53 protein-coding genes (2 of these 53 running past the window's edge) are annotated in these 57671 nt (G+C 57.4%); 24 read left to right on the top strand and 29 right to left on the bottom strand.

The genetic code is table 11. The features are described from left to right. Together IEX44_RS10295 and IEX44_RS10290 are read right to left on the bottom strand one after the other, a co-directional pair. A protein-coding gene (locus IEX44_RS10295; RefSeq protein WP_188692851.1) for a Gfo/Idh/MocA family protein crosses the window boundary here: on the bottom strand, positions 1-112 show its start. It extends 944 nt beyond the left edge of the window; only the first 112 of its 1056 coding nucleotides appear in the window; it begins with the start codon at positions 110-112; its stop codon lies off the left edge, out of view. Continuing rightward, positions 112-918, bottom strand: coding sequence for a ThuA domain-containing protein (locus tag IEX44_RS10290; RefSeq protein WP_229678944.1), 807 nt, complete (start codon positions 916-918; stop codon positions 112-114). Before IEX44_RS10290 ends, IEX44_RS10295 begins: the two co-directional genes overlap by 1 nt. A 175-nt stretch (positions 919-1093) precedes the next feature. Here IEX44_RS10290 and IEX44_RS10285 point away from each other — a divergent pair, with 175 nt between their 5' ends. Continuing rightward, positions 1094-2053: a helix-turn-helix transcriptional regulator gene (locus IEX44_RS10285; protein WP_229678942.1), complete on the top strand. Its 960-nt coding sequence runs from the start codon at positions 1094-1096 to the stop codon at positions 2051-2053. A 4-nt stretch (positions 2054-2057) separates the two neighbouring features. Here IEX44_RS10285 and IEX44_RS10280 read toward each other — a convergent pair whose 3' ends face one another. Continuing rightward, a complete protein-coding gene (locus IEX44_RS10280; protein WP_188692848.1) occupies positions 2058-3404 on the bottom strand; it encodes an ATP-binding protein in 1347 nt (448 codons plus the stop codon). A 249-nt stretch (positions 3405-3653) separates the two neighbouring features. On the opposite strand from IEX44_RS10280, the gene IEX44_RS10275 reads away from it, so the two are divergent. The 3 genes from IEX44_RS10275 to IEX44_RS10265 all read left to right on the top strand — a co-directional run bounded on the left by IEX44_RS10275 (position 3654) and on the right by IEX44_RS10265 (position 8645). After that, complete coding sequence (locus tag IEX44_RS10275) at positions 3654-4406, top strand: glycosyltransferase family 2 protein (protein ID WP_188692845.1); 753 nt, start codon at positions 3654-3656, stop codon at positions 4404-4406. Beyond that, complete coding sequence (locus IEX44_RS10270) at positions 4403-5524, top strand: glycosyltransferase family 4 protein (protein WP_188692841.1); 1122 nt, start codon at positions 4403-4405, stop codon at positions 5522-5524. The genes IEX44_RS10275 and IEX44_RS10270 overlap by 4 nt, the downstream gene beginning before the upstream one ends. Before the next feature lie 580 nt (positions 5525-6104). Further along, a complete protein-coding gene (locus IEX44_RS10265; protein ID WP_188692840.1) occupies positions 6105-8645 on the top strand; it encodes a pectate lyase-like domain-containing protein in 2541 nt (846 codons plus the stop codon). 113 nt (positions 8646-8758) lie between these two features. On the opposite strand, the gene IEX44_RS10260 is transcribed toward IEX44_RS10265, so the two are convergent. Continuing rightward, positions 8759-10387 carry an EAL domain-containing protein gene (locus tag IEX44_RS10260; RefSeq protein WP_188692838.1) on the bottom strand — a complete coding sequence of 543 codons (1629 nt, stop codon included), beginning with the start codon at positions 10385-10387 and terminating at the stop codon, positions 8759-8761. Positions 10388-10920: 533 nt separating this feature from the next. Between IEX44_RS10260 and IEX44_RS10255 the strand changes: the two genes are divergently transcribed. From IEX44_RS10255 to IEX44_RS10245, 3 genes are all read left to right on the top strand, one after another. Next, entirely contained in the window at positions 10921-11625 is a 705-nt protein-coding gene (locus IEX44_RS10255) for a glutathione S-transferase N-terminal domain-containing protein (protein WP_188692836.1), read from the top strand. A gap of 195 nt (positions 11626-11820) precedes the next feature. After that, complete coding sequence (locus IEX44_RS10250) at positions 11821-13170, top strand: GGDEF domain-containing protein (RefSeq protein ID WP_188692834.1); 1350 nt, start codon at positions 11821-11823, stop codon at positions 13168-13170. Between the two features lie 29 nt (positions 13171-13199). Continuing rightward, on the top strand, positions 13200-13601 hold the full coding sequence (locus IEX44_RS10245; RefSeq protein WP_188692832.1) for a GFA family protein: 402 nt from the start codon (positions 13200-13202) through the stop codon (positions 13599-13601). A 6-nt stretch (positions 13602-13607) separates the two neighbouring features. Here the strand turns inward: IEX44_RS10245 and IEX44_RS10240 are convergent, their stop codons facing one another. Continuing rightward, on the bottom strand, positions 13608-14225 hold the full coding sequence (locus IEX44_RS10240) for a peptidylprolyl isomerase (protein WP_188692830.1): 618 nt from the start codon (positions 14223-14225) through the stop codon (positions 13608-13610). Between the two features lie 133 nt (positions 14226-14358). Continuing rightward, positions 14359-14730, bottom strand: coding sequence for a hypothetical protein (locus tag IEX44_RS10235; RefSeq protein ID WP_188692827.1), 372 nt, complete (start codon positions 14728-14730; stop codon positions 14359-14361). 435 nt (positions 14731-15165) lie between these two features. On the opposite strand from IEX44_RS10235, the gene IEX44_RS10230 reads away from it, so the two are divergent. From IEX44_RS10230 to IEX44_RS10220, 3 genes are all read left to right on the top strand, one after another. Next, on the top strand, positions 15166-16524 hold the full coding sequence (locus IEX44_RS10230; RefSeq protein ID WP_188692824.1) for a DUF2252 domain-containing protein: 1359 nt from the start codon (positions 15166-15168) through the stop codon (positions 16522-16524). A gap of 143 nt (positions 16525-16667) precedes the next feature. After that, entirely contained in the window at positions 16668-17273 is a 606-nt protein-coding gene (locus IEX44_RS10225; protein ID WP_188692821.1) for a TetR/AcrR family transcriptional regulator, read from the top strand. Between the two features lie 107 nt (positions 17274-17380). After that, positions 17381-18100, top strand: coding sequence for an SDR family oxidoreductase (locus tag IEX44_RS10220; protein WP_188692819.1), 720 nt, complete (start codon positions 17381-17383; stop codon positions 18098-18100). A 75-nt stretch (positions 18101-18175) separates the two neighbouring features. On the opposite strand, the gene IEX44_RS10215 is transcribed toward IEX44_RS10220, so the two are convergent. From IEX44_RS10215 to IEX44_RS10150, 14 genes are all read right to left on the bottom strand, one after another. Further along, complete coding sequence (locus IEX44_RS10215) at positions 18176-19795, bottom strand: methyl-accepting chemotaxis protein (RefSeq protein ID WP_188692815.1); 1620 nt, start codon at positions 19793-19795, stop codon at positions 18176-18178. 180 nt (positions 19796-19975) lie between these two features. Further along, positions 19976-21205, bottom strand: coding sequence for an HD-GYP domain-containing protein (locus tag IEX44_RS10210; RefSeq protein WP_188692813.1), 1230 nt, complete (start codon positions 21203-21205; stop codon positions 19976-19978). A 175-nt stretch (positions 21206-21380) separates the two neighbouring features. Next, on the bottom strand, positions 21381-21794 hold the full coding sequence (locus IEX44_RS10205; protein ID WP_188692810.1) for a nuclear transport factor 2 family protein: 414 nt from the start codon (positions 21792-21794) through the stop codon (positions 21381-21383). 34 nt (positions 21795-21828) lie between these two features. Beyond that, the gene (gene fliJ / locus IEX44_RS10200) at positions 21829-22269 is read right to left on the bottom strand and encodes a flagellar export protein FliJ (protein WP_188692807.1); all 441 of its coding nucleotides are present in this window, start codon (positions 22267-22269) and stop codon (positions 21829-21831) included. A gap of 57 nt (positions 22270-22326) precedes the next feature. After that, positions 22327-23742 carry a flagellar protein export ATPase FliI gene (gene fliI / locus IEX44_RS10195; RefSeq protein WP_188692804.1) on the bottom strand — a complete coding sequence of 472 codons (1416 nt, stop codon included), beginning with the start codon at positions 23740-23742 and terminating at the stop codon, positions 22327-22329. Further along, complete coding sequence (locus IEX44_RS10190; RefSeq protein WP_188692801.1) at positions 23723-24661, bottom strand: flagellar assembly protein FliH; 939 nt, start codon at positions 24659-24661, stop codon at positions 23723-23725. Before IEX44_RS10190 ends, fliI begins: the two co-directional genes overlap by 20 nt. Positions 24662-24678: 17 nt before the next feature. Then, the gene (gene fliG / locus IEX44_RS10185; protein ID WP_188693958.1) at positions 24679-25674 is read right to left on the bottom strand and encodes a flagellar motor switch protein FliG; all 996 of its coding nucleotides are present in this window, start codon (positions 25672-25674) and stop codon (positions 24679-24681) included. Between the two features lie 116 nt (positions 25675-25790). Then, the gene (gene fliF, locus IEX44_RS10180) at positions 25791-27512 is read right to left on the bottom strand and encodes a flagellar basal-body MS-ring/collar protein FliF (RefSeq protein WP_188692798.1); all 1722 of its coding nucleotides are present in this window, start codon (positions 27510-27512) and stop codon (positions 25791-25793) included. Between the two features lie 37 nt (positions 27513-27549). Next, entirely contained in the window at positions 27550-27873 is a 324-nt protein-coding gene (gene fliE / locus IEX44_RS10175; RefSeq protein WP_188692796.1) for a flagellar hook-basal body complex protein FliE, read from the bottom strand. A gap of 168 nt (positions 27874-28041) precedes the next feature. Continuing rightward, entirely contained in the window at positions 28042-29394 is a 1353-nt protein-coding gene (locus tag IEX44_RS10170) for a sigma-54-dependent transcriptional regulator (RefSeq protein WP_188692793.1), read from the bottom strand. 29 nt (positions 29395-29423) lie between these two features. Further along, the gene (locus IEX44_RS10165) at positions 29424-30104 is read right to left on the bottom strand and encodes a chemotaxis protein CheB (RefSeq protein WP_308423797.1); all 681 of its coding nucleotides are present in this window, start codon (positions 30102-30104) and stop codon (positions 29424-29426) included. 116 nt (positions 30105-30220) lie between these two features. After that, a complete protein-coding gene (locus IEX44_RS10160) occupies positions 30221-31936 on the bottom strand; it encodes an ATP-binding SpoIIE family protein phosphatase (protein WP_188692791.1) in 1716 nt (571 codons plus the stop codon). Positions 31937-31954: 18 nt separating this feature from the next. After that, complete coding sequence (locus tag IEX44_RS10155; protein ID WP_184102600.1) at positions 31955-32260, bottom strand: STAS domain-containing protein; 306 nt, start codon at positions 32258-32260, stop codon at positions 31955-31957. Between the two features lie 79 nt (positions 32261-32339). Then, positions 32340-33524 (bottom strand): sensor histidine kinase, encoded by a 1185-nt coding sequence (locus tag IEX44_RS10150; protein ID WP_188692789.1) that lies wholly within the window; start codon positions 33522-33524, stop codon positions 32340-32342. A 220-nt stretch (positions 33525-33744) separates the two neighbouring features. Here IEX44_RS10150 and IEX44_RS10145 point away from each other — a divergent pair, with 220 nt between their 5' ends. The 6 genes from IEX44_RS10145 (at position 33745) to IEX44_RS10120 (ending at position 40533) form a co-directional block, all read left to right on the top strand. Beyond that, complete coding sequence (locus tag IEX44_RS10145) at positions 33745-34704, top strand: chemotaxis protein (RefSeq protein ID WP_188692788.1); 960 nt, start codon at positions 33745-33747, stop codon at positions 34702-34704. A 29-nt stretch (positions 34705-34733) separates the two neighbouring features. After that, positions 34734-35678 (top strand): chemotaxis protein, encoded by a 945-nt coding sequence (locus IEX44_RS10140; RefSeq protein WP_373287783.1) that lies wholly within the window; start codon positions 34734-34736, stop codon positions 35676-35678. 194 nt (positions 35679-35872) lie between these two features. Then, positions 35873-36262: a chemotaxis response regulator CheY gene (gene cheY, locus IEX44_RS10135; protein ID WP_188692784.1), complete on the top strand. Its 390-nt coding sequence runs from the start codon at positions 35873-35875 to the stop codon at positions 36260-36262. Positions 36263-36315: 53 nt separating this feature from the next. Then, positions 36316-37101 (top strand): protein phosphatase CheZ, encoded by a 786-nt coding sequence (cheZ, locus tag IEX44_RS10130; RefSeq protein ID WP_188692782.1) that lies wholly within the window; start codon positions 36316-36318, stop codon positions 37099-37101. 177 nt (positions 37102-37278) lie between these two features. Further along, complete coding sequence (locus IEX44_RS10125) at positions 37279-39198, top strand: chemotaxis protein CheA (protein WP_188692780.1); 1920 nt, start codon at positions 37279-37281, stop codon at positions 39196-39198. 114 nt (positions 39199-39312) lie between these two features. Continuing rightward, a complete protein-coding gene (locus tag IEX44_RS10120; protein WP_188692777.1) occupies positions 39313-40533 on the top strand; it encodes an EAL and HDOD domain-containing protein in 1221 nt (406 codons plus the stop codon). A gap of 94 nt (positions 40534-40627) precedes the next feature. On the opposite strand, the gene IEX44_RS10115 is transcribed toward IEX44_RS10120, so the two are convergent. The 3 genes from IEX44_RS10115 to IEX44_RS10105 all read right to left on the bottom strand — a co-directional run bounded on the left by IEX44_RS10115 (position 40628) and on the right by IEX44_RS10105 (position 42825). Beyond that, a complete protein-coding gene (locus IEX44_RS10115) occupies positions 40628-41248 on the bottom strand; it encodes an SEN1982 family lipoprotein (RefSeq protein WP_188692774.1) in 621 nt (206 codons plus the stop codon). 277 nt (positions 41249-41525) lie between these two features. Continuing rightward, a complete protein-coding gene (gene msrB / locus IEX44_RS10110) occupies positions 41526-41924 on the bottom strand; it encodes a peptide-methionine (R)-S-oxide reductase MsrB (protein WP_188692771.1) in 399 nt (132 codons plus the stop codon). Positions 41925-42006: 82 nt separating this feature from the next. Next, positions 42007-42825 carry an alpha/beta hydrolase gene (locus tag IEX44_RS10105; RefSeq protein ID WP_188692768.1) on the bottom strand — a complete coding sequence of 273 codons (819 nt, stop codon included), beginning with the start codon at positions 42823-42825 and terminating at the stop codon, positions 42007-42009. A 101-nt stretch (positions 42826-42926) separates the two neighbouring features. Here IEX44_RS10105 and IEX44_RS10100 point away from each other — a divergent pair, with 101 nt between their 5' ends. Then, positions 42927-43439 carry a TIGR00645 family protein gene (locus tag IEX44_RS10100; RefSeq protein WP_188692765.1) on the top strand — a complete coding sequence of 171 codons (513 nt, stop codon included), beginning with the start codon at positions 42927-42929 and terminating at the stop codon, positions 43437-43439. Positions 43440-43617: 178 nt separating this feature from the next. Continuing rightward, entirely contained in the window at positions 43618-44553 is a 936-nt protein-coding gene (locus IEX44_RS10095; RefSeq protein ID WP_188692762.1) for a TraB/GumN family protein, read from the top strand. Positions 44554-44624: 71 nt separating this feature from the next. Here IEX44_RS10095 and IEX44_RS10090 read toward each other — a convergent pair whose 3' ends face one another. Both IEX44_RS10090 and IEX44_RS10085 read right to left on the bottom strand, forming a co-directional pair. After that, positions 44625-45377: a DsbC family protein gene (locus IEX44_RS10090; RefSeq protein ID WP_188692760.1), complete on the bottom strand. Its 753-nt coding sequence runs from the start codon at positions 45375-45377 to the stop codon at positions 44625-44627. A 9-nt stretch (positions 45378-45386) separates the two neighbouring features. Further along, a complete protein-coding gene (locus tag IEX44_RS10085) occupies positions 45387-46565 on the bottom strand; it encodes a UbiH/UbiF family hydroxylase (RefSeq protein WP_188692757.1) in 1179 nt (392 codons plus the stop codon). 128 nt (positions 46566-46693) lie between these two features. On the opposite strand from IEX44_RS10085, the gene IEX44_RS10080 reads away from it, so the two are divergent. Together IEX44_RS10080 and IEX44_RS10075 are read left to right on the top strand one after the other, a co-directional pair. Beyond that, positions 46694-48976 carry a DNA internalization-related competence protein ComEC/Rec2 gene (locus IEX44_RS10080; protein WP_188692754.1) on the top strand — a complete coding sequence of 761 codons (2283 nt, stop codon included), beginning with the start codon at positions 46694-46696 and terminating at the stop codon, positions 48974-48976. 46 nt (positions 48977-49022) lie between these two features. Further along, positions 49023-49808 carry an MOSC domain-containing protein gene (locus IEX44_RS10075; RefSeq protein ID WP_188692751.1) on the top strand — a complete coding sequence of 262 codons (786 nt, stop codon included), beginning with the start codon at positions 49023-49025 and terminating at the stop codon, positions 49806-49808. Positions 49809-49817: 9 nt separating this feature from the next. Here IEX44_RS10075 and IEX44_RS10070 read toward each other — a convergent pair whose 3' ends face one another. Both IEX44_RS10070 and IEX44_RS10065 read right to left on the bottom strand, forming a co-directional pair. Beyond that, positions 49818-50732, bottom strand: a complete 915-nt coding sequence (locus IEX44_RS10070; RefSeq protein ID WP_188692748.1) for a response regulator — start codon at positions 50730-50732, stop codon at positions 49818-49820. Positions 50733-50778: 46 nt separating this feature from the next. Further along, on the bottom strand, positions 50779-51549 hold the full coding sequence (locus IEX44_RS10065; RefSeq protein WP_188692745.1) for a ParA family protein: 771 nt from the start codon (positions 51547-51549) through the stop codon (positions 50779-50781). Between the two features lie 208 nt (positions 51550-51757). Between IEX44_RS10065 and IEX44_RS10060 the strand changes: the two genes are divergently transcribed. Next, positions 51758-52816: a porin gene (locus tag IEX44_RS10060; protein WP_188692743.1), complete on the top strand. Its 1059-nt coding sequence runs from the start codon at positions 51758-51760 to the stop codon at positions 52814-52816. An 85-nt stretch (positions 52817-52901) separates the two neighbouring features. Here the strand turns inward: IEX44_RS10060 and IEX44_RS10055 are convergent, their stop codons facing one another. After that, on the bottom strand, positions 52902-53759 hold the full coding sequence (locus IEX44_RS10055; RefSeq protein WP_188692741.1) for a helix-turn-helix domain-containing protein: 858 nt from the start codon (positions 53757-53759) through the stop codon (positions 52902-52904). A 114-nt stretch (positions 53760-53873) separates the two neighbouring features. Between IEX44_RS10055 and IEX44_RS10050 the strand changes: the two genes are divergently transcribed. Continuing rightward, complete coding sequence (locus tag IEX44_RS10050; RefSeq protein ID WP_188692739.1) at positions 53874-54872, top strand: phytanoyl-CoA dioxygenase family protein; 999 nt, start codon at positions 53874-53876, stop codon at positions 54870-54872. Positions 54873-55006: 134 nt separating this feature from the next. Here IEX44_RS10050 and IEX44_RS10045 read toward each other — a convergent pair whose 3' ends face one another. Beyond that, positions 55007-56041 (bottom strand): CDP-6-deoxy-delta-3,4-glucoseen reductase, encoded by a 1035-nt coding sequence (locus tag IEX44_RS10045; RefSeq protein ID WP_188692737.1) that lies wholly within the window; start codon positions 56039-56041, stop codon positions 55007-55009. Between IEX44_RS10045 and IEX44_RS10040 the strand changes: the two genes are divergently transcribed. Continuing rightward, a complete protein-coding gene (locus IEX44_RS10040; protein ID WP_229678938.1) occupies positions 56034-57002 on the top strand; it encodes an NAD-dependent epimerase/dehydratase family protein in 969 nt (322 codons plus the stop codon). The two genes, IEX44_RS10045 and IEX44_RS10040, sit on opposite strands and share 8 nt — an antisense overlap. Before the next feature lie 148 nt (positions 57003-57150). Then, on the top strand, positions 57151-57671 hold the 5' portion of the coding sequence (gene adhP, locus IEX44_RS10035) for an alcohol dehydrogenase AdhP (RefSeq protein WP_188692735.1). It continues 502 nt past the right edge of the window; only the first 521 of its 1023 coding nucleotides appear in the window; its start codon is at positions 57151-57153; its stop codon lies beyond the right edge, outside the window.

Below are 57671 nucleotides of genomic sequence, written 5' to 3'. Positions count from 1 at the left end.
CAATGGCGACCACCTCCACCTGCGGATGCATCTGCCAGCCCTGAATATGTTTGCGGCCAATGCCCAGCCCGACCACACCAATCCGCAACCGTGTTGCTTGTGTTGTGCTCATCAGATGTCCCCCTTTCCCTGTACGAAGCCCACTTTTGAAAACGTCACATCCTTTTTGGCAATGGGTTCCAGCGCAGGTGCGTTCGGACAAATGTCTACGATATTCACGCGCGGCGCAGCCCACTGCACGGCATTGGCCAATACCTGCTGTACGTTGCGGTCGTAATAGGTCGGGTAAGCCTCATGCCCCGGACGAAAGTAAAACACGCGCCCGTGGCCGCGCTGCCAGCAACAGCCAGACCGGAACACTTCACCGCCTTCAAACCAGGACAGGAACACCAGTTCATCTGGCTGCGGAATATCAAAGCGCTCGCCATACATTTCTTCATAGGGCAGTTCGAAATACTCCCCCAGGCCTGCAGCGATGGGGTGAGAAGGCTCGACGACCCAAAGGCGCTCTTTCTCATCAGCCTCACGCCATTTCAATGAGCAATTGGTCCCCATCAGGCGGCGGAAAATTTTGGAGAAATGCCCTGAGTGCAACACGATCAATCCCATGCCTTCCAGCACCCGCTTTTGCACGCGCTCCACAATTTCATCGCTGACTTGCGCATGGGCTTTGTGGCCCCACCAGATCAGCACGTCACAATCTGCGAGGCGTGCCTCTGACAAACCATGTTCTGGCTGGTCCAGCGTGGCGGTGCTGACCTCAAGCGGTAATGCCCCCTGACTCAGGGCCGGCACTTCCTTGAGGGCGCCGGCAATCGCCATGTGCAGACCATCCGGATAGATCGCCGCTACGGCCGGGTTCTGCCGTTCATGCTGAAATTCATTCCACACAATGACAGAAATACGGGATTTAGACACAATGAGACTCCGCGATAAGAACCAGCGTGGCTGGTCGACATGTTGGGCAAGAGTGGATGCTGCAAGTGCACATGAATCGGCGCTCTCTGGTGCATCCACCGTCATCAGGTGTTGCAAGATTAGTCCTGCCCCGCAGGATGTCTCAATCTGAATCAATGCGATAAAACTGCAAAGAATGTTAAAAAACCCGGATAGCTGGCTCAAGCTGGCCAAAGCGGCCAGCCCGCTGAAAAGCGTGCGTACCAGTTCGCCCGGTCAGGGGCAGATCATGCGCGAGCATTTATTGGCGTTTGGGCAACGCCTGGCCAGCGCCGGCCAGGCTGTGCTGCTACCACCGGAAAACGCGGATTTACTGGCGCGGGGCGACGGCCATTTTCATCTGGCGCCAGAGTTGTTCCTGCAAGTCAGCGGTACGACCACGTTCCGGTTTGTGGATTGCGAATTGACGGTGCGGGCTGGCGATTTACTGCTGATGCCGCCACGCCAGTTGCACGCCGAGCATGTCGCCCCGGCCGATGGCACACCATTCTGCAATATCGTGATCTACGCCGAAGGGCCGGCGCTGACTTGCCATCTTGCCCGGGAAGTCAGCCCCGGCAAGCCGGGGATTGAACATCTGGAAGCACGCAATCATGCCCAGGCGCCGCGCATACATGGCTGGCTTGCCGATGCAGCCAGGCTGGGCCGTGGCAACGTGTCGCACAGGCTAGAACTGGCTCAAACACAGGCAAGATCGTTACTGGCTGCCGCGACGCTGGGGGTGTTGCAGGCGCTGGACGATGCAGAAGAAACCACCACGCACGCCGAACCGGCACTCATCGCCCATGCGCGGGTGCTGATCCAGAACCAGTTGGGCGATCAGGCATTGAGTGTGCAGGCACTGGCAGCAGAGGTTGGCTGCACGGCGGATTATCTCTCTCACCTGTTCCGGCAAAGCACCGGGGAGCACCTTGCGGGGTTTATCAATCGCTTGCGAATGGAACGTGCAGCGCATTTGCTGCAAGACCCGGCGCTGGCCGGCAAAGAAATTGCCTGGGCATGCGGATTTGCTACGGCCAGCTATTTTACCCGCACCTTCCGGCAGCACTTCGGTATGACACCCCAAGCCTGGCGCCATGCCAGAGTACCGGGCTAACGGCTTAGACTGCCACGGCCAAGGGCCCATGTGGCAAGCTCACGCGCACCTGCAAACCTTGTTGCGGAGCGTCCTCGAGGATGAGCGTACCGCCGTGCAGGGTCACCGCCTGCGCCACCAGCGACAGACCCAATCCGCAACCATCCTCCGCCGCACCAGGCGGGCGGTAAAAACGATCCAGCACCCGTTCACGCAAAGCAGGCTCAATACCTGGGCCGTTGTCTTGTACCAGTAACTCCACACCACCCGGGTTGGTTTGCAGTGTCACGCTGATCTGCGCTGTGCGCGGCGTATAGCGGATGGCGTTTTCCACCAGATTGCGCAGCGCGGTTGAAACGGCGACCGCATGACCAATGAACAACAAACGCTCCGGCGCAGTGAAGCTCAACTGTTGATCCTTGTCTGCGGCCCGGCCCGCCAGCTCTGCAATGGTATTGCGGCTCAGGCTGGCCAGATCAAAGATTTCCCGCGGCAGACGCTCTGCCCGATCCAGCCGAGCCAACGCCAACAGTTGTTCCACCAGATGCCCACCACGCCGTGCGGCCTCTTCCACCGCCCGCAATGCATGCTCGCGACGGTCTTCGCCAAGCGTGGTTCGCGCGACTTCCGCTTGTACCAACAGCGCGGCAAACGGCGTGCGTAATTCGTGTGCGGCATCAGAAGTAAAACGCCGCTCACGCTCCAGCATGGCGTCCACCCGGTCAAGCAAGGCATTGAGCGCAATGGCCGGTTTTTGAAGTTCTTCGACCAGGGTTTCTGTCTCGAAGTGTTGTGGATGATTGGGGTCGAACTCATCGAGCTGCTGCGAGAGATCACGTAGCGGCTGCAAACCACGTCGCACGCTGTAAAACAGTGCGGCGGCCACCACCGGCAACACCAGTAACAGAGTCACTATCTGGCGCCGGGCCAACAAATGCAGAAACTGGTCGTGGTCGGCATAGTCTTCCATCACCCGAACCTGGAAGTCGCCATCCGTATCCCACTCGGTATAAGCCCGCCAGGTAGTGTCCCCGATATCACGATTGGAGTAACCCGGCTGGCGCACAAATGGCCACTTCGGCGCATTCAGCGAGGCAAACAGCAACTTGCCATCCGGTCCGAAAATCTGCACTGCGAAGGGCCCGATCGGCAAGCTGGCTGCATGTGGACCGACATGGTTAGGGCTGGCTTTATCCAGTTCAAACGCCAGCAGCAACTCTGTGCTTTCTTTGAGCCGATGATCAAACCAGCGCTCACTGCGTTGACGTGCCATGGCATAGCCACCGCCCAGCACGATGGTCGTAATCAGCACAAGACTGATCAGGCAGTAAGTCATCAGACGGCCGCCCAAAGAGCGGGGAAGACGAGGCATGGCAGATCCAGCAAACAGGTGAGCGCGAACTATAACGCGCACACCTTTTACCTGGCTGACCGAATGTAAGAAATATCGGGTATCCCGGTATTTTTTGACAAAAACTTGCCTAAATCAAACACCCGGCATTTTCTTCAGCATTCCTTAAGAAACAAAGTCTATCTTCCCGGCACGTCACACATGCGCTGTTTTCATTGCTTGCATTTGTAACTGGTTTTCTACTCCCTGCTTACGGTTTCAGTTTGTTTTATGCGCCTTTCCGTCATCCTGATTGCCCACAACGAAATCGCCAATCTGCGCGATTGCCTGGCCTCTGTCGCCTTTGCTGATGAAGTCATCGTGGTGGACTCCGGCAGCACAGATGGCTCCGTGGCACTGGCCCGGGAAATGGGCGCAAAGGTACTTGAGACGGACTGGCCGGGTTTTGGCCCGCAGAAGAATCGGGCACTGGATCTGGCGCAGGGCGACTGGGTGTTCTCGATCGATGCCGATGAGCGCGTACCCGAGGGATTGCGCGACGAAATCCTGATGACGATCAGCCAGCCACAGTTCGATGCCTATGAAATGCCGCGGCTATCCAGCTTTTGCGGGCGGTTCATCCGTCATAGCGGCTGGTGGCCAGACCCGGTGTTGCGCTTGTTCCGTCGCGGTAGCGCGCGCTTTACCGATGTCGCCGTGCATGAACGGTTGATTGCTCAGGGAAAAACCGGCCGATTGCGGCATCACCTCTTGCATTACAGCTATCCGGACCTGGAAAGCGTACTGGCCAAGATCAATCGCTATTCCAGTGACGCAGCCCGGGCCAAGTTCGCGGCTGGCAAACGCAGCACGCTGCTGGGCGCCTGTTTTCGAGGCTTCTGGACTTTTTTCCGGCATTACACCTTCCAGCGCGGCTTCCTGGATGGACGAGAAGGATTTTTGCTGGCCGTTACCGCCGGCATCGGTAATTTCTGCCGCTACGCCAAGTTGGCGCAGCTAGGACGAAACGAGGCGAAATCGTGAATATTCTGCAACTGAATTTCGAGAATGGCTGGCGCGGCGGAGAACGGCAAACGTTTCTGACCATGCTGCAATTTAGAGAAGAAGGCCATACGGTGCATTTGTTGTCCCGCGCGGGCAGTGATATGGGGCGCCGGGCGCGTGAAGCCGGTTTTGTGGTGCATGAGTGCAATGGTGCTGGCGGCGTTCTGGGCTTTCTGATCCGCCATGGCCGGCTCTACGACGTACTACATGTGCAGACCGGCCATATGCTGACCTGGGCCGTGTTGACCCGCTGGTTGCACGGTGCTCCGGTCATCTATTCCCGTCGGGTCGCGTTCCGCCTCAAAGGTGCACTAACGCGATTCAAGTACCGACATACCGATCTGGTTGTCGCCATCAGTGACGCTTGCGCCAATAGCGTCAAGGCCGTCGGCGTCGAGCAGGTACCCGTCATCCCCGATGCCACCCTGCCCGTGATAGCAGACGCGGCCCGGATAGCGGCCATGGCAACCAGTCTGGGCATTGCCGGGCGCAAGGTCGTCGCAACGACGTCCGCGCTGGCAGCAGACAAAGATCCGCTGATGCTGGTCGATGCCATTGCAGCACTCAAAAAACAGCGCGATGACTTCGTGTTCGTGCACTTTGGTACCGGCAAACTGGACGCTGAAGTACGCGCTCGTGTTGCTGCATTGCAGTTGCAGGATCACTTTGTCTTTGCCGGCTATCAACAACAAGTCGAAGCCCTGTTTGGCCTGTTTGACGTCTTTGTCATGAGTTCCCGCGAAGAGGGGTTGGGCAGCAGCGTGCTGGATGCCTTCAGCGCCCGCATCCCCGTGGCCTCAACCCATGCTGGCGGCCTCAAGGAATTGCTCGCCGAAGAACGGGGCCTGACCAGTCCACCCGGCGATGCCGCCGCATTGGCGCACAATATCAGCGTGTTGCTGGATAAACCGGACTGGGTAGCAAGCATGGTGGCACGTGCTGCCGACTACTACGAACAACACCATCGCCTCGACACCATGGGCCGCGCGTATCTGGTGCTCTTCGAAAAGCTGCTCAATGGCCGCCGTCGCTGTCATCTTAATCCGGCCAGCCCCCTCGCTACCCCCGCTGTGCCAGAAATGGCCAACCAGATCTGAATCTGACGGGATGTGTTGCCCGCGCCGCGCGGGCAACACAGCTTCTCCCCCGCTTTACCCAGCGCCCCACACTGAAAGCCCCAAGAAAGCACTTTTCTAGAGCGTGCGCCGTTTATCCGTGCATAAAACTGGCGCAATGCCGTCCAAAAATCTGAAAACGTTTTCAGATTTCCAGCATCAAGCCTCTCTTCTTCCGTACATGAGCCCGACTCGCCAGCAGCCAGCTATCTGCAGCAATGGCTTGCCTGGCAAGGCTTTCCCATTCAAACACTTACAAAGTGTCGTGTGCTTTGGCATGTCCGCGTGTGGCCCGGATCATGTTGCAGAACAGCATTGGCCACGCTGAAATCAATGCCCCACATGCGTGCATCTGGCTGCCGGTTATGCACTAACTTGCTACGTTCATCGGCTGTACACGTGTCATAAAATAACGACCAAACCCGGTTTGGATGGCGCACTTGCTAGTCAGAACCTAGTAACAAACAAGACATGTAGGGTAAAGCATTTACTTGTCTCCGCCCAAGGCTGCAATGAGTATGAAATGGATTTCAAGCCGTCGTTTCGATGGAGGAGACAACAGATGCAAAATAACCGGGAACAAAGCGCCAGCAAAAAACGCATTATCGCGCTCGCGCTGGCGACACTCACCATGGCACCTGGACCGCTGCTGGTCAGCAGCGCAATGGCCATTGCCCCCGTGGTGCAAGCGGCAGCGATCAGCACCGGCTACACGCAACAAAGTGGCGGCTCGGTGCAGTTCTATGCCAATGGCGGCACGTGGGCGGACATCCACTACACCGTCGCAGGCGGCGGTCAGCTCAACGTGCGTATGGCCAACAGCGGCACCAGCAACACCTATACGGTGACTGGTATTCCGGCTGGCGCAGTCGTGACTTACTCATTCACCGTAGGCCAGGCCGATGGCTCGGCACAGGACACGGCATGGGCCAGGCTCACCTATACCGGCGCGGTAACACCTACGCCGACACCAGCGCCTACTCCTGCACCAACACCCGCCCCAACGCCAGCGCCCACGCCAGCCCCAACCCCAGCGGCCAGTTACGGTGCGACGCAATTGACGGGTGGCGTGGTGGCCTTTTACGCCAATGGGGGCACTTGGGCTGACATTCACTACACCGTCAACGGCGGTGGTCAACTCAATGTGCGCATGACCAACAACGGCACCAATAACTCGTATCAGGTGACTGGACTGGCCAATGGTGCGGTCATCAAGTATTCGTTCACGATTGGCCAGGCCAACGGTTCAGCGGCCGACACGCCACAGCAAACGCTGACCTATGCCGGTGCTTCACCGACACCGACGCCTGCCCCGACACCTGCCCCGACACCTGCCCCGACACCTGCCCCAACGCCTGCACCGACACCCGCCCCAACCCCGGCCCCTACTCCCGCGCCGACACCTGCGCCTACTCCGGCACCGACCCCGGTACCCACGCCAGCGCCAACGCCCAGCGGCCCGGTTGATTTCGGCCCGAATGTGCTGATCTTTGATCCGGGCATGTCGGCATCCAGCATCCAGAGCCAGGTAGATACCGTCTTCAACAACCAGGTGACCAACCAGTTCGGCACGCAGCGTTATGCCTTCCTGTTCAAACCAGGCAATTACGCGGTCAGCGTGAACGTTGGCTTCTACACAGAAGTACTGGGTCTGGGCGCTTCGCCGGATAACACCAACCTGCAGGATGTCCATGTCGAAGCCGACTGGCTGGCCGATGGCAATGCCACGCAGAACTTCTGGCGAGCAGCGGCCAACCTGGCGGTGACACCGGTCAGCGGGACTGATCGCTGGGCGGTATCGCAAGCGGCACCATGGCGCCGCATGCATATCAAGGGTGGCGTCACGCTGTGCTCGCCATACTGCGGCTGGAGCAGCGGCGGGTTCATCTCTGATACCGTGATTGACGGCCAGATCAGCTCCGGCTCGCAACAGCAGTGGATCAGCCGTAACACCCAATGGGGTAGCTGGGTGGGTGGTGTATGGAACATGGTGTTTGTGGGCGACGTGAATGCGCCTGCTGCATCGTGGCCTAACCCGCCGTACACGGTTGTGCCGCAGACACCGGTTGTGCGTGAAAAACCGTTCCTGCAAATTGATAACAACGGCAATTACAGTGTGTTTGTACCGGCACTGACGACCAACACTCAGGGCACCACCTGGTACAACAAAACACCGGCCGGCAAGTCGATCTCGCTCAGCCAGTTCTACGTGGCCAAGGAAAACATCGACACTGCACAGACCATCAATGCTGCGCTGGCAGCAGGCAAGCACATTCTGTTCACGCCGGGTGTTTATCACCTGAATGACACCCTGCGCGTCAATAACCCGAACACCATCATTCTGGGTCTGGGTATTGCCACGCTGGAGGCCGATTCCGGTCAGGACATCATGGATGTGGCAGATGTCGATGGCGTCGAAGTAGCCGGCTTGCTGTTTGATGCCGGTGCGCGGACCTCGCCTGCCCTGCTGAAAATTGGATCCAGCGTCAGCGGTGTCAGCCACGCCGCCAACCCGGTTTCGCTGCACGATCTGTACTTCCGGATTGGTGGCGTGCAGGCGGCCTCTGCGACGCAGACCCTGGTCATCAACAGCAACGATGTGATCGGTGACAACTTCTGGCTCTGGCGTGCCGACCATGGCAACGGTGTGGGCTGGACAGTGAACCCGGCCACGAACGGGCTGGTGGTCAACGGTGCCAATGCAACCTTGTATGGCCTGGCTGTCGAGCACTACGAGCAGTTCCAGACATTGTGGAACGGCAACGGTGGCCGCGTGTACTTCTATCAGAGCGAAGCACCGTACGACGTCGCGCAGCAATCTGACTGGATGTACAACGGCGAGAACGGCTATGCCTCGTACAAGGTATCCAGCAATGTGACCACGCATGAGGCGTGGGGCGTCGGGGTGTACTGCTTCTTCAACACCAACAACGCGATCGTGCTGAACAACGGCTTTGAAGCACCACAAACAGCCGGTGTGAAGTTCCATGACCTGACTACGGTGTCACTGGGAGGCGTAGGTACCATCACTCACGTCATCAATAACACCGGGGCGACGGCCAATACAGCGTCGCAGATCTCCACCCTGCCTTCTTACCCCTGATGCGTTGATGTCAACGCGGGCCGGTGCAAAGCCGGCCCTTGATGTTCGTCGATACCGGCATGGCAGTGCCGGTCGCTCCTTCCAGCCCGCCTCGTGCGGGCTTTTTTTTGGCCTCAGGCCGGGCTGACTTTGCCGTTGCGGATCAGGCCAAATGGCGCTAGCCCAAGGCTCTGCCGATGCCACGCAATGATCTCGGACGCAGGGAGTGCCGCCGCAAAAAGATACCCCTGAAAGCTGCGGATACCCGCATCGGCCACAGCCGTCAGCTCCTCACGGCTTTCTACACCTTCTGCGGTCACCGACAAACCCAGTTCGCGCGAGAGCGCCACAATATGACGCAACATGGCCTGGCGGCGCGGGTCATGCTGCAAGTCGCGCACAAACAAACGATCACACTTGATGCCTTCAATCGGCAGTGCTGCCAGCACGCCGAGGGAAGAATACCCGGCGCCAAAATCATCCATAATCACACCCAGCCCGCGACTGCGCAGGGCGGTCATCGCCTCAACCATGGTCTCGCCAGACGCAATGATGGCGTGTTCAGTCATCTCCAGCTTCAGATACTGCGGTGACAGCGCATGGCGCCGCAGGGTGTCATCCAGCCAATCCGCAAAGCCTTCAGCGACCAGCGTCACGGGGGCGACATTCACCGCAACTGTCATGGAGCAACCCTGCAACTGCCATTTCTGCATATGTCCAATGACAATCTGCAAGATCATGCGATCCAGTTCTACTGTCTTGCCCTGCAACTCAGCGGCCAGAAAAAAGGGTTCCGGGCTAATCGACCCCATGACCGGATCGGCAATGCGCAACAGCGCTTCCTGGTGGCACACATGACCGTCGGCCGCAACAATCGGCTGGAAATACATCTGTAAATGATCAGGAGAAATCAACTCTGGCAGGCGGTCTGCAATCAGCGATAACTGAATATCCTGCGCCGTCCCCACGCGGCGTGGCGATGAGCGCACCAGCGCCAGCGCCCGGTTCAGCAAAAACTGCCGCGACTGTTCGTGTCGCAAGTTCTGCAATTGATCGATACCCACGGCAAGCCCGAACACCAGCAAGGTGATCAGCAGCGTGACACTTTCCCCGTTCCGGATGCCCTGATTCGCCTGGATGGGAAAGATATTGATCAGGCACCAGTGCAACGGCACGATGGCAGCACCGGCCAGTGTGGCCTCTTGCCAGGTAAGCGAACGAAATTCTGCCCGTACAGCGCGCAAGCGGGCCAACCGGTGTCTCAGGGCGATCGCGACCGCAAGGGTGACCGCAAGACCAATCGATGTCGCCAGGGCAAGTGGGTTAACGCGGACCTGGCCGTGGACATAGTCCGCCACCAGTGTGATATGGGCGCAAACCATGCCGGTCGCCAGAGCCAGGCCGGCGGCCGTGACTTTGCGCGCATCACTGGCACGACTCAGGTGCGGCACACTCAGGCGCGCACTGGCCGTCATGATCAACAGCGCGCCCAGCGCCGGGGTGAGTTGCAATCCTTCATGCGCCAGGCCCGGATACATAAAGAACCCCACCACATCCAGCGCCCACACCAGACAACCGATGCACATGGCCGATTGTGAGACGCTCAACCGCCGGCTCGGCAAATCAACGACCGTGCCGGCTTGTTCCACCAAACGCTGACAGATATGGACCACGAAACTGGCAAAGATCCAGAACAGGACACTTTGCTGACTCAGTGGAAAGCTCACTGTAAATCGGGTGGCGTCTTCAACCAGGAAGTTCATCCAGCATGCCTTTTCCATGGCACATCACGCGCCTATTGGGGCACGCCTGCGCCTGGACTGCTTTTATTACTTTGATTAATCAGGGAAAACCAGAAGTCAAACCGCTAACGGGACAACGACCAGTAAACGTCACACCAAACCGGGTACTGGATAGATTTACTGCTGATAACGTAATCAAAACGTGAGAAATGCTGATTTCGGCAAAATATTAGCATTTAATAATCATGCAAGTACTGACAGTTTGATGACGATTAGGGAAAAAATGTAGAGAAATCATTGAGATTCCTGACAAACAGCAGGCTTCTCCAGCCTCCTTTTTGTGCGAAGCAACAATGCTGGCGTCATTCAAACCGGATTGGGCAAAATCCATCACATTTGATCAGGCAACAATCTGGAATACGGCCTTGGGTGGTTGTAATGCGACAAGCTGCGCCCATCTAGCCAGGATGTGACATTTGCTCGCCGACACGGATACCCGGGCGGCATACCGAAAACCGCCGCATCAACCACAGATACCCTGCCAGGAAATCATCATGACCGATCTGTCTGCATTCCCGATTAACCAGAAATGGCCTGCCCAAAATCCGGATGTCCTGCAGTTGTACTCACTGCCCACGCCCAATGGCGTGAAGGTGTCGATCATGCTCGAAGAAACCGGACTGGCCTACGAGCCCCATCTGGTGCGCTTTGATACCAATGACCAGATGTCGCCCGAGTTTCTTTCGCTGAACCCCAACAACAAAATCCCGGCAATTCTTGACCCACACGGCCCGGGCGACAAACCACTGCCTTTGTTTGAATCTGGCGCCATCCTGATTTACCTGGCAGAGAAAACCGGTAAGTTGCTGCCTGCAGACCCGGCCGCTCGTTATCAGACCATCCAGTGGGTCATGTTCCAGATGGGTGGGATCGGCCCGATGTTTGGCCAGGTGGGGTTTTTCCACAAATTTGCTGGCAAGGAATTTGAGGACAAGCGCCCGCGTGATCGCTACATCAGTGAGTCCCGCCGCTTGCTGAGCGTGCTGGATCAACACCTTGCCGGCCGTGACTGGATCATGGGCGACGAATACACCATCGCCGACATCGCCACATGGCCTTGGGTGAACAACTTGATCAACTTCTATGAAGCAGGTGATCTGGTGGGCATTCAAGACTTCGCCAACGTCAAACGCGTTCTCAAGGCCTTTGTCGAACGCCCGGCCGTTGTGCGCGGGCTGTCCATTCCCAAGCGCGGTTGAAGCCGCGCGTCCCCAGGAATCAAAAGCGTGCCACCAGGGCACGCTTTTTTTATGCCGGTGAGGTGCTTCAGATGCCTTCCCTCCTTCAGAACTTGCCAGGTGGTGCGCAAATGATCGAGAGTTAACTTACAAGCACAAGCGATCAGGTTGGCGGAATACGACACAACCGATCACAAAGGGGGAGGAAGGGTAACCATGTCTTTTACAGGGTTTCATCGCCTTGCCATGCTGTTGATGTTGCTACTGTCTGTGCTGCTAATGGCCTGGCAGCATTGGGGCATGGATCGCGTGCTCTATATTGATGCGCGCAGTGGGTATCCCATCAGCGTAGTGAGCGACGGGGACAACCAGAAAGACCCGGCTGGTTACTCTCAGGCCAGTTATCAGCCCGAAGACCACCGCATGCGCATGGATTGCACGCTGACCACGCGGTATGAATGGCCCTATTGCGAGCTGGACGTCCAGTTGGCGAAGGCGCCCGAGGGGATCGATCTGGCAGATTATGATCGGGTCGACATCAAGCTGGATTATCAGGGCCCGGGCCGTCGTCAGGTGCGTTTCCTGGCACGCAATTTTGATCCGCTCTACAGCAAGCTCGACACGCCGGAAACCTGGAAAAACAACCTTGTCAGTTTTACGCCGAAAACGGGCGGCGAGATCATCTCTATCCCGTTTGAACTCTTCAGCGTGGCCGAATGGTGGTTGGACGAACACCATATTCCGCTGCAACAAAGTGCGGTGGATTTGCACAATGTGCCGATGATCAGCGTGACCACCGCAGGGTTCAAGGAACCCGGCCTGCACCGGGTGAGCATTGATTACATTGCGTTTCATGGCAAATGGATCAGCCGTGAAAAACTCGCCACATTACTGGTGCTGTGCTGGATCATCCTGAGCGCCAGCGCCTTGATCCAGGATCAGACCCGCCTCAACCGCAGCCTTGCCGAAAGCCGCGAACGCGAACGGTCTTTGCGTGATCTGGCAGACACCCTGCATCTGGAAAAAATCCAGATCTCTGAACAGGCCCAGCGTGACCCGCTCACCGGCATCCGCAACCGCGCCGGCGTGCTGGAAGAACTACTGCGCGCCTCTGAACAAGCCCGCCACACGGGTAAACCGCTGGCCATGGTGTTTGTGGACATTGACCACTTCAAAGCGGTGAACGACACGCACGGCCATGAAGTCGGTGACATGGTGCTCAAACAGTTTGCCCAACTGCTGGGAACCCAGATCCGCGCAGGCGATTATCTGGTGCGCTGGGGCGGCGAAGAACTGGTGTTGTTCTTCCCCAACGCCACGCTGGAGACTGCAACCAGCCGCGCGGAGCGTATGCGCCAATCGCTCACGGAGGTTATCTGGCCGGCTGGCATGCGTATTACTGCCAGCTTTGGCGTCACCGTCATGGGCATGGATGAACAGATCGCCCAGTTCATCCGTCGTGCCGACGACGCCCTGTATGAAGCCAAACGCAATGGCCGCAACAGGGTGGTAAACAAAGCGCCTGGCGAAGCCTCTGGCCCTGACAAACACACCGACCAGCACTAGACTGCGAGTCTTGCCCCTGGAGCGATCTCATGCGCGGTTCTTGTTTGTGCCAGACCATCGAATACGAAATCAGCCAGCTCGATTCACCCATCGAACACTGTGCCTGCCACACCTGCCGCAAAGCCCACGCGGCCGCGTTCAATACGGCAGCCCTGGTCAAGCATGCACATTTCCGCTGGATAAAGGGCGCAGACGCCCTGACCGCGTATGAGTCGTCGCCGGGCAAGAAGCGCTATTTCTGCTCGCGTTGCGGTACGCACTTGATTGCCCAGCGCAACGGGCGCGATGCGGTGATCCTGCGCGTCGCTACGCTGGATGACGACCCGGGCCAGATGCCAGAACTGGTTATCTGGGCCAGTCACACCGTGCCATGGCTGTCGCATGGGCCGCAGATTCCGGCACATGAGGCCTGGCAGCCGGGGCATGACTAACGCCCTTTAGCGCCGCTTGCAGCTTTTGATGTAATCCAGCTGCGGGAAATTCTGTTTGAGGTACGCCGTGCCATCCGCGGCTGCAATCTTCTGCGGATCAGGGCCTTTGCCCCAAGGCGGCATATCGCCATAGCCCGTGTTCAAATGCGCCATCGTATTCTGGATGCTGGCGGGTGTGAGCTGGGCGAATGGGGTTTCCCAAGGTTGCTCACCCAGACCGCCGATATTGTCGCCCAGTGTGATGAACATCTGTGTCGAACGTGTATTGGCGCCCGCCCCGGCAAAGCTCAGATACCCGCGCTTGAACGGGCGCAATGCAGGTTGTTTGGGGTCGTCCGCAATCGTGCCATATGTTTTGGCATGCGCTTGCGGTGGCATCGCGCCAAACTGGCAGATAAAGTTGTTCACACACCGGAACAGCGGCACATCAGCAAAAAATCCGTCGTCCACCATCTGCAAAAACCGCGCCGCACCCAGCGGCGACCAGGCCGGTTGCACGGTAATGTCGAGGTCGCCTTTGGTGGTAGCACAGGTCACGGTGACGGGTTTAGGGTCGGCGTGGGCCTGGGCGAGGGTCAGGCAGGCTACGATACTGAGCAGCAAGCTACGACGAATGCGCTTCATGTCATCCTCCAGATTGGCTTTTTGTTTTTGCACTGCGTTGCGCGGAGCATGCCATATGAGGCAGGCAAGCCAAACTGCGCCCAACAAAAAACCCGCCAGCGGCGGGTTTTTTGTCTGAATAGCGGTCACTTGATCACGCGGTGGTGTTCACCGTGCCGCCTACGCGCTGACCCAGCGTGTTGTAGGTCGGGTTGTTGTTCTGTGCAGTATTGGCTGCAGCTTGCTGTGCCTGAGCAGCCTGATGCGCGGCGTTATTGGCGGCGATCTGGTTGGTCTGGTTGACCGAATGCGTCGTGTTGACCGTAGTGCTGCCATTGACGGAGCTTACGCCGTTGTTGACCGGCGTGGCGGGTGCGGGGCCAGGCGCAGATGCCGCGCGCACTTCGTCGTGCGTGTTGTTGTCTTGCGTACGTCCCAGCGTCTGGTTGTCATTGGCCTGCGGTGCGCGTTGTAGCGACGAGGAAGCCAACGGCGAAGCAACAGGACTATTCAAACCAACGTTCATGATCACTCCCGATACACGTGCGCCAGCCGTTATGCGACTGACATGGGCTCATTATCTGCCGTTTTGATCAAGATGCCAGTCACCGATCGTCAGATTGCCTTCCAGTATCGTCAGTGTTTAACCGATATCCAGTTCCGGCTTACGTAGTTGATGGCTACATGCCAAAGCCCAGGCCCTGTATTTGTTTGCATGGCCGCCAAAGCTCGGCGTGTTTTGGTCTACTTGCATACAAAATTCTGACACCCGACCTCAGCAAGAAAGAGACGAATGGTTGCCTGTCAGGAAGAACGACACTCTGCAAGCCCATTATTTGCCCAGGCAATATTTGTATGCAAAACGATACAGCCCCGGTGCATGTCTTCGGCGCGTCACAGTGGCCAGGCGTAATACGCCGCCATTCGCACCCGCCAGAGGTGCATTACCTGGAGCACTCCGATGTCAAAACGCTTGTCTTGCCTTGCGCTGTTGCTGTCCCTCGCCTCCGCCACGACGTTCGCCGCCACATCCCGCGCCAGCTGGGTGGTCGACGACATCTACAACTACAACCACCCCTATGCAGCGACAGACAGCGCTGATCTGGCGACCAAGATGTCGACCATGAACAGCAGCGCGTTCTATTTCTACCGTGGTACCGCAGACATTTTCTATCACGACATGACCACCCTGCCCGCCTCGGCCTATACCAGCGCGTCGACGGCTTTTACCTGGCTGGGCGGTGATGCCCATCTGGCCAATTTCGGCGCCTGGCAGGACAGCAGCGGCAAGGCTGTTTTCGGTGTGAATGATTATGACCAGGGCTATCTCGGCCAATATGTGTGGGATGTACGCCGCGCCGCCGTCAGCATGGTGCTGGCCGGCCGGGAAAATGGCCTGGCCGACAAGGACATCACCACAGCCATCAATACGTTTGTGAGCGCTTACCTGGCACAACTGGGCAAGTTCAACGGCACGACCGCCGAGAAGACATTTCAGCTGACCACCAGCAATACCAGCAGCGTGATCAAAGATGTGATCTCTGACTCGGCGGGCGACAAGCGCTCTGACTTGCTGTCCAAGTACACGACCACCAGCAACAGCAAGCGCGTGTTCCAGACGACCTCTCAACTCGTAACCGTGAACAGCAGCACGTACTCCGCTATCACGGCCGCTGTGGCCAGTTACGTGCAGACCATTTCGTCATCCAAGCAATACGCCGCCAGCTTTTACAGCGTGAAGGACATCCGGCAGAAGCTGGGCTCGGGGACTGGCAGTCTGGGCCGCTATCGTTATTACGTGCTGATCGAGGGTGCGTCTACTTCGACATCCGATGACGTCATCCTGGAACTGAAGCAATCCGCTCTGAGCGATGTGGCCATTGCCGCCCCGGCACAGTTGAGCACGGGCGACTACGCCAATAATGAAGGCGATCGCGTAGCACGCACCGCCAAGGCACTGGTGTTGAATGCCGATGTGCTGGTGGGCTACACCACGATCAATGGCATTCCCTTCTATGTGCATGAAAAGTCTCCGTTTGCAGAAGACTTTGATTACACGGATCTCTCGAGCAGCAGCAAATTCAACACCGCCATGACGTATGTGGGTCAGGCACTGGCCTCGGCGCACGCGCTGGCCGATCAGGACTACGACAGCACGGTAGTGCCGTATCAGATCGAGACCGAAATCCTGAACGCTGTCACCAGCCAGAGCGGCCTGCAAAGCGAAATATCAGCCTTTGCATTTAGCTACGCCGATCAAGTCAATCTGGACTGGCAAGCCTTCAAGGCGGCCTACAAGGCTGGCACGCCGTTGTATTAAGCGGATACCACTCCGATTGGAACGGCCACGCGGCATGCGTGGCCGTTTTGTTTTCTGGCCACCGTTCATCACTTGCCAGATTGACACGAACAAGGTGTTTGCATAAATATGACGATCATCATATTAAGAATCAGGCGACCGCCATGGAACCCAAACCCAATCGCAAGGAACAGAGCCATCAGCGCATTGTGGATGTCGCTGCGCGAGCAATCCGACGCGCCGGGTATAACGGCGTGGGCGTGGCTGACATCATGAAAGAAGCGGGCCTGACTCACGGCGGTTTCTATGCGCACTTTGCCTCGCGCGATGCCCTGCTGGTCGAAGCCATGCAAGAAGCCTCCCGTCAGAGCATCGCCAATATCAGCGAGGGACTGGCGCAAGGCCGTCAGCAAGGTCTGAGCCCGCTGGCCGCGCTGATTGAGTCCTATTTGTCCGATAGCCATCTGGCAGATGCCGAATGCGGTTGCCCGGTGGCGGCGCTGGGGTCGGAAATGCCACGTCAGTCTGATGTGGTGCGTGACGTGGCCCGTGAGCGTGTCAGCGCCTTGATTTCCGGCGTAGGTAAAGTCATGCCGGAGGAGCTTGCTGCTCAGGCGTCACTGCTGACGGGAGCGCTGGTCGGCACCCTGCAACTGGCCCGTACACTGGGCGACAACGATGGCGGTAAAGCCATCCTGGCCAGTGCCCGTGCGGCATTGCGGGCGCAATATGATCGACCTGCAACGCAAGCGTCAGACCCGACTCACTGACCTCGATCTTCTCTTTTTGCATGACCCGGCATTGCCGGATTTTCTTCATCTCGAAATATTATGATCATCATATTTTTTGCATCATCACAACCTGCAGGAGAAACATCATGAAACTCGAAAACGCAGTCGTACTCGTCACTGGCGCCAACCGTGGTCTGGGTCTGGCCTTTGCCAAAGAAGCCCTGGCCCGTGGTGCCCGCAAGGTCTACGCCGGTGCCCGCAATCCAGCCAGCATCACTTTACCGGGCGTGATTCCAGTCAAGCTCGACGTGACCAGCGATGCCGACGTCGCGGCGCTGGCGGCTGAACTGAAAGACGTGACGGTCCTGATCAACAACGCCGGGATCGCGCAGATGAATGGTTTTCTGGATGAACACGCGATCGAATCTGCACGCGCGCAAATGGAAACCAATTACTTTGGCCCATTGCGTCTGGCACGCGCATTTGCAGGCACGCTGGCTCAAAACGGCGGCGGCGCGATCCTCAATGTGTTGTCGGTCGTCTCATGGATCAGCTCACCGATGATGGGTGGCTATAGCGCCAGTAAATCCGCCGCATGGAGCCTCACCAATGGCTTGCGTCATGCGCTGCGGGAGCAAGGCACACAAGTGCTTGGCTTGCATATGGGTTTTGTGGATACCGATCTGACCCAAGGTATTGATGCGCCCAAAACCTCGCCAGAAGTCATCGTGACCCGCGCACTGAATGCGCTGGAAGCAGATGAAGATGAAGTACTGGGCGATGAGATCACAGAAAGCGTCAAAGCGGGTTTGTCCGCCACGCCAGGTGTTTACACCACCGACGTGCGCGCCCGCGCGGATCATTGATCAGGGGATTTGGCTGCCAGCAAAAAGCCCGGTTGATCTGACCGGGCTTTTTTGACGTGCGTACGATCTGCACCTTCAGATACGGAACTCAGCCACGATTTCGCGCAATCGCCCTGCCAGACCATTCACCGTGGTTGCCTGATCTGCTGCGGTACGGGTGGCTGCGCCGTTATGTTCGCTGCTTTGCGCCAGGTGTTCGACATTCTGTGAAATCGACTCATTGGCCATACTCTGCTCACGAACTGCCAATGCAACTTCGCCCATCGCGGATTCGATACGACTGCTGGCCTCACTCAGTTGTCTTACCACGCTGGCAGCACTGGCCGCCTGACTGCGGCATTCATCTACACGCCCCACTACCACTTCCATTTGCGTGACCACACGACCTACGCTGTGCTGAATGTCCTGGATCGTGGTCTGGATCTGGTTGGTGGAATTGGATGTATGCTCAGCCAGTTTGCGAACTTCATCGGCCACCACGGCAAAACCGCGGCCTTGCTCACCGGCCCGCGCCGCCTCAATGGCAGCATTGAGCGCCAGCAGGTTGGTTTGCGATGCCAGCCCCTTGATCACGTCCAGCACGCCAGAAATCTCACTGGATGCCCGCCCCAGTTCATCCACATCGCGCGCGGCTTCTTCGATCAGCGAGGCAATCGAGGTAATGCTGGTTTCAGTACGCTGGAATTCCTCCGCGCTCTGACCACTTTTGTCGCCTGCCTCTTTGGATAATCCATGTGCTTCTTGCGCTTCGGTCGAGGTATGCGCCAGGCTCACTGCAATCTGTTCTACCGCTGCCGCGATGCTACCGGTGTTCTGGTTTTGCAGTTCGGTGCTGTTGGCCAACTGCCGCGAAGCCCCATCCAGCGCGGTCGCACTGGCGGAGAGTTCGTTGGAAACCGTATTCATGCGCTGCAAGGCTTTTTGCACATGGCTCAAGCAAGAGTTCAGCGCGGTGCCGAGTGCCCCGATTTCATCTTCAGATTTAACAGTCACACGTGAGGTGAAGTCGTTTTCGCGCGTGATGATCTGCACCTTGCTGGCCACCTCGCCCAGCGGCCCCGTCACGGTCCGGGTTGCCAGCCAGTAAAAACCCGACAAACCCGCCACAATGGCGACCACCATGCCAATCATGCTCACCATGAACTGGCGTTCGGCCATGTTGTGGGCCTGCGCTTCGATCTGGGTAGAGTCATCGCTGATTCGGGCCACGGCCTCGGTCAGCATTCTCGTCGGTTCACGGTCAATGCCAGCGACTGCAGCATCACCAGCGGCAGATTGAAAACCGGCGGCTTTGAAAGCCTCTAGCCCCTTGCGATAGCCCTCACCCAGCTTTTGGTGCGCATCGCGAAACTGCCGGACCAGATCAGCACTGGGTCCGGGCGGCAGCACTTGCTGCAAGTGATCGGCCGTTTGCTGCACGGAGGCTTCATCTTTCTGGAACGCAGCCCAATATTGGTCGAGCTTTTCAGGTTTGGCGCCACGCAAGAGCGTGTCTTTCCATTCCTGCACTTGAATCTTGAAGGTGACTTGCATGGACAACACTTGCACCTGCGCGTCCTGCAACTGTTTTACGTCGTTTTCGTAGCGGCGCACGCTCGATTGCATACCCGCAATACCGATAAACGCCGCTGCGGCAACCAGGCTGGCGGCCACCAGATAACACACCAGGATCTTGCCTCGAACACTTCGCAACATGCTGGCTCCCCCCATTACCGATCATTTATGTCTTGATCATAAGCCAGGCTTACATTTTTTGCTTACACGTCTTGGCCAGTGTCGGTTTTCTTTCGCAGTGGTTGCTGCAAGTGCCTGAAAATTCAACACGCTACTGAAGATGCCATCCGAGTTAGCTGGCAATCGGCGCAAAGATCAGTATTAGCGGGCCAGCAGAAAACGTGAGATATCAATTCCGTAGCGATCGGGCGACTCCACCCCGACAATCCGGTCGCCTCCGCGCTGGGCTTCCCAGGACATATCAATATCAACGGGGTGGATATAGCTGTTGGTGCGTAAAGAGAACATCGCTTTCAAACGCGGCAGCAACGGCGTATCCATGCTCGCTTCCATCACCACGGCCAACCGGCCGGAATGAAGCCGCACCAGGGAACCCACGGGATAAATCCCGACCGTCCGGATGAAATGCTGTACCAACTGTGGATCAAAGTGATTGGGGCTCCACTCCCACAGTTTGCGTAGTACCTGTGCTGCAGGCTGGCCCTTGTGATAGACCCGGTCTGACGTGATGGCGTCATAAACATCCACGATAGAAGCCATACGCGTGATCTGGCTAATCTGATCACCCTTGAGTTTGTGCGGATACCCCGTGCCGTCCAGTCGCTCGTGGTGGTGCAACGTTACTTCCAGCGCAATGGGATCAACGTCATCCAGTTGCCGGAGCACTTCCCACCCTTCCAGAGGATGGCTTTTCATCACATTGAATTCGTCTTCGGTCAGTCGCCCGGGTTTATTGAGTATCTCGTCGGGCACGCACATTTTGCCCGTGTCATGCAGCAACCCCGCGACGCCGGCGCTGCGCACGGTCTCGGCATCCAGCCCCATGCTTTTGGCAAAGGCGATCATCAACGTACCGACCGCGACGGAGTGCAAGAAGGTGTATTCGTTCTTGTTCTTGATGCACAGAATACCCAGCATGGCGCTGGCGTTCCGCTCGATGGTGCCCGCAATGGCATCGACGACGTCTTCGACCTCGGCGATTTCGACCATGCGCCCAAGACGCACATCCTGCATGACTTTGCGTACAGCCTTGTCGGCCTGCTTGTGAATGCTGGCAGCACGTAGTGCTTCGTCCCGCAGCGTAGCGACACGTGGCTCCGGCTCCGGCTCTGCGGGTTTTGACAATGCTTCCAGCAAAGTCGCTTCGGTGCTGGCTTGCACTTCTTCCAGCGTGGGCGCTTCGGCAACATCGCGCCCGCGTGAGGCATCGATATATAACTCTTTGAGGCCAGTGGCGCGAATCTGCGCGAGGTCTTCCAGCGTTTCCAGCATGAACTGGTTGCGTACGAACGGGTGATCAAACCACGCCAGATTCAAGTCGTGGATGTACATCCCGGTAGTGAGTTGATCGATGCTAATTTTACGGATCATGCGCGCGCCCTGCTGCCAATAAATTTATCGCGCTGCGGATCTGCAGCCCATCTCACGCGACTATTTTCGTCTTCACTGTAGCAGCGCTGGCGCCACGCAAGCCAGCCAGGATGATCAGGTGTGGTCCCGAAATCACAATGGAACCCATGCCTTGTTATGCGTGGAAAGTACACCGTCAGCCAGCCGGAAGATCAGCCTGAAAAGGCGCAGCAGGCGTCCCCTGATGAAACACGATTTGCCAGCCGGCATCGGTTTGACGCCACACTGAACTACGCAGGGCATGACGGATCAAGGTCGCGTCACTTTCGAGTGTGGCAGAGCGGTAGGTAAGCAATACAAGGCCCGGGGCGAGCAGCGTGAGTACAAACTGGTCGGCATACACACTCACCGCCGGTGCGTCTTTTTCTGCGACGAGCGCCGCAACGGTGGTTGCTTTGTCATACATCCGGCCCGAATAACCAATTTCGGCAAACCCGTCGGCCAACAAGGCAGCCACACGCGCATGGTCTTGCCGTACGCCTGGCTGATGCAAAGCGGTTTCAAGTTCGATCAGATGGGCTGCAAGGACAGCATCAGGTGTATCGGACATAGCGCAACAGCCGGGGCAATGAGCAAATTACAGATTACATCGGACGATCACTGCGTGGCCGCATATTGAATTCGTCGACGAGCTTTTGTTCCTGTCGAGCTTCGCGCTTGATCTCACTCTGGTTATGGCGGGTTTCCAGCGTCTCAAAGGCTTTGACCTTTTTCTCACACTCTTGCCAGGCACTTTTGAGTTTGTCGTACTCACGCTGCAGACGCTCGACTTCCGTCTTTTGCTGCGCAGCCGCTTCATCCAGCCGGCTTAGAAAGAGCTGGAAATCTCGCCATTGGGTCACGGTCATGCCACCTTGCCCGGACTGAGTCAGCCGTGCCCGGTATTCAGAGCGGTAGTCTTCAACCTGAATCAGTTTTTGCCGCGCCGTTTCTGTCCTGGCAGCGGCGTTCTGCATGAGCCTGGCGGCTTCCTCGCGTTGTTCACGGCTAAGCGTCAACAAAAGGGCAAAACGAAACTGTGCCACGTGTAAATCCTGTGATCTGTAAAGGCGTCACCCTGCAAAAACAGCAAAGCACAACGCTTATTGTGGCGGCGCCACTCCGAAGAGTTCCGCCAGCCTGGTGCGCGCGCCCGCGTAGCTTTCCCGCTCTTCAATCGCCTGCTGCAAGAACCGCTCAAAGGACGGAAAGCGGCGAATGGCGTCATCCAGCGTTGGATCACTGCCAGCCACATAGGCACCCACACTGAGCAAGTCGCGGCTGCGCTGGTAGCGCGACCACAAATGCTTGAAGCGGCGCACCAGATCAAATTCCTGCGGCGAGATGATGTCGTGCATCACCCGGCTGATCGACGCTTCGATGTCGATGGCCGGGTAGTGGCCGGATTCGGCCAGATTGCGTGACAGGACAAAGTGACCATCGAGAATGGCCCGTGCGTTATCTGCAATCGGGTCTTGCTGGTCATCACCTTCCGACAACACGGTGTAGAACGCCGTGATGGAGCCCCCGCCCTCTTTGCCGTTCCCGGCGCGTTCTACCAGTTGTGGTAAACGCGCAAAGACCGACGCCGGATACCCCTTGGTAGCAGGTGGTTCGCCCACTGCCAAGGCAATCTCGCGCTGTGCCATGGCGTAACGGGTGAGCGAGTCCATGATCAGCAAAACATTCTTGCCCTCGTTACGGAAATACTCGGCAATGCTGGTGGCGTAGGCCGCACCATACAAACGCAGCAATGGTGAGGTATCTGCTGGCGCAGCAACAACAATCGAACGCTTCAGGCCCGACTCACCCAGAATGTTCTCGATAAAATCTTTGACCTCACGGCCCCGTTCACCAATCAGCCCCACGACCACGACATCTGCCGTGGTGTAACGCGCCATCATGCCCAGCAACACCGATTTGCCCACGCCAGAACCCGCAAACAAACCCAGCCGCTGGCCGCGCCCCACAGTGAGCAGCGCATTGATGGCGCGCACACCGACGTCCATTACATCGCGCACTGGCTGCCGGTACATGGGGTTGAAGGGGCGCGAGAAGAGCGGCATCCAGTCATCGCTATCCAGCCGTCCCTTACCATCCAGCGGTCGTCCGAGCGCATCGACCACACGGCCAAGCATGCCCCAGCCCACGGGCACCTGACGGCCATGATCTTCCACACGCCGCTGCGGCGGCCGCGGCCTGCCGTATTCGGGCACCCATGCTGCCACATCTTCGTGCGGGACGACTTCGGCACCTGGCTCAACCCCGTAGATTTCCGAGATCGGCATCAAAAAGAGTTTTTCATCCTGAAAGCCGACCACAACGGCTTCGACAGCCATATTGCCCGGTGTCATCACCTCACAAGAGGCACCAATAGGCAATCGCAGGCCAGTGGCTTCCAGCACAAGGCCAGACACGCGCACCAGCTTGCCACGGGGCAGCCAGGGGCGAATACGCTTGCTGGCGTGCGCGCACTCTTCCAGATACAAGCGGGTGGCATCAAACAGATTCGTCGTCATCGGCCGGCTCGTCGAGGTCCAGCGAGACCTTTTCTATTTCGGGTGGCACGATGGGACGCGGCGCAGCTTCGGCCACCGTCGCTGCCTGTGCAGGCGCATGTGCTGTTGTCGAGGCCTGATCAGGCACGGGCGAGGCAGGTTCTGGAGTCAACGGTACTTCCGCATTCCAGACCAGATCACTCCGGTTGGCGCGCTGCAACACCTTCAATTGCGTCGCCCAGCGCGAGGTCAGCGACAAATCGGCCCGCAACGTCGGCGTTTCAACGCGGGCACCACCGGGCTCCTGATTGGGATCCACCACAATGCGCCACACATCACGTGGCAACTCCACGCCCAATAGTGATTCCAGCGCATCCACGTCATCCGGATGCGCAATAATACGAGCCGGTGCGCGCACCACTGGCATGGAGTCAATCAACTCACGGATCACCGGCAATACGCGATTTCGATCAGAGGCAATTTCCACCCGAGCCAGCTCTCTGCCTACGATCAATGCCAGATCCAGCACAGATTCAGCCAGTTCCGCCTGGGCACGCTCAGAGTAATTGGCCAGTTGGTCGAGCAAGACCTTGAGCCGGTTGATTTCGTCCTCAGCCTGGGCGCGACCCGCTGCCAGACCCTCTGCCTGCCCTGCATCAAAACCTTCTTGATGCGCCTGCTGGTGAATGGCTTCGAGTTCCTCTGCGGTGGGCAGTGGTACACGGGGTAACACCGGTTGATCAGCGACAGCCGGCGCGGTCTCCGCGGCCGGTGCAGCCTGTGGCCCAGGCGCAGCATCAGCTGCAGGTGTGGGGACTGGTGCCGGCTGCGGCACCGGCCGGATGCGCGGCGGGGTCGGGTCGTCGATAGTGCCGAGTTCCCAACGCTCCCATGCGGTGAGTTCTTCGCGAGGAATGACGCGGCGCGGTGGATTAGCCATGGCTCAGCACCGCTCCATTATTCGACCAGGCCTTCTTCGCCCTTGCCGGAGAGCACAATCTGGCCTTCGTCGGCAAGGCGGCGAACAATCTTGAGAATTTCTTTTTGTTCGGATTCCACTTCCGAAAGCTTGACCGGGCCTTTGGCCTCCAGATCATCACGCAGCATTTCAGCAGCCCGTTGCGACATGTTCTTGAAAATCTTGTCACGCAATTGCGGCGTAGTGCCCTTGAGCGCAATCACTAGTGAATCGGACTGGATTTCACGCAACAACAACTGGATACCGCGATCGTCGATATCCAGCACGTTGTCGAAGGTGAACATTTTGTCCTGGATGCGCTGAGCCAGTTCCGGATCGTATTCGCGTACGCTGGCAATGGCCGAGGCTTCGACCACGCCGCCCATGAAGTTGAGGATGTCGGCGGCCATCTGCACGCCACCCATCGCGCTCTTTTTGAGCTTGTCAGAGCCAGACAACAATTGCGTGAGCACATCATTGAGTTCTTTCAATGCTGCCGGCTGCACGCCTTCGAGCGTCGCAATCCGCAACAGGACGTCATTGCGGTTACGTTCAACAAAATTGGCCAGCACTTCGGAGGCCTGATCTGGCTCCAGATGAACAAGAATGGTCGCGATGATCTGCGGGTGTTCGTTCTTGATCAGTTCGGCGACGGCGGCAGAGTCCATCCACTTGAGCGACTCGATCCCGTTGTTGTCGTTGCCCTGCAAGATGCGGTCCAGCAGGTTTGCTGCCTTGTCCGAACCCAGCGCTTTGGTCAACACCGAGCGGATGTACTCATCTGCCGCACCGAGGTTGGCGCGGTTTTGTGTGGAATTCATGAAGTCGCCCAGCACGCCGTCGACTTCTTCACGCTTGACGTTGTCCATGGCAGCCATGGTGAAGCCCAGTTTTTGCACTTCCTTGGGGCCAAGGTAGCGAAACACTTCCACTGCGGCCTCTTCGCCCAGTGTCATCAACAAGATGGCGGCTTTGCGTACGCCTTCTTCGTTCATCGTGGCGGCCATGACCGTGCTCCAGGAAAAAAGATTGCCGGGCCGCAATGCGGCGGCAAGCGGTAAAACGGATCAGGCCCGGATTACACCCGGGCCTTGATTAACTGACTCACCGATCAACCCACCTTGTTGGGGTTGCCTACGGGCTCGTCCTCGTTCGACATCCATTCGCGCAAGATGGTTGCCACCATCCGCGGATCGTTCTTGGCCAGTTCGCGTGCCTGACCAAGCAAATCGGCCTGGGCGGCAATTTTGGCTGCAGCTTCTTGTTCTTCGTCTTCGCGGGCGGCAGCTTCTTCGTCGGTCATGGCCACGCCATCGCCAAAATCGATTTCCACCGTTTTGGGCTCTTCGCGCGATTTCGACAGATCACGCATAAGCGGACGCACCACGAACAGCAAGAGATAAATCACGACCAGTGCAATCAACGCCAGCTTGATCAGGTTGGCAAGGTTAGCCTTGATAAAGGACATTGCCTGATCCTGGAAGTTTTGCTCGGCTTCCGGCACTGGCGCACCCGCAAACGTGGCATTCACCACATTGATCGAATCTCCGCGGTCTTTGCTGTAGCCAATGGACTCTTGCACCAGATTGTTGATCTGGGTCATTTCCTGCGGCGAATACGGCGTCCAGGTCAGCTTGCCATCTTTATCCCGCGAGGGTTTGTAGTTGATGACCACGGCGGCCGATACACGTTTGACGATACCTACCGGCTGTTTGACATGCTGGACAGTTTTATCGACTTCGTAATTGGTGGTGGACTCACGGCGCGAGTTGGTCGTCCCCGCCGGTGCGGCCGCTGCCGGACCCGACGCGCTGGTCACCGTGATCGGCGCAGCCGCAGCACCCGGCGGCTGATTGGACAACGCCCCCGGCACACCAGCCGCGCCAGCCCCGCCATCCTTGCCATCCTGACTCATCGTTTGCTGGCTGCGGATAGAGGCGGTATCAGAGGCCGTATTGGGTTTGTAGACTTCTGAGGTTTGTTCGGTCTCGGCAAAATCGACCGCCGCCGCCACTTCGGCATGGACATTCTCTTTGCCAACAAGCGGTTCCAGAATGGCCTGGATGCGATCGACATAACTCTTTTCAATCTGCTGCACGTAAACCAGTTGACGCGCATCCAGGTTGGCATGGTTGGCCGAGTTGTTGTTGGACAGCAGATTGCCGTCCTGATCGACCACGCTCACATTGTTGACAGTCAGCTCCGGCACGCTGGAAGACACCAGATGCACAATGCCCGCCACCTGACCTGGGTCCAGCGCACGGCCCGGGTGCATGGTCAGGATGACCGAAGCAGTCGGCTTTTGCTGATCACGCAGGAACACCGTCTGCCGTGGCATCGCCAGATGCACACGTGCCTTGTCCACGGTCTGGATGGTTTCGATAGAGCGCGCCAGTTCGCCCTCTACCGCACGCTGGTAGTTCACCTGCTCGGTAAATTGCGAGACGCCGAACTTCTGGTTGTCCATCAACTCGAATCCGACGTCACCCGATTTGGGCAGACCGCGTGCGGCCAGTTGCAGGCGCACGTCGTAGACGCGGTTGGATGGCACCGAGATTGTGCCGCCCTGGTCAAGCTTGTAGGGGACGTTCAATTGCTGCAAAGACTGGAGGATTTCGCCGCCATCTTTGTCGGGGATATTGGTATAGAGAATGCGGTAGTCGGGTTCGCGGCTCCACAACGCCACGCCGATCAAGACGGCAATAAGTGCCGCCAGACCCACCATGAACAGGGCTTTACGGGAACTGGGAAGATCCAGAAAGCGCTGACGGGCAGACTCCAGGGCATTACCCTGTGCACGCCCGCCCTCAACTGCTACGTCCGCTTCCGCCATAACAAACTTGTAAGTACCTGTTTACGCAGCCAGATCGTTAGACCTGGAGGTTCATGATTTCCTGGTACGCGCTAACCAGTTTGTTGCGCACCTGCACCATGGTCTGGAAAGAGAGGCTCGCCTTTTGCAGCGAAACCATCACATCTTGCAGGTCAGTGTTCGGGTCTCCGGACTGAAAAGCCGTTTGCTGGGCGTCAGCGCTGTTTTGCACCTGCGCAACCTGGTCGATCGACGACTTGAGCATGTCCGCAAAATTTGCGGCGCCCGTATCGCTGGCAGCGGGCGCAGCTGTCTGGCCCGCTGCTTGCGCAGACATGGCTTTCAGTTCGCCCAGAAGTTGATCGATGCCTTGAACGCTCATGGCTTGGTTGGTCCGTTTTCCGCCGTTGAAAATGGATGAGACATAAATAGACGCAGTACCACCGAATTGTAGGGGTCCGACCGCCTTGCGAGCAAGCAATTCCTGCATTTGCGCTCGCGAAAACATATCCGCAACAGCCGGGCAAGGCCGGCTGTCCGGTCAGCAGACCTATGCATCCAGTCCGCCATCCTCTTCGCGATACTGCTGCAGCTTGTAACGCAAGGTGCGCTCGCTCATACCCAGCCGTTCCGCAGCCAGTTTCCGGACACCACCGCTGGCGCGCAAAGCATCCAGGATGTGTTGTTTTTCCAGCGCTTTGAGGTCTGTCGGCGCCGGGGCCACGGGTGCCATTGCAATGGGTTGCGCCATGGCCGGGACAGGCGCACTGACCGGTGCCCCTGGGCGCTGAGGCAAATACAGATGCGCGGCCTCAACGACATCTCCAGGCGCCAGGATCAGCGCGCGTTGCACCACGTTATCCAGTTCCCGGATATTGCCTTCCCAGCTGTGCGCGGCCAGTTGGCGGATTGCGTCCGGGGTCAGCGTGGGTGCACGGCGGCTCATTCGGGAAGCATGCCGGGCAAGCATGGCCCGGGCCAGCGGTACCACGTCATCCGGCCGTTCACGCAGCGCTGGCAACGCCAGCGGGAACACATTGAGCCGGTAATACAGATCTTCCCGAAACTGGCCGTTGCCCACTGCAGTGGGCAAATCACGGTTAGAGGTGGCCAGAACGCGTAAATCCACCTTGAGCGGTTTGGTGCCCCCTACCCGCTCGACCTCGCGCTCTTGCAAGACCCGCAGCAGCTTGGCCTGCAGCGAGAGGGGCATTTCAGTAATTTCGTCGAGCAACAAAGTGCCGCCATCGGCTTGTTCAAACTTGCCAATATGCTGTACTGCAGCGCCTGTGAACGCTCCGCGCTCATGACCAAACAGTGTGGACTCCAGGAGCTGTTCCGGGATGGCGGCACAGTTGATCGCCACAAAAGGTTTATCGGCGCGCGGGCTGTTGCGATGTATGAATCGGGCCAGAACTTCTTTACCGGTGCCTGATTCACCCGTAATCAGTACCGACGCATCTGACTGTGCCACGCGGCGGGCCACATCCAGCAAGGCGCGCATGGCCGGGTCTTCGGCGATGACATGCTCCTCGCTGCCATCAGGCAGGAGATAGCGGGCGACTTCCTGCAACAGCGCATCTGGCTCAAACGGTTTGGGCAGGTAGTGGGCCGCACCGGCATGCAAGGCCGCCACGGCTTTTTCGACAACGCCGTACGCGGTCATCAGTACCACCGGCACCCACGGATACCGCCGCTTCACTTCGACCAGTAACGTTTCGCCATCCATGGGGCGCATCTGCACATCAGACAACACGAGCCCCACGCGCTGATGCTCCAGCACTTTGAGCGCAGCCTGACCATCTGACGCCTCGACCACATCGTGGCCACCAAGAGTCAGCGTATCGACCAGTGCTTCTCGCAAGGCGTCATCGTCTTCGACGATCAAAACTGGTAATGCCATTGTTCTTCCGTTGTTGTACTGCCAGCCAACTAACTACGCACGGGTATACGCGCCAGCTGGAGCATCCGCGCCGCCATCTCTTTCAGCGGCAACACTTCCTGGACTCCGCCTGCGGCAATGGCCTCTTTGGGCATGCCAAATACAACACAACTGGCTTCATCCTGAGCCAGCGTCAGCGCGCCGGCTTCCCGCATTTCCAGCATGCCCGCCGCGCCATCGCGCCCCATACCGGTCAGGATGACACCAACCACGTTGGCGCCACCCAGATTGGCTGCCGAACGGAACAAAACATCAACCGAAGGGCGATGGCGATTGACTGGTTGGGCCTGCGATAAAGCACAAGCCCAGGCCGGGCCGTTGCTGGCCAGCAATAAATGCGAATGCCCCGGCGCAATATAAGCGCAGCCCGTTTGCAAACGCTCCCCATCTTCTGCCTGTTTGACACGAATGCGACAGATGGAATCCAGCCGCTGGGCAAATGACTGGGTAAAACTCTCAGGCATGTGCTGGGTAATCAGGATGGGCGGCGTATCAGGCGGCAGCGGCTCCAGCAAGACCTTGAGCGCTTCTGTGCCGCCCGTGGATGCGCCAACCACAATGACGCGGGCGGACGTGACCGGCGGGCGCACCTTGCGGGGCAGCACCACATCGGCGCTGTAACTGGGAACATTCAGCATGGCCGGTTTTTCGCCGTGTTCTGGCCGCGGCATGGTCATACTCCTGCGGAGTGGCGGGACAAGGTCATCCGGACCGAGGGTCGCTTTATATCATTTCCATTATGGTGCAGCCAGAGCTGGCCGCACTGTCAGCCCTGACGATCCTGCTTTCAGATTCGGGCCGGGCCGGGCAAGTAGTGCACGACGACCTCGTTGCCACTACCTGGAAACTGGATCGAGGCACACATGGAACGGACCAGCATCAGTCCACGCCCATGCAAACGCTCCGGATCGTCTTCAGGAAGATTAAAGCGCGGCCAATCAAAGCCAGGGCCAGTGTCTTTGATCCGGATGCGCAGTACGTCACGCCCGTTAATACGCAAACCATTCAGGTCGATTTCGATCTGCCCCTGGGTCAGCGCAGCCAGGCGCTGTCCACGTACCAGCAGATAACGATCCATGCCCTGCTCACCCTGCTTGAGGCCGGAATCCATGTTCAAGAGGCCATGATCCAGCGCGTTCACAAAGAGCTCGCTCAAGATCAGGAACACCTCAGACTGGTAAGGTTTGAGCACTTTGATTTCGTTCACGAACGACATCATGAACGGCACAGTATTGATGTATTGCAGTTCTTCCGAGCCCAGCGTCAGGCTGTAATGCCACATGCTTTGCCCGGTGCCGACCAGCGCCATGGTCGCCATGGCTTCCGCACTTTGCTGTGCCGCCAGCGGCCGTTCGCCGTGCATATACTGGCCAAAGCGCATCATCACCAACGAGATATCGTCATGGTGTGGGTGGCCAGAAAGATGATCTGCCAACGCCCCCTGCAGCGCGGACAAACGCACTTCTTCGGGTTGCTGGCGCACCAGTTGCAACAAGCGCGCTTCGCTGAACGCCTCGCCATCAGGTGCGCGCGCTTCGGTCAGGCCATCGGAACAGGCCAGCACCGTACCGGGCTCGCTATAGAAATAACGGGCACTGGTGGTTTCCATGTCCTGCGTGGGGACGATCCCAAGCGGCAAATTGGATGATTTGAACTGATGCACCACCGCACCCCTGCTATCGAGCATGTGCACGGTTGGCATGCCGCCGTTCCAGACCTCAATGCAACGCGTGGTTTCATCGATGGCAATCAGCACCGTCGCCACAAACCGCCCCACCGGTAGCACCTGACGAACCTTGTTGTTCATTTCAACGAGGATGTCGGAGAGCGAATAGCCTTTTTCGGCCATGCTGTAGAAGGGCTGGGTCAGAGGCAACACATTCAGCGCCGCCGTCAGACCATGACCAATGCCATCCGCCAACAATACGTACAGCACCTGACCAGGCGTACGTGCAGCGGCAATCAAATCGCCAGAGAGTGATTCAGCAGGCGACAGCCAGTAGTCCAGCAGGGGGTCATTCAGACGTTCGGCATTGACCATCTGATCCATCAAATGCCGTACGACGCGTTTTTCTTCTTCGGCCGCATCGTAATAACTGGCAAGGCGGGTAGATTGCTCTCGCACCTTGCGATTGAGTTCCAGCGTGCGGTTAAACGCCTTGAGTTTGGCTTCCAGCACCCGGAAATTGACAGGCTTGCTGATGTAGTCATCGGCACCACGCTCAATGGCATCAGCCAGCCGGTTTTCCTCGCCCACACCGGTCACAAATACGATGGGGACCCAGGATTGCCCGGCCTCTTCCTTGATCGCAACAGCGGCCTCGGGGCCAGACATGACCGGCATCATCATGTCCATCAGCACCAGATCAGGCTGATGCTGGCGCCATTTTTCGACAGCCTCACTCCCGTCGCGTGCCTGGATCACGCTGTGACCCAATGCCTCGATAAAGCGGGAAATCAGTAGGAGGACTGCCTCGGTGTCATCGACAACGAGGATTTTCATGCCGCATGGACCACCGGGTTACCGGATCGTGAAGATTTTGCCGAAACACGCAATCTCAAGCACTTGCTTGACCGTGTCGCGACAGTTAACGAGCGCCATGCTTTTGCTGGCGGCACCAATTTTTTCTTTCAGCAACAACAGCATGCCCAGCGCAGAGCTATCCAGATAATTGACATTCTGGAAATCAACCAGCACTTCTTTGATTTCCGGATTGGCAATCAATGATTCGCAAACCTGGCGGAATTCGCGATGGGCACTGAAATCAAACTGTCCCGAGAGAATGACACGACCTGCATCCCCTTCGATCTGAACAGTGGGCGTCATGGGATATTCAACCTTTTGCAAGTAACTTAACAGCCAACACGTACAACAATTGTCAGCAACAATGAAGTGCTCATGTCAATTATCGTACCTGAACATTAGTTGCGTCGCGACAAGCTGGCAACCGTATCGTAAACACACTGCCCTGACCTGTCGCGGATTGCACTTCGATTTCACCATGCCAGTAATTGATGAGATTACGGACAATAGCGAGGCCTAGCCCCGTTCCCTCTTTGCGGGTAGTGAAAAACGGTTCGAACAAGCGAGCCTGAACCTGAGGTGCCATACCGCACCCTTGATCCACCACTCTTAAAATGGCGGTGCCTCCGGCAAGTTCAAGCGTCAATCCGACTTCTGCGTTATCTGCCGACGCGAGCATCGCATTGTCCAGAAGATTGAGGATCACGCCAAGTAATTCCTTGCGATTAGCCAGAATGAGAATTTCATCATCAGGCAGCATTAGCGAAAGCCTTAACCCCCGCATTTCTAGCTGCGGCTGCAAGGTCTGGGCCGCTTCCTGAGCGGTGGCCACCAGATCAACGGCATCCAGCGACATGTCTTGCCCGCGTACAAAACGCAACATGTTCTGGATCAGGGTTTCAAGATGACGCAGGCGGGCCGTGGTTTTCTCACTGAATTTGATGCGGTCGGCGTCGGCCAGTTCCGGGCGTGACAGATGACCGGCATACAGCAGTGCCGTCGCCAGCGGCGTGCGTAACTGATGCGCCAGACCTGCCGCCATCTCACCCATGGAGGCCAAACGCTTGTGTTGCATGAGCGACTGCTCCATTTCCCAGCTTTCTGTCAGGTCATGCACCAACAAAATGCGGGTTGATTCTTCAGGCATGTCGCTTTCGACTATGCTGAGTCTCAAAGCACCCTGGGGATGCGGATAAACCCAGATATCCGTCATTGGTGCCAGTTGCAAATGGGCACCCTGAAACTTTAACCAGCTATCGCCAGCAGCCAGTGGTGCTAATAATTGAGAAGCGGCCGGATTCAACGCCGCCACATTGCCATCAGCGTCAAGTTCAATGACGCCGGCAGGTAATCTGGCCAGCAAGTGAGCAAGTCGACGGGACAGCGCGGCCTTTTCTTCCAGCTCGCGACGCAGATTCCCGTTGGCAATTTCAAGTTGTGTTGTAAGAAACTCAACCTGTTGTTGCAAATCGGCATAGGCGTCGGTCAATTGTCTTGACGCTGCAGTAAAAAGAGAAAAAGCCTCTTCCAGCTCACGTGGATTCATGCTGGCACTTTCATCCGGCATTGCTGCCACTCCTTGTTGAATGCTGGCGTTTCTATTATAAATGTCATAAGCATGCGCTACTTTAGTAATGCATTTGCGCAACTAAAGATTTTTAGTGCTTTACCGATAAGGGGGAAGCGCTACACTTCCCTCTATCGATAGCAATTCGCGAAGGCTTTCTTAAGCCTTTGTATTAACTTACAAATAACGGCAGAATTTATGCTTTATCCTGGAGTCCACTGTGTCTGACTTATTCAAGAATATCGACGCGCGCACCAAGCTGGCCGGGACGAACAAGCTGGAAATTCTGCTGTTTACGCTCGGTGAAGATCAACGTTCCGGTCGCCGCGAACACTTTGGTATCAACGTGTTCAAGGTACGCGAGGTCATGCGTACACCGGAAATCACCCACGCACCAGAAACGCCAGCCAACGTTGAAGGCATGGTCAGTCTGCGTGGCGTACTGGTCCCGGTGATTGACCTGGCAAAATACGCGGGCATCGTGACCGCCAATCGCCCGGAAATCATGATCGTATCGGAATACAACGGTCATACCCAGGGTTTCCTGGTCGAGGCAGTAGATACCATTTTGCGTCTCGACTGGACGTCCATGCGCGTACCACCCGACATGCTGAGCCATCAGATGAGCGGTCTCGTCACCGCAGTGACGGAGCTTGAGAGCGGCAAACTGGTCATGATGCTGGATGTGGAAAAGGTCCTGGCAGAAGCGCTGCAAACCGACCTGACCATTGATTCCGAAACCGTGATTCGTGACACCACATTTGCAGAGAAACGCGTGTTCTATGCAGATGATTCGGCCGTGGCACGCCGTCAGATTGAGCTTACGCTCGATGCCATGGGCTTGAAGCACCAGAGCGCGGTCAATGGTCGCCGTGCCTGGGATGAACTGCAACGTCTTGCCCGTTCGGCGGAAATACAGGGCCGACCGGTGCGCGATTTCGTGCAACTGATCCTCACCGACGTGGAAATGCCGGAGATGGACGGTTACATGCTCACCCGGATGGTGAAAACAGATGTTCGTTTTGCCGGTATTCCCGTTTTGATGCACTCGTCGTTGTCTGGCACTTCAAACCAGAAACTCGGCCAGTCGGTCGGGGTAGATGGTTATGTGTCCAAGTTCGAACCGCACAAGCTGTCGCAGGCAATCGCCAATTATCTGCTTGAAGCACAAACGGCCTGAACAACCGGCAGAGGTACAACACAGTGAACATTATTGAAGCGCAGGCCAATCTGCTGGACAACATTGACGCCCGTACACGTCTGGCGGGCTCGAACAAGATGGAAATCCTCTTGTTCTCCCTCGGTACGCGGGAAATCTTCGGGATCAACGTATTCAAGGTGCGCGAGGTCTCGCAAACCCCCAAGATCACGCGTACGCCAAACATGCCGACAGGTGTTGAAGGCGTGATTTCATTGCGCGGCAACATCATCCCGGTGATTGCGCTGTCGCAATTCATGGCGGGCAACCAGCCCAAGCTGGATATCAAAAACTCGACCATGATCGTGACCGAGTTCTCCAAACACACGCAGGCATTTCTGGTGCACGAAGTAGATCGCATCATCCGCGTTGATTGGGACAAAGTGCGCGCACCGGAATCCATGTTATCGGGTAGCCAGGCGCTGATTACGGCGCTGACCGAACTGCCGGATGGCAAACTCGTGTCGATTCTGGATGTAGAACAGATCTTGTCAGGGGTGCTGGGCGAGCCGGAAATCCCCGATCTGCCCTCCACCACGGTCAGCCCGGACGCTTACACCTTCTTTGCCGACGACTCGATGGTTGCACGCAAGGAAATCGTTGGCGTGCTCGACAAATTGGGCATCAAGTATCATCAAGCCAACAATGGCAAGGAAGCATGGGACAAGCTGCAGAACCTGGCGCAACGGGCCACCCATGACAACGAGCCGTTGAGCACCAAGCTCAAACTGATTCTGGTTGACGCAGAAATGCCGGAAATGGATGGCTATGTGCTCACCCGTCACATCAAGTCGGATCGCCGTTTTGAAGGCATTCCGGTGGTGATGCATTCATCCCTGTCCTCTCACGCCAACCGTGCCATGGGCGCGAGCGTGGGTGTAGATGCCTACGTGGCCAAGTTTGATCCGGTCGTGCTGGCCGATACCGTCATGCCATACATTACGGATCGCGGTTAAGACGAGCTTGACGGTCATGCACTGCATGAAGACGGAAAGATTGATCGACCCGGCAGGTTGAGCACGCTCGCCTGCCTTGTCAGTGTTTGCAATACTGGTTTTTGCCTGGCCTGTAGAGGGTTTCCTGACCCAGGTTTTGTTTGTTTGTACAACTGGATTGGCGCTATCCAAATGCGCCCGACGGAGTGAATTGTATGCCGGATAACAATATGCGCTTTCTGGTCGTGGATGATTTTTCCACGATGCGCCGGATTGTGCGCAATCTGCTCAAAGAGCTCGGCTTTTCCAACGTGGAAGAAGCAGAGGATGGGCAAATCGCCTTGCATAAACTGCAAAACTCAACTTACGACTTTGTCGTGACTGACTGGAACATGCCCAATATGACCGGTCTGGAGTTGTTGCAACAGGTTCGTGCCAATGCCCAACTGAAGCATCTGCCAGTCTTGATGGTGACGGCCGAGGCCAAGAAGGAAAACATTATTGCTGCGGCCTCCGCAGGCGCATCGGGCTATATCGTCAAACCTTTTACCGCAGCCACGCTGGACGAAAAGCTCAAGAAGATTTTCGCCACCATGCCTAACTGATACCCGATCACAACTGATAACCGGCCCTGCAGCCGGAAGAAAGGAGGCTCGCTGTGAGCGATCAAGCCCTCAATAGCTCAGACTCGCCGGACCTGGAAGCGCTGTTTGACAGTATCGTCAGCGCCAACCGTGCAGCCGAAGCGGCCGAAGATGCCGCCCCGGCGGCTGCGCCTGTTGCTGCAGCCGTGAATGCGGATGCCGGTACTCAGGCTGCGGCAGACATGTCCGAACCCGCCCGCACGATGTTCACGCAGATCGGTCAATTGACCCGCCACCTGCATGACACCTTGCGCGAACTGGGGTTGGACAAGTCTCTGGAAAAAGCGGCGCACCAGATTCCGGACGCCCGTGATCGGTTGTCGTATATCGCGACCATGACCGAACAGGCCGCCGAGCGCACGCTTAACGCGCTGGACGACGCCAAGCCGCTGCAGGATGAAATTTCCGGCACCGCGCGCCAGTTGTCCAACCGCTGGAACCAGCTGTTTGCGCATGAGCTGACGGTCGAAGAGTTCAAACAACTGGTGTACGCCACGCGCGCGCACCTGGAACAAACCACCGCCAACTCTGAAAAAATCAGCAGTCAGATGCTGGAAATCATGATGGCGCAGGACTTCCAGGATCTGACCGGCCAGGTGATCAAGAAAGTGCTGGGCATGGTCAAGGAAATGGAAAGCCAGTTGCTGGAATTCCTGGTGACCTTTTCGCCACAGCAAGGCGGCAGCATCGCCCGCGAAGATGGTCTGCTGGCAGGCCCGGTGATCAGCAGCGATGGCCGTACTGACGTGGTCACTGACCAGGCGCAGGTCGACGATCTGCTGGAAAGCCTGGGCTTTTAAGCATGTGCAGGACCCGCTGGCCCATTTTGGTGCCGGCGGGCGCAAGATTGCAGGCAATACGGGCAATACCCGCCTGACCCACGGCCAATTACAGGCTAAGGTGACAATGGAATATCCGTAATACACGGGTATTTCTGGCGCAATGTACTAGAACTTGACGAAATAAATGGGGCCGAAATGAGCGAATTCTCGGGTATGGACGATCTGTTGCAGGATTTCCTCACCGAATCCACCGAGCTGTTGTCCGATGTGGACAGCAAGCTGGTCGAGCTGGAAAAGCGGCCCGATGACAAGCACTTGCTGAATGACATCTTCCGCGGCTTTCACACGATCAAGGGTGGTGCGGGCTTTTTGAATGTCGAAGCCATGGTGAGTCTGTGCCACCGCACGGAAAACCTGTTCGACAAGCTTCGCAACGGCGAGATGACCATGAAGCCAGAGCTCATGGACGTCATTCTTTCCGCGACAGCCACCGTGCAGGACATGTTTGTGGTTATGCAACAAGGCCGCATGCCACTCCCCGCCAACGCAGGCCTTCTTGCCGAACTGGACGCCGTGCTGCAAGGCGAACTGCCCAGCCATACGCATGCTCCCGCGGCACATGTGGCCGCGCCGGCAGCTGCCGCTGCGCCAGCCCCGGCCTCATCGAATACCACCCCTGCAGCCACCAACGGTGAGCCACAGTGGGATGCCCTTTACAACGCCCTGCTGGGGACCGACGCCGCATCGGCGCAGGCCGCACCAGCCGGAGGCACTTACGTTCCACAGCAAGAAGTCGTGATTGAAGATCTCCCTACAGTTCAAACTGCCCCTGCCCGTGTCAACGCGCCAGCAGCCGCCAAAGCCCCAATGCAACAGGCCGCCGTTGCTCCGGTGACCCAGGAAACCACCATCCGTATCGATACCGTACGGCTGGATCAAGTACTGAATTTGTCTGGTGAAATCGGCCTGACCAAGAACCGCCTGACCACGCTGCGTACCGACATCATGGCAGGCAAGATGGACAACGCCACGCTCAAAGCGCTGGACGAAGCCATCAGCCAGCTTGATCTTTTGGTCGGTGATTTGCAGAACGCGGTGATGAAGACCCGCATGCAGCCTATTGGCCGTCTGTTCCAGAAATATCCGCGGCTGGCCCGCGATCTGGCGCGGCAGTTGGGTAAAGAGGTCGATCTGGTTCTCACCGGTGAGGAAACCGAACTCGACAAGACCATGCTGGAAGATCTGAATGATCCGCTGGTCCACCTGGTGCGCAACGCGGTGGATCACGGTGTAGAAACCGTGGCAGAGCGCGTGGCTGCAGGCAAGTCGCCACAAGCGCAAGTCGAACTCTCCGCCGTGCAGGTGGGTGACCATATCCAGATCGAAATTACCGATGACGGCCGTGGCATGCGCCCGGACGTGATCCGCAAGAAGGCGCTGGAAAAAGGTCTGATCGACGTCGAAACGGCCAATAGCCTCGACGACAAACAGTGTCTGCAACTGATTTTCATGCCAGGTTTCTCGACCAAAGACCAGATTTCCAGCATCTCTGGCCGTGGCGTAGGCATGGATGTGGTGAAAACCAATATCCAGAAACTCAACGGTCGGATTGATATCCAGTCGGTCGTTGGTGAAGGTTCGCGCTTTACCATCACCTTGCCACTGACGCTGGCGATTCTGCCCGTACTGGTCGTCCGCGTCTGTGATCAGCCATTTGCAGTACCGCTGGCGATGGTCCGCGAGATCATCCCGATCCGCGCGGATCAGGTTCAGGAGGTTTCTGGCCGTGCGACCATTGTGGTGCGCGATGAAATTCTGCCGGTCAAGTCGCTGGCACGCTTGCTGGGCTGGGCAGAAACCGAGGTGCCGTCGTTCGGCGTTTTGATGACGTCGGCCGAACATTCGTTCATTCTCGCCGTGGACAGCTTTGTCGGCCGTGATGACGTGGTCATCAAACCACTGCAGAATATCCACCCACACGGCGTGGCAGGTGCTACCTTGTCAGGAGACGGGTCTGTCGTGCTGGTGCTGGACATGGAAGACCTCCTGCATTCGACATCATCGGAAAATGCCGCAGTCAGAAGCGCACATTTCACTGAACAACTGGCTGCCTGATCGCCGCTTGCACGCTAATATACGCAGCTTGTCGGGCGCTGGACCAAACCACGGCTAAATCAGACTTTACTGATATAATTCGCTGCGCCTGTGTGCAGCCCTAGAGAACATGAAATGACGCAAGATCACGCCTTTATCGGCCGCCAACCCATCTTGAACCGACAGCAGCAGATTATCGGTTACGAACTGCTGTTCCGGTTGAACAAGGAAGCGCTCACGGCTGAGTTCTCCAGCGACATGCAAGCAGGCACCAATGTGCTGGTCAACACGATCTCCAACATGGGCACCGACTGGCTGGTCGGTAGCAAGCTGGCGTTTATCAACGTCGCTGAGTCCATGCTGGAAAGCAACTTCCTGGAATTGCTGCAGCCGCAACGCGTGGTGCTGGAAGTACTGGAAACCACCACGGCCACGCCCGAACTGCTGGCCCGCATCAAAGAGTTACGCAGCCAGGGTTTTGGTATTGCGCTGGATGACTTCGAGGTCTCGCCGCAAACCGCGCCTTTCCTTGAGTTTGCCAACTACATCAAGCTTGATGTGCAAGCGCTGGGCATGGATCGCCTGCCCGAAATCTCCAAAGCACTGCGCAAGTACCCGGTGCTGCAGATTGCGGAAAAGGTCGAGACCAAGGAAGAGTTCCGCAAGTGCATGGACATTGGGTTTGACGCGTTCCAGGGCTATTACTTTGCCCACCCGGAAACGCTGTCGGCCAAGGTGATCAACCCCAATTACGCCAACATCCTCAATCTGTTGAACATGCTGCGGAACAACGCAGAGATTCGCGACATTGAAAATGCGCTCAAGCGCGATGTCGCGCTCTCGTTCAAGCTGCTGCGTTATATCAACAGCGTGGGTTTTGGCCTGTCATGTGAAATCCAGTCGTTCCGTCATGCCGTGACCATTCTGGGCTACCAGAAGCTCTATCGCTGGCTGACCTTGCTGCTGGTCACAGCCAGCACCGAAGCCGGCTCGCCCCCTGCCCTGTTGAAGACTGCTGTCACGCGCGGCCGTCTCGTTGAGCTCTTGGGTAGCCACTTGCTGGATGGCCAGGATCGCGACAACCTCTTCATTGTCGGTATCTTCTCTTTGCTGGATGTGCTGCTGGACATGCCGATGGATCGCGTGCTGGAAACACTGATCTTGCCGGAAAGCATCGCAGATGCATTGACGGAGCGTTCCGGCATCTACGGCCCATTCCTGGAACTGGCTGAAGCCTGCGAAGACCCGGATATGTCAGAAGTACCGCGCCTGTGCGATCAGTTGCAACTGACACCGGACATGCTGAACCGCGCACATGGCCAGTCGTTGCTGTGGGTGGAAGAACTGGGCCTTTAATTGTTCATGTTCGTCACCAACAAAAAACCCGTCAGCAGACGGGTTTTTTGTTGGTGAGCGCCAGCCCGGACAGCCAGCGCTTCACGACAAGTTTTTAGTTGGCAACCGGGCTGGACTCCAGCACGCGCCACCCCTGGCCGCGGCTTTCGATTTCCAGCGAGTGCTGTTCTTTGCCCTGATTATCAATCAGCGTTGCAAACTTGGGGTATTGCTGGCGGATCGCATCATCCTTGGCCCAATCGGCCACACCATCGAGTTTGGTGGTGAACACGACCTTGTCACGACTGTAGTTATCAGCGGTTTCTTCCACGGTGTTGCTCACCACTTTGTCGACTTCTGGCGTGCCGCTGCAAAATCCTGGCGGCGTGTTGCCGTCGTACGCGTCCTTGCCCTTGTCAGTCGCGGTAAATTGCACCTGGCCACCATCAGCCGGGGTTTCTGCAATCAGGCCCACCTTCACCAATGCGGCCAGTTGCGCGCCATTGGGGTCGGTGAGTTTGGCGTAATCCTTGGCAACGGGCGTATTGAAGGCAATCGGCATAGACACGCAGTTTTGCTGATCAGCCTGAATGAAGTTGTTCAGCGTATTGGTGAGGTCTTTATCATCCAGCGCCACCTTGGGGCCTTCATTGCTTTTGCCGCATGCCGCCAGTGCAAATACAGCAGCCAGAGCCACCACCGACGCCACAAGGCGTTTACCGTTTACCCGTTCCATCTGGGACACTCCTGAATATCAATATCGATGTGATTGGTTTTGTTTCTTGTTTCGATCATGTGCGGTTTCAAACGCAGCCTTGCTTGAGGTCAGGCTCGGGCACCGCCGCAAATACCACGTCGGAAAGATTGATACCGTAAAAGTGCGAACAGGACAATGCCCACATGGCACTTGCGGGATTTATGCCGCAGACATGAATCAGTCATCCCTGCGTGCGCAGATACAAAAACCGGCGGGTTGACCGCCGGTTTCCAGAGGCTCCGCACCGTCACCCCAATCAGGGCTCTGGCTTGAAAGTCATCGACACGGAGTTAATGCAATAGCGCTCACCGGTGGGCTCCGGGCCATCGGGAAACACGTGCCCCAGGTGGGCATCGCAGCGGGCACAACGCACTTCAGTGCGAGTCATTCCGTGGGAGTAATCTTCGATACGCTTGATCGCGCCAGGTACGGCTTCTTCCCAGAAACTGGGCCAACCGCAGTGCGCGTCAAATTTGGTGCCCGAATGAAACAACAGGGCATCGCAGCACACACAAGAGTAATCGCCCTCGTCGTTGCGGTAGTAGAGGTCACCACTGAACGGGCGCTCCGTCCCTGCCTGACGGGTCACGCGATATTGTTCAGGGGTCAGCTGGTCGCGCCATTGCGCTTCTGTCTTGACTACCTTGTCGGTCATGCTGCTCTCCAGTTGGCCGGGCTGCTGAGGTATGCGCCCTGATCCGGCAAAAGATGGGTACGATGCGCCCCGGTTGCAACCGTCAGCCACGCGTACCGAATTGTTGCTTCAGCCAGGTATGTAATCGCAATGCCACATGCTCCCACAAGGTATCGCACATCAGGGCATGGCCAAGGCCGGGCAGAAATTCGGGTGCAACACCCCAGGCCCGCGCTGTGGCGCGCACGTCACCGGCCGGAATAATGCGATCCTCACCCGCCCCGATCACAAGCACGGGTAAATCCGGCATACCCCAGGAGAGCCAGGGTTGCGGCATCATGAGCTCTGCCAGTGCCAGCGCTGATTCAGGTTGTACTCGGGCAGCAAATGCGGTCAGACCCACACGTGGGGTGTCATGCGAGAACAGCAGTTGCTTGAGTACACCGAGATCAATATCCATGGCGCCGGTATGCCACTGAAACTGGTTCAGCCCCAACAGCAGGTGCGGCGAAGACACCATCATATGCCCAAGCGAATTCATCAAACCCCAAGGCGCAACGCTGCCCAGCAACGCCAGCCCGGCCACCGGATGTTTGCGGGCATAACGCTGAGCCAGATAACCACCCAATGAATGCCCGATCAGCACTGGCGGCTGATGCAATGGTGCAGCCACGCGAGCGATATCTGCCAGAAACTCACCCAGACCGAAGTGATCCAGTTTCTCGCGCCCACCACTGCCAGCGTGGCCAGACAAACTGAGCGCGTAGCAGTCATACCCAAGGTCGGAAAACCAGGGCAGAAAGTGATCCTGCCAGCACCACGCACCCACGTAAGCCCCATGGACAAAAACCAGCGGCGGCATGCCAGCAAGCGGTGTGGTCGGTGGGGAATGCAGGATTTCCAGATGACGGCGGGAACTCATTATTTGCCTTGGGCAACTTTTGGGGAACTGGCGGGTTTTTCGCCGGTCTGCATGGGCCGGGCATTCCTGCCCAACCTGATTTACATCATAAAAGGTCAACGATGCATTCGCGACTTGAAAGCGCACTGGAAAAAACCATTTTTTACAGCCGCTGGCTGCTGGCGCCATTCTACCTGGCACTGGTCGCTGGTCTGGGCGCTTTGTTCATCAAAATGCTCAAAGAACTCTGGGCCTTGGGCCAGACCCTGCTGACGGGCGATGGCAACGTCATCATCGGCATTTTGTCGATGGTTGATGTCACCCTTGTTGCCAATCTGTTGCTGATTGTCATGTTCAGTGGCTACGAGAACTTCATCTCACGCATGGAAGTGGCACATAACTCGGAAGACAAACCCTACTGGATGGGCAAAGTGAGTTATGCCGATCTCAAGCTCAAACTGATCGGTTCAATCGTCGCGATCTCAGCTATCGATCTGTTGAAGGCGTTTGTGAACATTGATTCCATGGACAGTCAGAAACTGGGCTGGTTGATCGCGATTCACGTCACGTTCGTGGTCTCTGGCGTGCTGTTTGCGGTAATGGACCGTATCGCCGCAGTGGGCAAGCAACACTAACAAACGCTTCGCGGTTGCAAATATGCCCGCAACCCGGGCCCAGTCATCCCTGTCCTGTCAGCCGTGCGGGGACTTTCGTTATACTGGGCCCTCACGGATTAGCAGGCAGTAAAACTGCTGACCCGCAAAACATCAATTAGAACCAGTTAGTCCCGTTCCCGAGGAAGAGGAAACCACCATGTTCGCCCGCCTTTGCCTGCGGCTTGTCGCCGCGGCGCTGACTCTGGCTGCCTTTTTGCCACAAGTGGCGCAAGCCGCTTCAGATAAAACCCAGACTTTTCCGCACGCCATTTTCTGGCGTATCGACAAGCCCGGCACCTCATCATCCTGGCTGTTTGGTACTGCGCACGTGGCGGACCCGCGCGTGACGACATTGTCCGCCCCGGTTCAAAAAGCGTTTGATTCATCCGACCAGGTTTATACCGAGATCCGTATCGACCTGAACATGATGATGGACATGGCCCGCGCCGTACTGCGGCCAGAAGGCGATCTGCTGTCAGCACATATCGACGACGCCCATTACCAGAAACTCTTGCCGGAACTGAATGCCCGCGAGTACCCGGAAGTCGCGACCCGCCGCCTGTATATCTGGGCGGCGGCCATGCTGATGATGGAACCCAAAAAACAGCCCGGCCAGTTGCCGCTGGATTTGCTGCTGGCCAAGATGTCGGTCGAAGGCGGCAAGAACTACAGCGGTCTTGAGACCATTCAGGAACAGTTGTCGCTGTTTCAGAACATGCCAGAAGACAAACAGCGCGCCATGCTTTACAGCATGCTGGATCACCAGGATGAATACGCCATGCAGACGCGCCAGATTATTGACGCATATGTTGCCCGTGATCTGACCCGCATTATGGCTGTCTCTTCGCAAGATGACCCGAACATGTCCAGTGCTGACCAAGCCTGGTTTCGTACCTGGGCACGCAAAGACGTGCTGACCGACCGCAATGTGCGTTTTGCCGAGCGCCTGCAAGCCCCGCTGGCCAAGGGCAATGCTTTCATTGCCGTCGGCGCCATGCACCTGCCGGGCCCGCAAGGCCTGGTTGCCTTGTTGAAGAAGGCCGGCTACACGCTCACACCGATTTATGACACAGCGCAGGCTAACGCCAAATAAACCGCCAGAACGCCGCAAACACCAACAAAAAAGCAGCCCAAAGGCTGCTTTTTTGTTGGTGTTAACACCGCTTACTGCATGGATTGGTCCGGGCCACCGTGGCTCAGCAGCTGTTCCAGCTGTTCTTTGGGGATCGCACCCGACACCATGCGGCCATTGGCGAACACAAGTGCTGGCGTACCGGTAATGCCCAGCTTGTCACCCAGAGCCAGGTTGCGCTGGATCGGGTTTTCGCAATCACCCTTGTTCTCTGGCAGCTTGCCGTGGTCCATCCAGTCACGCCAGGCGGCATCACGATCCGTTGCACACCACAACAGTCTGGATTTACGCTCGGCATCCTGGTGAATGTTAAGCGGGAACAAGAAGGTGTAGATCGTCACGTTGGTCACGCCAGCCAGGCTGTCGTTTTCCAGGCGCTTGCAAAATGGGCAATCGGGATCAGAGAAAACAGCCAGCTTGCGGCTACCATCGCCACGTACTTCCTTGAATGACTGATCGAACGGCAGCTTGGCAAAGTCTGTGCGCGAGAGTTCTGCGGCGCGCGCCTGAGTCAGGCTGACCTTGTTTTTCATGTCGATCATTTCACCGAGCAGGACGTAATCACCTTTTGCATCGGTGTAGATGATCTGGTGCCCACCCACAACGACCTCATAAACGCCTTTCATTGGCGACGGGCTCACGCTGGTGATGTCCCGGCCTGGCAACAACTGCTGGAGTTTGTCATGCAGCTGCTTGGCATTTGGGGTTTCAGCTTCCGCGCTGCATGCCACCAGCGTCAACAGGCCACTGATAGCCAGAATACGGACGATACGGGGTAACTTCATGCTTTCCCTTTAAGCGTTCATGGCATGCTGGATCAGTCGATGCTTCAGCCATGCCCATTGGTCGGTCAGTCCAAGCCCGGTATTGCGCAATATGCGCAGCACCGGATTGGTGTTGTTGAAGAGCTTTTGCAGGCCATGCGTGACGCCCTGCATCAGCAACACATTTTCGCGCCGCGCCCGCTCATAGCGGCGCAACACCAGATAATCGCCGCAGCGGCTTGCGGGTTCGGCTTTCAGAATACGCGCCAGTTCCATGGCATCGCCAAAACCCAGGTTTACCCCCTGCCCGGCGAGCGGGTGTACCGCATGAGCGGCGTCACCAATCAGCGCCAATGCAGGCTTGACCAGATCGGCCACATGCATCAGCCGCAGCGGGAACGCCGCAGCCGGAGAAATAACGTTGAGTTCGCCCAGCCGGTTTTGCCCGGCGCGCGCCACTTCCTGGCATAGCGCGTCTGCCGACAGGCTCAGCAGCGCATTTTTGCGCACCTCCCCACACGACCAGACCATGGACATACGCTGCCCGGCCAGGGGTAAAAACGCCAGCACGCCGTCTTCAAAAAACCATTGGCTCGCGGTGGCCAGGTGCGGCTTCTCGCATTCGAAATTCGCCACCACGCCCCACTGGTTATACGGTGTTGTTTTCTCTTCGATTCCGGCTTGGGAACGCACCCAGGACTGTACGCCATCAGCACCGATCACGAGTCGCGCAGATAGGCGGGGGCCATGGGAGAGCGCCAGCAATTTGCCACCATCTGGCTCGTCGTGCAAAGCACTCGGTTGAGCCGGTGCAATCAGTGTGACGTTAGGTGACTCTGACGCGGCCTGCCATAACGCGCGTTGCAACTCGCGGGATTCTACAATCCGTGCCAGTTCGTCCGTTCGGGCTTCGACAGCGGTGAAAGCCAACTCTGCGCGGCCATCATCGCCGGCGATACGCATCTGCCCCACCGACTGCAACCGGCTGGCATCCATACGTTGCCAGGCACCGATCTGCATCAGAAAACGCCGACTGGCCGGACTGATGGCGTAGATACGGCTGTCCCAGGTCGCAGCATCCCAGCTTTGCGCGGGCGGATGACTATCGACCAGCGTGACCTGCAACGGCGTGTCCTTGAGCGCGCAAGCCAGCGCACAGCCGACCAGGCCGCCACCAACGATCAGGACATCTGCATCATGAAATTTCATGGGGCGAGTGTAGCAGATGCCCCGATACACCGGGATACCAGGATTACACCTGCCCTGTGCTTGACGCAGCACAAGCAAATTCGCCATCTACATCGCCAGTACCGGGTCTGCCTGCCAGGGTAGCGACCATGCTGATTTCTTATCTTGGCGGCATGGCCGCGCTGGTCGTTGGCGTTTGTCTTCTGCAAATGCAGCCAGTACTGCCGGCCGTCTATGCCCCACTCCCGTTGATACTCCTGTGTGCTTTCGTTGCCTGGCGCTGCCGCGGCCGTTGCAAGCGGTTGGCGATCATCGCACTCATGCTGATAACCGGGTTCGGCTGGGCCAATCTGCGTGCGCACTGGCGCATGGCGGATCGCCTGAATCCGGCGCTGGAACAAAGTACGGTGATCGCCGAGGGCTATGTACGCGGTTTGCCTCAAAGCAGCGAGTTCGGCGTGCGGTTTGTCTTTGTGCCCACGCGGGTTCTGACACCGGATACCACGCTCCCTGCACGGTTGTCGCTTTCATGGTGGGGCGAACACCCGGACCTGTCAGCCGGTACACGCTGGAGACTCACCTTTCAGCCCCGACGTGTACACGGGCAGCAAAATCCAGGCGGGTTTGACACTGAAGCATGGATGCTGCAACAAGGCGAAGGCGCAACGGGTCACGTCAAAAGCGGGGAGAAACAACGGGGTTTTGCCTGGCAAGCCGGGATTGATCGTCTTCGTGAAACGGTGATCCAGCGCATCTTGCATGCTTTGGGCAATGCCCCTTGGGCGGGCGTCATCGTGGCAACTGCAACGGGCGATCGGAGCCATATCAGCCGGGACCAATGGCGAGACTTCGCGCAAACCGGGACCACACACTTGACCGTGATATCAGGCTTGCATGTGTCGATGATTGCAGCACTGACCGGTTGGCTCGCGGGCATCATCGGTAAACGTCTGCCCGGTTTACTGGGCCACTGCAATTTGCGCCGGCAGCAGTTATGGGTCGGGCTATGTGCCGCCCTGCTGTACAGCCTGCTAGCGGGGCTGGGCATTCCTACCCAGCGGGCGGTACTGATGCTGGCCACCGGCATTCTTTGCCTGCTATGCGGGCACCCCCTGACCAAGGGCACGATATGGATGCTGGCTTTGTTGGTGGTTGTGATCGTTGACCCGTTTGCAGTGATCTCTGCCGGCTTCTGGTTATCTTTTCTGGCCGTTGGTGCGCTGCTTTGGTTAAGTGGTAACCGGGTTCGCCCCATCAAAGGATGGTCTGGCTGGGTGCGCACCGAGTTAGCGGTCACGCTGGGGACGCTACCCGTGTTGCTGGTCGTGTTCGGCCGCCTGCCACTTGTCTCTCCACTGGCCAATGCTGTCGCCATACCGGTCGTCAGTATGCTGGTAACCCCTTTAACCCTTGCCGGGTTAGCTGACCCGAGCGGCTGGCTCTGGCATGCGGCGGAGCGTACCTTTGCAGCGACACACTGGCTGCTGGCTTTGCTGGCGACCCACGTCCCCTCGCCTGACTTCGCGCCGCCGCCCGCGTGGACCATCCTGCCGGCCATGCTCGGGCTGTGGTTGTTGATGCTGCCAAGAGGCGTGCCAGGACGATGGCTGGGGCTCATCATGGCAACCCCCCTCTTCGTCGTGCCCACACCAGTGATTGCACCGGGTGAATTTGTGGCCACCATCATCGACGTGGATCAAGGGTTATCCGTGCTGGTGCAGACCCGACATCACACTTTGGTGTTTGACACCGGCAAACCCGGTCAGGCAGATCGGGCCATTCTGCCGGTCTTGCGCAACAGGCAAGTTCGACGGCTGGATACGCTGATTGTGTCCCACAAGGATAACGACCATTCCGGCAGTGCTCAGGCGCTACTGCAAACGCTCCCCGTCGAGACCTTGCTGGCGCAGTTGCCAGCCGACCATCCTGCGCTGGGACTGGCTCGTCATGATGAAACCTGTGAAGCCGGCCAGAGCTGGGACTGGGATGGTGTGAGCTTTACATTGGTCTGGCCCGTGCCTGAAGCCAGCATGCCTGATGAAAATGCCCGCGGTTGCGTACTGGAGATCGAAACCGCGCACCAACGCATGTTGATCCCTGCTGATGTCGGCGTAGCGCAAGAGAGTGAAATGCTCAGCCGCAACTGGCTGGGGCATTTCGATATCGTGGTGGCGGGTCATCATGGCAGCATCACGTCCTCTTCTGCCACGTTTGTCGATACCACGCGTCCGGCCTGGGTCGTCTTTTCATCTGGCTATCTGAACCGGTTCCACCATCCGCGACCTGAAATCGTCGCCCGCTATGCGCAAGCTGGTGCACGGGATTTGCGCACGGATCGGGATGGCGCCATTACCCTGGCGACTCAGGGTGCCACGCTATCGGTCAGTCGCTGGCGGGAGCAACACCCACATTACTGGTTCGAGCAGTGGTGATAAGCTTGGCAATTCACGCCTTCAACCCTGCTTTTGCGAGACTGCCATGCCTGTGCTGAGTGCGATCTACCGTTATCCCGTGAAATCCGTCAAAGGCCTCGCCATGCGTCATAGCGAAGTCACGCCACTGGGCCTGCCGGATGACCGGGCATGGATGGTCACTTCGGATGAAGGCGTCATGATTACCGGGCGTGACTGCCCGACCATGGTGAAGATCGACACCGAGGTGGACGAGCATAGCCTGACGCTCAGCGCACCCGGTATGCCCATGTTAAGTATTGAGCGCAGCCAGTTCACTGCCGCATGCGATGCCCATGTCTGGAAAGACCAGTTTGGCGCCTGGACCGGCGCCCATGAGGCAGACGCCTGGATCAGTGATTATCTCGGTCGCAAGGCTCGCCTGCTGTATACCGGCGACCCGCAGCGCCGGGTCAAACGGCATCCGGATATCCCGCTGTCCTTTGCAGATGGATATCCATTACTGCTGATTGGCGAATCGTCGCGCCTGCAACTGAATGAATGGGTAGGACGTGATATGGAAATGGCGCGTTTCCGGCCTAATCTCGTGGTGTCCGGCGCGGACCCATTTGCAGAGGACGGCTGGAAAAGCATCCGGATCGGCAACGTGGTGTTCCAGATCGACAAGCCATGCGGGCGCTGCGTGTTCACCACGGTAGATCCGCACACGGCTGAAAAATCAGACGATCAAGAACCGCTGCGCACCATCGCCAAACGCCGCAAAGGGCCGGAAGGCGCCGAGTTCGGGCAAAACGTACTGGCACGTAATGCCGGGCAGATTGAGCTGGGCATGCCAGTTGAAATTCTGGAATAACTCACCCGATCAACCCACCGCCAGCCGCACCTGTGCCATCACGGTATTGCCGGTACCCTGATACTCGATCTGGTCAAACGACAGCATGCGGGCCATCGAAATACCGCGACCATGCGGGTCAAACGCCCGCTCGGGTGAAAACTCGAGGAAAGGCCGCCAGTCAAAACCATTACCCTCATCAGTAATGACAATGGTGATGGTCTCTTTGCTGCGGCTGAAATTCACACGCACGCGCCGCGCCGCGTACTCAGGATTGGCCAGGCGGGATTCCACCTCATCCTGCCAGCGCCCCAGCTGCAGCAAGCGGGTTTTCTCACCGTAGCGAATCCCCAGGTTGCCGTGTTCTACCGCGTTCACCAGCAACTCGGACAAGCCGAGCGCCACGCGTTGGGGTTCGGGGCAAGCATGCGACAACACCAGGGTTAGTTGGCGCGCTTCTTCCATCGAACTGAACTCAAATTCTGCGCTCATCAGCTGCCCATAATTCCCGGCCTGGGCGACTAGTTGTTGTTCAAGCTGCCGCTTCTCGCGGTAGAACTCGACGGCCGCACTGACAATGGCCAGCAGCATGTCGCGCTGAAACGGCTTGATCAGATAGTAATAAGCACCCGCAGTCAGCCCTTCACGTACGTTTTCAGCAGCGCCGACCGCGGTTTGCATGATCACGGGCACTTGCATCAGTTCTGGCTGCTGTTTCAGGCGGGCCAGCAAGGCCATGCCATCCATGCGCGGCATCATACGATCCAGCAAAATGGCATCAAACGCACGGTCACGGGACAACAGGTCCCACGCGGCCTCGCCATCGTCTGCGGTGACCACGTCGTAGTCTGCATCCTGCAAATGCTCGGTGAGGATTTCCAGGTTGAAGGGTTCGTCGTCGACGATCAGCAAACGCGGTTTTTTATCCAGAATGCCTGCACTCATGTGTATGTTTTCTCCTGGCGCGCGGGCCAGGTTGCGCCCAAAGGATTCATTTTGCCAGTGATTGATAGAGGGCGCTAAATGCCTGAGCGAGTTTGTGGCGTGGCTCCAGCTGTACCAGCGGCACGGCACGCTCGTGAGATTCGCGCACCTTCACAGAACTATTCAGAAATGGCTCCAGCACAGGCAACCCCCGTGATTTGAGTTCATCGACCATGCGTGTTGGCAGCGTGGCACGTGGCTGGAACTGGTTGACGACAATCCCTTCCACACTGAGCGCAGGATTATGATCAGCGCGTATTTCGGCTACGCGGTCCAATAACCCAACGAGCGCATCGCGTGAAAAGGCGTCGCAATCAAACGGAATCAGGCAGCGATCTGCAGCAATCAGCGCGGATAATGTAAAGAAGTTGAGCGCCGGCGGCGTATCTAACCAGATTTCATCAAATCGGGCGCCCAATTCTTGCAAGGATTCACGTAATTTGAAGATCTTGTACCGAGACTCCAGTTTGGCTTGTTGCTCGGCCAGCCCGGCTCCTGCAGGCAGAACGTAAAGCCCCGGGCATTGCGTGGCGTGGACAAAGTCTTCAATGGTATTGGAATAGAGGCTGAAATTGAGCGTTTGCTCAAAGAACTGGGTGAGTGTCGGTGTCGTTTCACTGGCCGTTTCACCCAACAGGTAGCGGCTGGCGTTGCCTTGGTGATCCAGGTCCACGACAAGAACTGACCGACCGGCCAGCGCCGCCGCAGCGGCCAGGTTAACGGTGATGGTCGACTTGCCCACACCGCCCTTCTGGTTGAACACGACTCGTCGGACCATGCGTAAATCCCGTTTAGCGTTTATGCGCCAGGTCAATATAGCACGCGCATATGTAGCGACTTTGATCAAAAAAATTCCGTAAAAATTCACAATATGCTGTTGGAAATAGTTACGGGTGTATGAAAAGCCCGCTCCTTAAACTGCATCCAAGTTTGCGGCACTGCCGTCAAGCCAAACAAGACGTGGATTCAGACAAAGGAGAATACAAATGAAAATCAAATATACAACGCTCGCCGTAGCACTGGCCCTGGGTACCGGTGCAGCCATGGCCGATGTGACCATCGACGGTAGCATCACTGGCGGTGTTGATTACTTGAAGGCCGGCAATACCAAGTCCGGCGGTGTTTCCTACGACGCGATCATTGGCGTTTCCGGCAGCGACAAGCTCGATGCTGGCGGCAAGGTGATCTGGCGTGTCGAACAAGAAATCCAGAACCAGCCGGGCAACCGCACTCAAGGTGGCACCGCTAACTGGGGCAATCGTCAAGCCTACATCGGTCTGACTGGTGATTACGGTACATTCCGTGCCGGTAACATGCTGAGCCCGACCTACGACGCGCTGGATCGCCTGTACGGTGATACCGGTGCTGAATGGCTGGTCCGTGACTACGGCTTCGATCAAAGCAACTACGCCAAGAACGTTGTTCGCTATGACATGCCAAGCCTGTACGGTTTCAATGCTTCCGCAGCGTACTTCCTGGAAGACCAAAGCCGCCAGGGCAGCAAGGGCTACGACCTGACCGCCAACTACAAGTGGCAAGGTCTGGGTATCGATGGTACCTACCAGCATCGTAACAACATCACCAGTGAAGACGTGTCTGGCCAGCCGGTATTTGCCGATGGCACGGACAGCAAGAACTGGTATGCCGGCGCGAACTACAAGTTCGACAATGGCTTTGGCGTGAAGGGCGGTTTCAAGCGCGCAGAAGCCAGCAACGCGGGTGATGATCTGAAGCAAGACATGTGGATTGCCCAAGGTTCCTACGAGCAAGGCAAGCACGGCGTGTACCTGAGCTACATCAACCTGCGTGATGCCAAGCTGAACGGCTCCACCCAGGACGACAGCGGCGCTCAAGCTGTTGATGCTCGCTACAACTACAGCCTGTCCAAGCACAGCCTGGCCTACGTTGACGCCCGCTACGTGAAGAACGGCGACAACGCTTCGTACAGCGCTGCTGACGACGTGATGTACTACGGTAACGACGATGCCGCTGCAGCCGGTCAAAACAGCTACCGTGTGATGACTGGCCTGAAGACCTGGTTCTAATCAATCAGATTCAGGTATTACAGTCAGGCCAGCCTCTCTCTGGCCGAGTGTAAAAAAGCCGGACCTTCGGGTCCGGCTTTTTCGTTCAAGGCGCGCGGTATTGCTGCCGGAACTGCCGCGGCGTGATGCCCTTGGTTGCCATGAACTGGCGATTGAAGTGTGCCAGATTCCGATACCCCGCAGCTTCGGCGACCATCCCGATGGGTTTATCACTCTGAATCAGCAACTGACAGGCATGCCCAACACGCAGCTGGGTCAGATAGGCCGTTACCGTCTTGCCGGTATGGCGTTTGAAGAAGCGATGAAACGCACCCACAGAAAGCGCCACACGCTCAGCCAGTTCTTCGACCATCAAGGGCTCCGCAAAGCGCTGGTGCATCACATCCAGCACCTTGCCCAATCGGTGCTTGCTGCCTGTTGTGTCCAGCAAAGACATACCTGATGAGAGCGGTTGTGCCTGCGCATCTCTGGCGAGTTCCAGCAAGACATCCAGCAACACCGGTAAACGCCGCGCCGTGTCCAGGTTTTCCAGCGCCATCAAACGGGGGCGCACGCCATTGATCACCGCAGGCGAAAAACTCAGTGCCCGACTGGCTTGTTCAGCCAATTTGCGGATGGGCGCCAACTCCGGCAAGCCTTTCACCAGCTGCTCAACCCATTCCCGGCTAAACCAGACGACAACAGCGAGTACAGGTCGGGTTTCATCCAGCGCGCCTTGTGCCGACCAGGTGTGTGGCAAATTCGGCCCGACGAGCACCAGGTCGCCGTCCACAAAGTCACCCAAATGGTCGCCAATGTAGCGTTGACCCGTCGCATTCACGGTCAGCGTCAGTTCAAACTCCGGGTGGTAGTGCCATTCAAAAGGCAGATTGGGTAGCTCACGCCAGAGCAAAGCCCAGGATGCGCCATCTGGTACGGTCACGTGTTCACGTTGCGGCTTCACAACTCACCTGCAGTGCACAATAAAACGTCACAATAGTATCAATTTGTGCCACATCAAGCATAAACGGTCGCCAGACGGCGGTGCAGAATCTGCGCATCCACCCCGGAGACCAACATGAACGACCGCTATCAATACGGCGACAACCGCCCAGGCAACCCCTCCGTTGCTTATCTCGATCAAGTACAACTGCGTGATTTGAAGAAGGCAATGCCACTGCGCGTGCTGTCTGAAGCCGATTTTGCTCACTGGCAACGTTATGGGTACGTCATCGTGAAGAATGCGGTATCGCCTGAGGCCGTCCAGCGCACGACTGATTTCTTGTGGGAATTCCAGGAGTTGACCCCACAGGACCCAGCCAACTGGATCAAGCCACAGCTACGCGATCATGAAATGAAAGAACTCAATGGCTCCGGCATGGTTGAGGCTTATCAGAACCAGACCATGTGGGATAACCGCCAGAACCAGCGTATCTACGATGCGTTTGTTGATATCTGGGATCGCGAAGACCTGTGGGTCACGATTGACCGGGCCAATCTGAATCCGCCCAATCAAGGTGCACGCAAATTTGGCGGCTTCATTCACTGGGATGCCGATACGACACTGGACCCGATGCCCGTCAACGTGCAAGGCGTGCTTGCCCTCTCGGACACCACCGAAGAAGGTGGCGGCTTTCAGTGCATTCCTGAACTGTTTGAACACTTCGCCGAATGGCGCAAAATTGCACCGGCAGATCGCAATCCATGGCAGCCAGATCTGACCGGGGTACCCTGGCCGGTTCGCTTCATTCCCATGCAAGCGGGCGATCTGCTGATCTTCAATAGCTTGCTGGCGCATGGCATTCGCCCCAACACATCGACCAACAAGGTGCGACTGGCGCAGTACATCTCGTTCACGCCGGCAGATGAAGCCAATGCCGAACTACGTGACTGGCGCATTGGCAGCTGGTATCGCCGCGAACCCGCCCGCGGTTATGCCTTCCCGGGCGACCCCCGTAACTGGGAACAAACCCGTTATCCGCGTGCTGATCTGACCGAACTTGGAGAGAAAGTCCTTGGGTTACGCCGTTGGGCCGACGCGGAGCGCGCCCTTGACCCGGACAGCCTCACCGCTTGATGGCACTTTGAACCACCAAGCCAGATTGCCCTTCAGCCCCGCCTTGTTGCGGGGCTTTTTTTCGCAGCGCCATCTGAATGAAAAAGCCACCGCGTGCGGTGGCTTTTCGTTCCCGGCATGGCATGACCGGCAAATCAAGCAGCCGGTTTAGACATGTCTTTGGAGGTAAAGAATGCATCGGAGAAAAACTCATTCTCCGGCAATCCACGCGCCACAAAATTCTTGTACGCGGCCTCAACCATCACTGGTGCGCCACAAGCATAAACCTGCCAGGCAGCCATGCTGCCGAAATCGTCCAGCACAGACTCATGAACGAAACCAGTGCGGCCCGTCCAGTTGTCTTCCGGCGCTGGTTCAGATAACACCGGAATGTACTTGAAGTTGGGGTGATCTTTGGCCCACTGTTCCGGCAGTTCCGGCATGTACAAGTCACGCTGGCTACGCGCGCCCCAGTACAGAATCATCTGGCGATCGATGCCCTTGTTGAAGGCATGTTCCAGAATACCTTTGATCGGCGCAAAACCGGTGCCCGTCGCAACAAAAATGATGGGTTTGTCACTGTCTTCCCGCAGAAAGAACGACCCCAGGGGGCCCGTAAAGCGCATGATTTCGCGCTCTTTCATCTCGTTCCAGACATAGGCGGCAAACTCACCACCGGGCATGCAGCGAATATGCAATTGCAGATATTCGTCATCATGCGGTGCGTTGGCGATCGAGAAACTACGCTTCTTGCCACCCTTGGTATGCAAATCAATGTACTGGCCAGCCAGGAACTGCAAACGCTCTGTGGTCGGCAGCTTGAATGACAATACCGCAACATCGTGAGAAACCTTTTCGATCTTCTGTACACGGCACGGCAGCGTTTTGATCTGGATATCCTTGGTCGCAGAGACCTCACGGCATTCGACCGTAATATCAGTGGTCGGCACGGCACAGCAGTACAGTGCCAAGCCGCGTTCACGCTCCATATGCGTGAGCGCAGACTCTGCATAGCCATCCGGATAGTCAACCTGCCCTTGCACTACCTGGCCCTTGCACGCACCACAAGCGCCGTTCTTGCAGCCGTACGGCATGCTAAAGCCCGCACCAATGGCGGCATCAAGGATAGTCTGCCCTTCTTGCAGGGCAATTTGCTGGCCAGATGGCAGGATGGTAAGTTGCTTGGACATCGTCAAATCATTCCAGATCAATCAAGTGTTGCCAGTTAACAAGAATCGTTCGCGCATGCGCGCCAAACCACGGCTACTGATTGCCGGCTGCGGTGACGTCGTTTCCCGCGCCTTGCCGTGGTTGTTACAACGTTTCAGGGTATATGTGCTGTGCCGTCGAGCCGATCAAGCCGATCATTTGCGAGCCATGGGTGTCGTTCCAATCCTGGCAGACCTTGATCAGCCAGCAACGCTCTCGCGCCTGGCGGGCCTGCGCGCGACGCTGATCCACAGCGTGCCGCCTGCGACTCATGGTGAGACCGATCTGCGCACGCGCAAGTTGCTGAGCGCAATACAAAAACCAGCGCCTCGAAACAGCAAGTCGACGATTTTAGCACAGCCACCTCGCCCCGCCGTCTATATCAGCACCACGGGCGTTTACGGCAACGCCGACGGGCACTGGCTGGACGAATCTCGCGGCGCACGGCCGGACAGCGCACGGGCACGCCGTCGCGCCGATGCAGAGCAGCAGTTGCGTTCATGGGCGCGCCGTACCGGCCGCCCCCTGGCCATTTTGCGTGCACCTGGCATTTACGCTGAAGGCCGCTTGCCGACCGCGCGTATCGAGCGTGGAGAGCCGGTCATCCGACGTGAAGAAGATAGCTGGTCCAACCATATCCATGCTGACGATCTCGCGCACGCGGTGTGTCTTGCGCTCTTTCGGGGCCGCCCGCTGCGTACCTATAACGTGGTTGATGATGCCCCATCACGTATGGGCGACTGGTTTGACGAAGTCGCCGATGCCAGCAAACTGCCACGCCCGGCCCGAATCACGCGTGAAGAGGCTCAACTGCAACTTTCTCCCGCAATCCTGTCTTACCTGGGCGAATCCCGGCGCCTACGGAATCTGAGGCTCAAACAAGAGTTGCGGGTTCACCTGCGCTGGCCCACTACAAGCAGCTTTTTCGCTTCCCTTTTTTGATTCAAATTTACTAAAACCCCACGCAACCTGAAAAAATTTGCTTCAGGTCAACGAACCCTCTCGAGGCCCGTCTTAACCTGCTCACATACAGCTAGCGCCCAACCGGCGCCCGCTATCTTCCTTCCACCATCCAGGCAAGGAGTTGAAAATGTCTGTGTCCGCACGTGCAGCAGTGGTTCGTGAATTCCAGAAACCACTTCAAATTACCCAGGTAGAAATCCCTTCCCCCGGCCCTGGTCAGGTGTTGATCCGCGTGATCGCCTGCGGGGTTTGCCATACCGACTTGCATGCCGCTCACGGCGACTGGCCAGTCAAACCCACGCCACCATTCATTCCTGGCCATGAAGGTGTAGGCGAAGTCGTAGAAGTTGGCCCAGGCGTAACGCGTATCAAAAAAGGCGATATCGTCGGCTCGCCGTGGCTGCATGAAGCCTGCGGCTGCTGCACTTATTGCGTCACCGGCTGGGAAACCTTGTGCGAGACCCAGACCAACACCGGTTATTCAGTTAACGGTGGCTTCGCCGAATACATGCTTGCCCCGGCCGACTACGTGGCTGAGATTCCGCAGGGCCTTGATCCGTATGATGTCGCGCCCATTCTGTGCGCTGGCGTGACCACCTACAAAGGCCTGAAAGAGACTGATGCCAAGCCGGGCGACTGGGTGGCAAT

It is taken from the genome of Silvimonas amylolytica (assembly GCF_014645555.1).
Lineage (GTDB): Bacteria > Pseudomonadota > Gammaproteobacteria > Burkholderiales > Chitinibacteraceae > Silvimonas > Silvimonas amylolytica.
Note: the sequence above shows the minus strand (reverse complement) of the source record. Positions and strands in the feature narration are given on the sequence as shown.

Excerpts from the sequence above, each read along its gene's own strand:
- IEX44_RS10285 (WP_229678942.1), top strand. The coding sequence starts at position 1,094 with ATGTTAAAAAACCCGGATAGCTGGCTCAAGCTGGCCAAAGCGGCCAGC.
- IEX44_RS10280 (WP_188692848.1), bottom strand. The coding sequence starts at position 3,404 with ATGCCTCGTCTTCCCCGCTCTTTGGGCGGCCGTCTGATGACTTACTGC.
- IEX44_RS10275 (WP_188692845.1), top strand. The coding sequence starts at position 3,654 with ATGCGCCTTTCCGTCATCCTGATTGCCCACAACGAAATCGCCAATCTG.
- IEX44_RS10265 (WP_188692840.1), top strand. The coding sequence starts at position 6,105 with ATGCAAAATAACCGGGAACAAAGCGCCAGCAAAAAACGCATTATCGCG.
- IEX44_RS10260 (WP_188692838.1), bottom strand. The coding sequence starts at position 10,387 with ATGAACTTCCTGGTTGAAGACGCCACCCGATTTACAGTGAGCTTTCCA.
- IEX44_RS10255 (WP_188692836.1), top strand. The coding sequence starts at position 10,921 with ATGACCGATCTGTCTGCATTCCCGATTAACCAGAAATGGCCTGCCCAA.
- IEX44_RS10250 (WP_188692834.1), top strand. The coding sequence starts at position 11,821 with ATGTCTTTTACAGGGTTTCATCGCCTTGCCATGCTGTTGATGTTGCTA.
- IEX44_RS10245 (WP_188692832.1), top strand. The coding sequence starts at position 13,200 with ATGCGCGGTTCTTGTTTGTGCCAGACCATCGAATACGAAATCAGCCAG.
- IEX44_RS10240 (WP_188692830.1), bottom strand. The coding sequence starts at position 14,225 with ATGAAGCGCATTCGTCGTAGCTTGCTGCTCAGTATCGTAGCCTGCCTG.
- IEX44_RS10235 (WP_188692827.1), bottom strand. The coding sequence starts at position 14,730 with ATGAACGTTGGTTTGAATAGTCCTGTTGCTTCGCCGTTGGCTTCCTCG.
- IEX44_RS10230 (WP_188692824.1), top strand. The coding sequence starts at position 15,166 with ATGTCAAAACGCTTGTCTTGCCTTGCGCTGTTGCTGTCCCTCGCCTCC.
- IEX44_RS10225 (WP_188692821.1), top strand. The coding sequence starts at position 16,668 with ATGGAACCCAAACCCAATCGCAAGGAACAGAGCCATCAGCGCATTGTG.
- IEX44_RS10220 (WP_188692819.1), top strand. The coding sequence starts at position 17,381 with ATGAAACTCGAAAACGCAGTCGTACTCGTCACTGGCGCCAACCGTGGT.
- IEX44_RS10215 (WP_188692815.1), bottom strand. The coding sequence starts at position 19,795 with ATGTTGCGAAGTGTTCGAGGCAAGATCCTGGTGTGTTATCTGGTGGCC.
- IEX44_RS10210 (WP_188692813.1), bottom strand. The coding sequence starts at position 21,205 with ATGATCCGTAAAATTAGCATCGATCAACTCACTACCGGGATGTACATC.
- IEX44_RS10205 (WP_188692810.1), bottom strand. The coding sequence starts at position 21,794 with ATGTCCGATACACCTGATGCTGTCCTTGCAGCCCATCTGATCGAACTT.
- fliI (WP_188692804.1), bottom strand. The coding sequence starts at position 23,742 with ATGACGACGAATCTGTTTGATGCCACCCGCTTGTATCTGGAAGAGTGC.
- IEX44_RS10190 (WP_188692801.1), bottom strand. The coding sequence starts at position 24,661 with ATGGCTAATCCACCGCGCCGCGTCATTCCTCGCGAAGAACTCACCGCA.
- fliG (WP_188693958.1), bottom strand. The coding sequence starts at position 25,674 with ATGAACGAAGAAGGCGTACGCAAAGCCGCCATCTTGTTGATGACACTG.
- fliF (WP_188692798.1), bottom strand. The coding sequence starts at position 27,512 with ATGGCGGAAGCGGACGTAGCAGTTGAGGGCGGGCGTGCACAGGGTAAT.
- fliE (WP_188692796.1), bottom strand. The coding sequence starts at position 27,873 with ATGAGCGTTCAAGGCATCGATCAACTTCTGGGCGAACTGAAAGCCATG.
- IEX44_RS10170 (WP_188692793.1), bottom strand. The coding sequence starts at position 29,394 with ATGGCATTACCAGTTTTGATCGTCGAAGACGATGACGCCTTGCGAGAA.
- IEX44_RS10165 (WP_308423797.1), bottom strand. The coding sequence starts at position 30,104 with ATGCCGCGGCCAGAACACGGCGAAAAACCGGCCATGCTGAATGTTCCC.
- IEX44_RS10160 (WP_188692791.1), bottom strand. The coding sequence starts at position 31,936 with ATGAAAATCCTCGTTGTCGATGACACCGAGGCAGTCCTCCTACTGATT.
- IEX44_RS10155 (WP_184102600.1), bottom strand. The coding sequence starts at position 32,260 with ATGACGCCCACTGTTCAGATCGAAGGGGATGCAGGTCGTGTCATTCTC.
- IEX44_RS10150 (WP_188692789.1), bottom strand. The coding sequence starts at position 33,524 with ATGCCGGATGAAAGTGCCAGCATGAATCCACGTGAGCTGGAAGAGGCT.
- cheY (WP_188692784.1), top strand. The coding sequence starts at position 35,873 with ATGCCGGATAACAATATGCGCTTTCTGGTCGTGGATGATTTTTCCACG.
- IEX44_RS10125 (WP_188692780.1), top strand. The coding sequence starts at position 37,279 with ATGAGCGAATTCTCGGGTATGGACGATCTGTTGCAGGATTTCCTCACC.
- IEX44_RS10120 (WP_188692777.1), top strand. The coding sequence starts at position 39,313 with ATGACGCAAGATCACGCCTTTATCGGCCGCCAACCCATCTTGAACCGA.
- IEX44_RS10115 (WP_188692774.1), bottom strand. The coding sequence starts at position 41,248 with ATGGAACGGGTAAACGGTAAACGCCTTGTGGCGTCGGTGGTGGCTCTG.
- msrB (WP_188692771.1), bottom strand. The coding sequence starts at position 41,924 with ATGACCGACAAGGTAGTCAAGACAGAAGCGCAATGGCGCGACCAGCTG.
- IEX44_RS10105 (WP_188692768.1), bottom strand. The coding sequence starts at position 42,825 with ATGAGTTCCCGCCGTCATCTGGAAATCCTGCATTCCCCACCGACCACA.
- IEX44_RS10100 (WP_188692765.1), top strand. The coding sequence starts at position 42,927 with ATGCATTCGCGACTTGAAAGCGCACTGGAAAAAACCATTTTTTACAGC.
- IEX44_RS10095 (WP_188692762.1), top strand. The coding sequence starts at position 43,618 with ATGTTCGCCCGCCTTTGCCTGCGGCTTGTCGCCGCGGCGCTGACTCTG.
- IEX44_RS10090 (WP_188692760.1), bottom strand. The coding sequence starts at position 45,377 with ATGAAGTTACCCCGTATCGTCCGTATTCTGGCTATCAGTGGCCTGTTG.
- IEX44_RS10085 (WP_188692757.1), bottom strand. The coding sequence starts at position 46,565 with ATGAAATTTCATGATGCAGATGTCCTGATCGTTGGTGGCGGCCTGGTC.
- IEX44_RS10080 (WP_188692754.1), top strand. The coding sequence starts at position 46,694 with ATGCTGATTTCTTATCTTGGCGGCATGGCCGCGCTGGTCGTTGGCGTT.
- IEX44_RS10075 (WP_188692751.1), top strand. The coding sequence starts at position 49,023 with ATGCCTGTGCTGAGTGCGATCTACCGTTATCCCGTGAAATCCGTCAAA.
- IEX44_RS10070 (WP_188692748.1), bottom strand. The coding sequence starts at position 50,732 with ATGAGTGCAGGCATTCTGGATAAAAAACCGCGTTTGCTGATCGTCGAC.
- IEX44_RS10065 (WP_188692745.1), bottom strand. The coding sequence starts at position 51,549 with ATGGTCCGACGAGTCGTGTTCAACCAGAAGGGCGGTGTGGGCAAGTCG.
- IEX44_RS10060 (WP_188692743.1), top strand. The coding sequence starts at position 51,758 with ATGAAAATCAAATATACAACGCTCGCCGTAGCACTGGCCCTGGGTACC.
- IEX44_RS10050 (WP_188692739.1), top strand. The coding sequence starts at position 53,874 with ATGAACGACCGCTATCAATACGGCGACAACCGCCCAGGCAACCCCTCC.
- IEX44_RS10045 (WP_188692737.1), bottom strand. The coding sequence starts at position 56,041 with ATGTCCAAGCAACTTACCATCCTGCCATCTGGCCAGCAAATTGCCCTG.